A 55,718-nucleotide genomic window follows, 5' to 3' on the forward strand; every position below is an offset into this window, starting at 1 on the left:
AGGTGCTGCGCGTCGAGGTGACCGCTCCGAGCCCGCTGCTCAAGGGCGGGCTCGCGTTCGTCGACACCCCCGGCGTCGGCGGGCACGGCCAGCCGCATCTGTCGGCGACCCTGGGCCTGCTGCCCGACGCCGACGCCATGCTCATGGTCAGCGACACCAGCCAGGAGTTCACCGAGCCGGAGATGACGTTCATCCGTCAAGCGCTCGAAATCTGCCCGCTGGCAACGATTGTCGCGACCAAGACCGACCTCTACCCGTACTGGCGCCAGATCGTCGACGCCAACACCGCCCACCTGCAGCGGGCCGGGCTCAACGTCCCGATCACTCCGGTCTCGTCGGCCCTGCGCAGCCACGCCATCCAGCTCAACGACAAGGAACTCAACGAGGAATCCAACTTCCCGGCCATCGTGAAGTTCCTCTCCGATCGGGTGCTGTCGCGCGAGAACGATCGCGTCCGCGACCATGTGGTGTCCGAGATCCATTCGGCCGCAGAGCATCTGTTGCTCGCGGTGAACTCCGAGCTGTCCTCGTTCACCGATCCGGACGCCCGCGAGCGTCTCACCGCCGATCTGGAGCGTCGCAAGCAGGAGGCCCAGGATGCGTTGCAGCACACCGCGTTATGGCAACAGGTACTCAGCGACGGCATCGCCGACCTGACCGCCGACGTCGACCATGACCTGCGCCACCGGTTCCGCAACATCTCGGCCCACACCGAGAAGGTGATCGACAGCTGCGATCCGACGCTGCACTGGGCCGAGATCGGTGCCGAACTGGAGGACGCGGTCGCCACCGCGGTCGGCGACAACTTCGTCTGGGCGTATCAGCGCGCCGAAGCGCTGGCCGCCGAGGTGGCACGGACATTCACCGAGGCCGGTCTGGACGCGGTGCAGATGCCCCAGATCGACGCGCGGGACATGGGCGCGGGATTCGGCGAGTTCAAATCGCTCGCGCGCCTGGAAGCCAAGCCGATCAAGGCCGGCCACAAGGTCGTCACGGGTATGCGCGGCTCCTACGGCGGCGTGCTGATGTTCGGCATGCTCACCTCGTTCGCGGGTCTGGGCATGTTCAACCCGCTGTCGCTGGGCGCCGGGCTGGTGCTGGGCCGCAAGGCCTACAAGGAGGACATGGAGAACCGCATGCTGCGGGTGCGCAACGAGGCGAAGACCAACGTGCGCAAGTTCGTCGACGACGTCGCATTCGTCGTCGGCAAGGAATCGCGGGACCGGCTCAAGGGCATCCAGCGTCAGCTCCGCGACCACTACCGCGAGATCGCCAACCAGACGACTCGTTCGCTCAACGAATCGCTGCAGGCCACGCTGGCCGCGGCCAAGGTCGAGGAGAACGAACGCAACACCCGGGTCAAGGAACTCGAGCGCCAGCAGAACATCCTCAAACAGGTCATCGACCACGCGCAGAACCTGGCGAACCAACCGCAACTAAGCTCGAGGAGTTAACCGCCGGTCGAAAGGGTTGGACTCCGCAGCGTGAGCACGGGCGATCAGGTGCGCGCGATTCTCGGCGGCACCATCAAGGCGTACCGGGGCGACCCGGCATACCGTGATCGCCCCGATGTGCACAACGAACTCGACCGCATCGGCCGCAGGCTCAACCAGCCGATCCGCATCGCGCTGGCCGGTGCGCTCAAGGCCGGTAAGTCCACACTCGTCAACGCGCTGGTCGGGGAGGACATCGCGCCGACCGACGCGACCGAGGCGACGCGCATCGTGACGTGGTTCCGCCACGGTCCGACGCCGAAGGTGACGGCCAACCATCGTGGCGGCAGGCGCTCGAACGTCCCGATCGCCCGCGACCCGCACGATCGGGGCCTGACGTTCAGTTTCGCCGGCCTGGATCCGGTCGACGTGGTGGACCTCGACGTCGAGTGGCCGGCCGCCGAGCTCATCGACACCACGATCATCGACACCCCCGGCACGTCGTCGCTGTCACGCGATGTGTCCGAACGCACGCACCGGCTGCTGGTGCCCGAGGACGGCGTGCCTCGCGTCGATGCGGTGGTGTTCCTGCTGCGCACCCTCAATGCCGCTGACATCGCGTTGCTCAAGCAGATCGGCGAGCTCGTCGGCGGCTCGGCCGGTGCGCTCGGGGTGATCGGGGTCGCGTCGCGGGCCGACGAGATCGGCGCCGGCCGCATCGACGCGATGATGTCGGCAAAAGACGTCGCCAAGCGGTTCACCGCGGAGATGGACAAGACCGGGATCTGCCAGGCCGTCGTGCCGGTGTCCGGGTTGCTCGCGCTGACCGCGCGGACATTGCGGCAGAGCGAGTTCGTCGCGCTCGAGAAACTGGCCGGGGTCGACGCGGGCGAGCTCGCCAAGGCCATGCTCTCGGTCGACCGCTTCGTGCGCGAGGACAGCTCGCTGCCGGTGGACGCGGCCACCCGCGCCGCGCTGCTGGACCGGTTCGGCATGTTCGGCATCCGGATCTCGATCGCGGTGTTGCGCGCCGGAGTGTCGGATTCGGTGGCGCTGGCCGACGAACTTCTGGACCGCAGCGGCCTGATCGCGCTGCGCGACGTGATCGACCAGCAGTTCGCGCAGCGGTCGGAGCTGCTCAAAGCACACACCGCGCTGCTGTCGCTGCGCCAGTTCGTGCAGCACAACCCGATCTATGCGACGCCATACATCCTCGCCGACATCGACCCACTGCTGGCCGACACGCACGCGTTCGAGGAGCTGCGACTGCTCAGCCAGCTGCGGTCACGGCCGACGACGCTGAACGAGGACGAGATGGCCTCGCTGCGTCGCATCATCGGCGGGTCGGGCACCGACGCCGCGAGCCGGCTCGGCCTGCAGCCCGACACGCCCTACGACGGGCCGCGGGCCGCGTTCGCCGCCGCGCAGCGCTGGCGCAGGCGCGCCGAACACCCGCTCAACGACCCGTTCACCACCCGTGCATGCCGAGCCGCGGTCCGCAGCGCCGAGGCGTTGGTTGCTGAATACTCGACGCGCTATTAACGAATCGAGGCCGAGCGCCGACATATAGGTATGCGTGATTGCTTGGGGTTGTCTGTTGGGACGACCAATCTGGTGGCGATCACCGACCAAGCGCCGATCCTGCGGCGCACGGTCCTCACGCTGTTCGGGCATCGCAGGCCCGAGGTCGGTGTGCCGGGGGAGAACCCGCAGCTCACCGAGCCGGGCCTGGTGATCACCGACTTCGTGGAGCGGGTCGGTGATCCCGTGCCGCTCGTGGCGCCGGACGGTTCGGCACACCGCGGGGTGGATCTGCTGGCCGAGGCCGTCGAGGCCATGACCCGTGCCGCGAGCCCGGTCCGCAGGCCCGATACGTCGGTGCTGGCGGTGCCCGCGCACTGGCGCCCGGCGGCGCTCGACGCGGTGCGTGCCGCGCTGCCCGGCGTGCGCGTCGTGCCCGACTCGGTTGCCGCGCTGACGGCGATCCAGGCGCATCCGGGCCTGCCCGCCCGCGGCGTCGTCGCGTTGGTGGACTTCGGTGCCACCGGAACGAGCCTGACGCTGGCCGACGCCGACGCGGGATTCGCGACCGTCGGACAGACCGTGCGGTTCGACGACTTCTCCGGCGATCTGATCGACCAGGAAATCCTTCGGCACGTGCTGGCCGACCTGGACGCCGAGCCGTCGGGCACCGCGGCCGTCGCGACGTTGACCCGGCTGCGTGAGCAATGCCGAATCGCCAAGGAGCGGTTGAGCTATCAGAGCGCGACCGGTCTCGTCGGGCCGGAGCCGGGCCGCACGATCAGGCTCACCCGCGCCGAGCTGGAGGCCGTCGTGGCCGAGCCGCTCGACCGCGTGATCGATGCGCTGCTGGACCTGATGCGGCGCACCGGTATCCACCCGGCTCAGCTTGCGGCGCTGGTCACCGTGGGCGGGGGAGCGCGGATACCCGTTGTCACCCAACGGCTTTCCGAAGCGCTCCGGATGCCGGTCACGACGGTTCCGCAGGCGCAGGTGATCGGCGCGGTAGGGGCCGGCCTGCTCGCGCGCCGCGGCCAGGACGAGACCGCGACGCGGCAAGCCGCGCTGGCGCCCGCATCGCTGACCGGAACCGTGGCGGCGTCGGTGCTGGCCTGGTCGGCGGTCGACGATGTGCCCGAGGTCGCCGAGTTCGTGCCAGAAGCGGTCTCGGAAGAGGCGGCCCGGCCCGCGTTCGTGTTCGCCGAAACGGCGCCCGAACCCGCCCCCGAACGGAGCGCGCCGTGGTACCGGCGCGGCGGCGTGGTGCTCTACGCCGCGACATTCTTGGCGTTGGTCGGCACGGTCGGCTGGCTCCTGTCGGCGCGGGCCGACCGGATGGACGCCGCTGCCGCCAGCGCCGCATCGTTGGCGCCGCAGACCGTGCCCGCGGAATCGCCACTCGCACAGTCGCTGCCCGCCCCGCCGACGCGGACCGTCGTCGTCCGGGAACCGGCCGGTTCGGCACCCGCGCAGGCGGCGCCGCGCGCGGCCGCCGCGCCCCGCTTGGTCCAGAGTGGGCAGGCCGCGCCCGCCCCGCGGGTCGCGCCACGCCCGGCACCGCAAGCAGCGCCCCGGCCCGCACCGCGCCCGGCCGCGCCACCGCCGGCGCCCGCGCCCATTCCGCGGTTCCCGGTGCCCCAGTTACCGGTACCGCAGTTGCCCATCCCGCAGCTGCCGGTCCCGACGTTCGTGCCGCCGACGTCGACTCCTGCGCCGCAGCCCGAGCCCACACCGACGCCGGAGCCGACGCAGGCGCCAGAACCTGAACCTGAGCCGACGCAGGCGCCAGAACCGACGCAGGCGCCTGAACCCGAGCCGACGCAGGCGCCTGCTCCGGAACCAACGCCGGAGCCCGCTCCCGAACCCATGCCGGAACCCACGGCGACGTCTACTCCGCCGTCGCCGTGAGTGGCCACTTGTGTCACGCCGAACGCATGTTCACGTGACATGACTGGCCACTGGCCAACCCCTACGCGCCCTCCTCGGGCGTCGTCGTGTCGGTGGTCGTCGTCGTGGTCGTGGTGGTCGTCGTCGTGGTGGTCGTCGTTGTCGTGCTGGGCGTTGTCGTGGTGGTGGTCGTGGTCGGCGCAGTCGTAGTCGTCGTCTGCGGAACCGTCTCGGTCACGGTCTGAGTCGGCGGCGGCGCGACCGGCGCCACGGCCGATGTCGTGGTCGGTGTGGTGGTCGTGGTGGTTGTCGTAGACGGGGTATCCGAGGAAAACAGCTGCACGAGCGCATAGATGACCAGCGCTGCGATCACCGCGCCGAGCGCGCCGAACCCGATCAGCGCAGCCGGCTTGCGGTACCACGGCACCGGCTCGGGTTCGAGCGGTTCGGTCGGCGGCGGGTACGCCTCGTAATCGCCGTAGCTCTGCGAGTATTGGGTGGGCTCGTCGTCGGAGTAGTTGTTCGACACGCGCAGATAGTAGGCGGCGTCAGTTACCCGGCACGGGATACAACGTGCGTGTCACGTTGGTGCGTGGTCGGCTCCGGCTCGTCGGCGACTCGTCTTCGTCGTCGGTCTCCGACCGCGTGCGCGGGAGCTCCGTCGGCCCCGACGGCTCCGGAGTCGAGGACCCCGACGTGTCCGACGGCGAGGTTCCCGTCGTGCCGGACACATCGGTCGGCAACCCGAACTCGGTGGTGACGGGCGGGCTCGTGCGCGTGATGGTCGGCGTCGTGGTCGCCGCCGAGGTCCCCGACGAGGTCGACGCGAACGTCGGGTCGACGAACTCGATCGGCGCGTCCTGCGGCTTGTCGGCACTGCTCGTCAGCGCCACCACACCCCAAACGACCAGCGCGATCACGGTGAGCGCAGCCACGCTGGCCCCGAGCACCGCCGGTGTCGAATGATGCCAGGGCGGCTCGGTTGTTTGCCCAGGGTCATTCTGGTCACCGGTCACGGGCACCGATACTAACGCCGGCCGATCAGCCCGGCTCGGGTCAGCTCAGCTGGCGAACGACCTCGCTCGCGACGAGGTCCAGATGGTCGAGATCAGCCATGTCCAACAGCTGCAGGTAGACCCGCTGCACACCGGCCTCGGTGAAGGGCGCCAGCTTGTCGACGATCTCCGCGGGCGTCCCGACGAATGGCGAATTGCTGCGCAGCTCGTCCACATCACGGTTGATCGCGGCCGCACGCTTGGCGATCTCGGCGTCGTCGCGCCCCGCGCACACCACGAACGCGGCCGAGTACGTCATCGAGTCGGGCGAGCGGCCCGCGCCGGCCACCGCGGCGGCCACGCGCTCGAACTGCGTCTTGAGCGCGTCGAGCGGCACGAACGGGACGTTGAACTCGGCGGCGAACTCGGCGGCCAGCGCGGGCGTGCGCTTGGCTCCCTGCCCGCCGACGATGATCGGCAGCGGCGTCTGCGTGGGTTTGGGCAGTGCGGGGGAGTTCACGACGGTGTAGTGCGTGCCGGAGAAATCGAACGTCTCGCCGACGGGCGTGTTCCACAACCCGGTCAGGATGCGCAGTTGTTCGGTCAACCGGTCGAACCGTTCGCCCAGCGGCGGGAACGGGATGGCGTAGGCCTGGTGTTCTTCCTCGAACCAGCCTGCGCCGAGGCCCAATTCGACACGGCCACCGCTCATTTCGTCGACCTGCGCCACCGCGATGGCCAACGGCCCCGGGTAACGGAAGGTCGCGGAGGTGACCATGGTGCCGAGCCGGACGGTCGAGGTCTCGCGGGCGATCCCGGCCAGCGTGACCCAGGAGTCGGTGGGACCGGGCAGGCCGTCACCGCTCATCGCCAGGTAGTGGTCCGACCGGAAGAAGGCCGAGTAGCCGAGGGCTTCTGCGGCTTTGGCCACGGCGAGCTGATCGGAGTAGGTAGCACCTTGCTGGGGTTCGACGAAGACACGGAAATCCACGTAACCCACCCTAAGAGCTACAGCCCCCGGTGCGCAGAGCGGAGGGCTGCGACGGCGTCGTCGGGGCCACCGAACGTCACCCGCGCCTGCTCGCGGCCGGCGGCGAACATCAGTAGTTCCCCTGGTTCGCCCGTCACGGTCACTGCGGGGCCGCTGCCGACGGTGGCGAGGGTTTTGCCTTCGGGGGTTCGCAAACTGACCCGTGCCGGAGATTTCGCCATCGCCATGCGGGCCATCGTGGCGACCTGCCGTGACAACGCGTTGACGGTGGCTTCGTCGAGAACCCTTGGCTCCCAATCCGGTTGAGCGCGGCGCACGTCCTCGTTGTGGATGAACATCTCGGCGACGTTGACCAACGGATCGAGCACTTTGAACGGGGAGAACAACGGAGGGCCCGACGCGATCTGATCCACGAGCGTGGCCCAGTCGGTGGAGTCGGTCACCTGCTGTTGCACCTTGGCGGTGTATCCGGCGAGCTTGGGCACCAGGATCCCGGGGGCGGCATCCAGTCGCCGTTCGCGGACCACCAGATGGGCGGCCAGGTCGCGGGCGTTCCAGCCCTCGCACAGCGTGGGAGCATCAGGGCCTGCGGCCCGCATGGACTCGACCAGTGCGGCACGTTCGCGCTGCGCGATACTACTCATGCCACCCGAGTCTAAAAGCTCTCGACACCCTCCACCGCGACAACCATTCCGTGCCCGCTGGCGTCGTTGGTGAACCGGGTGCCGTCGCTGCTGGCCTCGATCGTCCAGCCGAGGGCGGTGTATGTGCGGTAGTCCAGTGTGACCGCCGGGATCGCGCCGAGATTGCCGAGTACCCAACGCATATTGCCGTCGGCGCTGAGTTCGACACCGTTCGCCGGAAGCCCGTCGATGTCGGGTGCGTTGCTGAAGTCCGACTCGCAGCCGATGTCCTGGGTGGACAGCTGACAGCGGGTCTTCCCCGATTTGGTCTCGATGAAGACGTAGCCGTTCTGCGGTTCGAGCGGCGTCGCCCCGGCCGGCGGTTTGGCGCTCGGCGGCGCGGCCACCGTGGAACTCGGTGGCGGGGCGGGGCTGGACCGGGTCGGTCGCGCCGTCGGGAAACTCGGCTCGGTGGGGGACTGCGGGCTCGTGACGGGCGAGCCATCGATGTCGGACTGGCAGCCGGCGAGCACCACGCTCGCCGTCAGCAGGCATCCCAGCAACAGCCGCCCGTTCATCGGGATCAAGGCTACGCACGGGTGGGCGCGTGATGGGTTATGACGCGCCGAGCAGCCCCGCGTAACCGTCGGCGAGTGCGCGTAGCTGCGCGGCGCCGTCGCCGTGGTAGGACGCACCGTGCATGATCGCCAGAGTTGTCGGGTTCCGTTCGGCGAGCTCGTTGAGCGTCGGCACGAGGTTGGTCGTCAGGCCGGTCGCGTGGAACAAGCCCTCGGCGTCCAGTGCGGGCGCCACGCAATCCGATTCGGTGAGCGCCGGACACCGCCCGGTGTGGGTGAACAGGTCACCGGCCAGCAGGGTCGAAGTCGTCTCGTCGAACCACAGCCCGGCTTCCCAGTTGTGCGGGATGTGCGGGGTGGCGATGAACCGCAGCCGGTGCCCGCCGATGTCGTGTACGCCGTCGGGAGCCGCGACGGGAGGCCGGTCGCACAAGTCGGCGAGCGAGAGCATGATCGCCAGCGGGCCGTGGATCACCTCGGCGTTCGGCGCCGCGGCCAACAGCTCGTTCATCGCACCGCATTCGTCGGCCTCGAGGTGGCCGAACGAGATCCAGCGCAGCTTCTCGACCGGGAGCACGCGCTCGATCGCCGCCGACACGGAGCCGAACAGGTGCCGCATCCCGGTGTGGAACAGGAACGGCTCATCGCCGGTCAACAGGAACTGATTGAACGTGAAGCCGTGTTCGGTAATACCGGGAACCCAGGTGGACAACCGGTAGATGTCCGGCGCGATCTCATCGACTGTGGTGTCCATGGGCCCATCGTTCGCCGCGGCGACGCTGCGCGCGGCGGGTTGGCAAATCCGGCATGACAACTCCGGAAAAACTTCGCGAGCCCGCCAGCGGGCTGGCAGGATTTTGCTGCGATGGCCGAGATCGAGATCACCGATCGCCCCAACTGGGTGTCCGGCACGGCCGCAACCATGACGATTCTCGCGACGGGGTTGGCCTCCAGCATCACCGCGGCCGATCCGGTGATCCTGTCCGCGAACATCTCGTCGGTGCGGGCCGGGCTCGACATGACTGCGGGCACCGCGAGCTTCGTCGCCAGCATCGCGACGCTCACGCTGGCCGCAGCGGTCCTCGGCGCGGGCGCCCTCGGCGACAAGTTCGGGATGAAGCGCATGTACACGCTCGGGCTGCTCGGCACGGTCGTGTTCGGTGTCCTCGCCGCCGCGGCCCCCAACGCGCCGGTGTTGATCTTGTGCCGCGCCGCCGAAGGCGTCGCCTTCGCGCTCCTGCTGGGCTTGTCGCTGGCGATCGTCAATGTCGTTTTCCCGCCGGAGAAGCGGGCCGGTGCGATCTCATTGCATCTGGGCGCCGGATTCGTCGCCGCGGTGCCGATGCCCGCGGTCGGAAGTCTGCTGGCGCAGCATGTCGGTTGGCGCGCATGCTTTCTCGTCGCCCCCGCGGTGGCGCTCATCGCCTTGGCGATGGTGCTGCGGTACGTACCCGAAACGCCGCGCAATGCCCGTCGGCTCGATGTGCCCGGTCTGCTGCTGGTCGCCACCGCACTGCTCGCTGTGGTGTACGGCCTGTCGCGGCTGCAGACCGGACTGCATGCCGCGGCAGTCGTGCCGATCGTCGTCGGCGTGATGGCGGCGGCCGCCTTCGTCGTCTTCGAGCTCCGCACGCCCGACCCCGCTCTCGATTTGCGGATCTTCCGCTCCGGCCCATTCAACGCCGCGGTGTTCGCCGGCGTCGCATTCAACTTCCTTTCGGGCGGATCGACGATTCTCTGTGCGTTCTACCTCGTCACGATCCGCGGCGAGTCGCCGACGCTGCTGGGATTGCTCATGGCCCCCGCCGCGCTGTTGTCGGCGATCGCGGCGGCGGCCGCCGGGCGTGCGGCGGCGCGGCTCGGTGAGCGCGCGGCGCTCGTCGGCGGGCTTCTTCTGCTGCTGGGTGCGCTGCTGGTCCTCACGGTGCTCGGCGAGGACAGCCCGATGTGGATATTGTCCGCGGTTGTCGGCCTCAACGCGGTCGGCGCCGCGGTCACCGAAACCATCGAGGCCACCGTCATGTTGAGAACGGCGCCCGTTGAATTGAGTGGCGCGGTCACCGCGGTGAAAAGCGCTGTGGGCCAAGCGGCGTACTCGCTGGGGCCTGCGGTGTTCGCGTTGCTCGGCACCACGCTGTTCGTCCACGCCAGCCGGGACCGGCTCGCCGGCGCAGGCGTCACCGGCGAGGAGGCTCGCGAGGCGTTGCGGGTCGCCCACGGTGGTGCCGGTTCGTCGGCAGGCACCAATGTGCTTGACCCCGAACGGGCCAGGGAAGTCGTCGAAGGAGCGACTGCGGGCATGCTCGGCGCGATCCACACCATGGGCTGGATCCTGACCGCGGTGCCGGTGGCCGCGATCGTCGCGGTGCTGCTCCTGATGCGGGGTACGACGCGGTCACCCGAAGGCGCCCGCCCGTGAAACCGGAGATGGCTGAACCGCTCGACGAGCGCTCGGCGGCCGTCCGCTTCATCGCCCGGCTCGGTTCGGCGATGCTCGGCGCCGACTATCCGGTTCCGATCGTCCGGCGCACGTTGGACACCATCGCCGAGCAATACCGCATCGACTGCCCGCTGCTCGTGCTCCCGAACTTCATCCAAGCCGGCGATCGCGGCCAGACCACGGTTCTGCGTCGCGAGGACCCACTGCGGTACGACCAGACGTTCCCGCTCGGCGAACTCATCCGCCGCGCCACGTCAGGACAGGTCACACCCGAAGAGGGCTGGGCCGAACTCGACCGCATCCACACGCTGTCACGGCGTTTCCCGTCGTGGGTGGGCATCCTCGGGTACGCCGTGCAAAGCGCGGCATACGCGCTGATGCTGCAGCCCACGCTGGTCGCGCTGGTGGCGGCCAGCGGTTTCGGGCTGCTCGTCGGCCTTCTGGAATGGGCGACGCGCCATAACTCCGGCCTTCGGCAATTGCTGCCGGTGCTGAGCGCTTTCCTGGTCACCTACATCGCGTTCACGCTCGGCCGATTGCTTCACATGGGGCACGACAGCCTTCGCGTGCTGATCCCGCCGCTGACGCTGTTTTTGCCCGGTGTGGCGATCACGTTGTCGGTGATCGAATCCTCCACCGGCGACATGGTTTCGGGATCCGCGCGGCTCATGGCGGGATTCCTGCGGCTGGCCCAACTGGCCCTCGGCATCGTGATCGCCATCCAACTGCTCGGCCTGTCCTCGCCGGAGTTGACCGATGCGTCGGTGAACACCCTCGGGCCGTGGGCCCCGTGGCTGGGCGTCGCGGTGTACGCGGTGGGCATCGTGCTCCACCTCGGACCGCCACCCGGATTCGCGAAATGGCTTGTCCTGGTGCTGTTCATCACCTATGGCGCCCAGCTTGCGACCGCTGCGGCATTCGGCGGTTACACAAGCGGATTCGGTGGCGGCCTGGCGCTGATGCTCTGCGCGCTGGCGCTCGGGCGGCTCCCGATGACGCCGGCCGCGCAGGTCATCTTGGCACCGGGGTTCTGGCTTCTGGTCCCCAGCTCGGTCGGCTTGATCGGGATAGCCGAGCTCGCCGGCGGGCAGGGCAGCAACGCGATCATCGTGATGCTGGTGTCGATGATGTCGATCGCCCTCGGATTCGCGACAGGCCTTGCGATCTGGTCCGGCATCATGCGCCGCGGCGATGCCAACCTGGACTACTGAACTCCTAGGACGGCGACTTCGGCAGGAACTGGTTGTCGAGGAACGTGGTGTAGTCCGGCAATTGGACCGACGGATCGATCGACTTCTGCGTCTTGGCCCACTCGCCGAGTTCGGTCAGTTTGGTCGCCAGGTCCGGATTCAGCTGGAGCGTGAAGTCGAATTCGGTGAGCACCGTGCGCAGCATTTCGTGGTCGAGTTGCGTGGCTTTGGCCACGGCCTGTGTCGCAGCGTCGTCTCCTTGCGAGAGCGCGGTTCCGGCGTCGTTGAGTGCGGCGAGGAATGCGGTGATCGCGCCAGACTTCTCGGAGATCGCGGTCGGGGTGGCGATGAAGAGACTGTGCTGGTTGTAAGTGCCACCGGCCAACTGGACGGCATCGGTGCCGAGCGCCTGGACGGTCTGCGCCTGGTAGGGCTGGAAGATCGACACGGCGTCGACGTTGTGCTGGGTGGCTGCCGTCACCATGGCCGATGGCGACACCTGAACAAGTTTGGCCTCGATGCTGTTCTCGGCCAGCGCGTTTGAGATGTAATAGGCCGCGCTGGTGCCGAGTGGGGTACCGATCGACTTGCCCGCGAGGTCGGCGATCGTGTTGATGCCTGCACTGCGCCGGGCGATGATGCGCGAACCTTCCCACCGCGAACCGTCGGCGACGACGCGCAGCGTCGGGGTCCGGGTCAGCGCGGCAGATGTCGGCACATCGGCGGCGGTCGTGATGTCGACCTGGCCGGCCGCGGCGGCTTGCAGCGCCTCGACTCCGGACTGGAAGTTGACGACCTTCACCTTCACGTCGTGCTCGGTGAACAGACCCGTGTCGGCGGCGACGGGTATCTGCGCCCAGGACGGGTCGACGACGAATCCGACCGTCAGCTCGTCGGCGTTCGTGCTGCCCGAGTCCGTGCAGGCAGCGACGGACGTTGTGAGCGCCACCGCGGTCATCGCGGCGGTGATGAACCGCCGTACAGGAGTTTTCACGTTGATCGGTCCTTCGCGTTCAGTGCACGGCGTGGTCGATGCCGAGCTGGTGGTGGAGGGTCTTGCGGATGTCGCTGTAGCCGGCCTGGTCGGCGAGCGTGTCGGCCGGGCGGGGCCGGCTCAACGGGTTGGCGATGTGGTCGACGATCTGCCCGTCGCGCAGCACGCTCACCGAGTCCGCGAGCCGGATCGCTTCGTCGATGTCGTGCGTGACGAACACGATGGTGCGGTTCAACCGAGTCCACAGGTCGATCAGCAGGTCCTGCATGCGCAGGCGGGTGAGCGCGTCGAGCGCGGCGAACGGTTCGTCCATGAGCATCACCGTCGGCTCGCCGGCGAGCACGCGGGCAATGCTGACGCGCTGGCGCATACCGCCAGACAGTTCGGTGGGGCGTTGCCTGGCAACTTCGGCGTGCAGGCCGACGAGGTCGAGAAGCTCGTAGATCCTGTCGTGGCGTTCCGGCTTGCGTACTTTCCTTGCGGCGAGGGCGAAGTCGATGTTGTCGGCGACGCTCATCCACGGGAACAGCACATCGCGCTGGAAGGCGACGCCCCGGCGGGGATTCGGCTCGGTGACGGCTTCGCCGCTGTCCGTCACGATGCCCGACGTTGGGGTGATGAGTCCGGCCAGGCAATGCAGCAGGGTCGACTTTCCGCTGCCGGACGCGCCGACGAGCATGGCGAACGATCCGTCGGGGATGGTCATCGAGATGCTCTTGAGGGTCGGCTCCTGCTTGCCCGGGAATTGCACGACGAGATCACGAGTTTCGAGTGCCATGTCAGTGCTCCTCGCGGGCCCAGCGCGTGAAGGGCGACGTCGCCGCGTTGACGAGCAGGTCGCAGATCGCGCCGACGATCCCGAGGACGATCAGGCAGAAGATCAACCGGTCGGCCTGGGAAAACAACTGCGCCTGATAGATCCGGTAACCGATACCCGCTGTGGTGCCGGTCATCTCGGCGACCACGATCAGCACGAAAGCCATCGCGGCACCTACCCGCAGGCCCGCCGCGATGTCCGGTGCGGCCTCCGGCAGCACCACTTTGCGCAATGTCTGCCACCGGCCCGCCCCGAGGCAACGCGCGGCCTTGAGGTAGTCGATCGGCGTGCTCGCGATCCCGGAGTGACTGTTGATCCACACCGGGACGAACACGCCGAGCGCGATCACGAGTGTCTTGCTGTTCTCGCCCAGGCCGAACCACAGGATGGCCAGCGGGACCAGGCCGATCGTCGGGATCGGTGAGAACACCCGTAACACCGGTTGAAGCAGGTTACGCCCAACCGCGGTGGTAGCGGTGAACACCGCGACGATGACGGCGACTGCGGCTCCGATCGCGAAACCCACTGCGGCCCTGCGTAAACTGGCGCTGATGTCGTCGGCCAGAAGGCCTTCGGCCCACAGGGTCTGCCCGGCCGCGAGAATCTCCGCAACGCTGGGGAACAGCTGCCGCGGGAAGCGTCCGGTGGCGACCACGAGCGACCACACCGCAGCCGCGAGAACAAGCCCCGCCACGGTCCAGCCGAGGGCGCCCAACCGTACGGCCGCGGCCCGCAGCCGTTTTGCGCCCGGTGGCGGGGGTACGCGCACCGCCGGAGTTCGAACTGCCACGCCCGACGTCATGGCCGCAGGTCGACTTCCCGAAGCGGCGACCGCTCGATACCGGGCGGCGTCCATTCGAACGGCACGGCCTGTGCGCGATACACCAGTGCGGTCAGCGTGAGGCGGTCGACGCCGGGGACCCTGGTCTGCTTGACCTCGGGCTCGCCGGCCACGCCGTAGCCCTGGTAGGGGCTGTGGTACTCCCACACGACGTCACCGTCCGGCGTGACCTGAAAGAGCCTGCCCTGCATGCCTTCGGTGATGAGAGTGTTGCCGTTGGGCAGGCGCTGCGCGTTGCTCACGAACGAACTGAAGAACGTCCAGGACGGCAGGCCGGAGTCCTCTGCGGTGTACTGCCATACGATTTCTTTCGTGGCCGGGTCGATCTCGAGCACGCGCGAGCCGGCGTAGATGCCGATCGATGCGGGCGGGTAGCCCGCGCCGCCCTGGTTGTCGAACACCAGGATGTTGCCCGCTCCGGGCAGGTCGGCGGCGATCATGTGCGGGTTGTGCTGACCGGAGGTCTGGTCGAGCGGCCGTGGAACCTTGTGCACGTTGATCCGCTGATGTTGCGAACCGGGTTCGTCGTCGTAATAGGGCCCGACCTTCCACGCGATCGACCCCGACGCCTTGTCGATGAGCGCGACGATGTTGGCCTTGCGGAAGCTCACCAAGATGCTGTCGGGCTGAAACACCGTGTCGGGCTTGGCGTCGTGCCACCGGTTCGGGCCGAGGGATTTCGCGCTGTTCATCTCCAGATATCCCCACGGGTCATTCGGATCGCGAGCCACGGTCTGGCGCAATGCCGCCCAACCGGACTCGGAGAATCCGAACTCGTCGAGATGGTCGCCCGCCAGCCACTGCCACGCGATCTCGCCGTCCGGGGTGACCTCGTACAACCCCTGGTCGCCGACCACATGCTCGCCCAGTCCGGGGACGACGCGCGGCACCGTCACGAGGATCAGGCGGTTGCCGTTCGGCAGTAGCTCCCAGTCGTGGTTCTGCCGCGCGGCACCGCCCGGTGCCTGAGTGCCCCACTCCCACACACGTTCGCCGTCCCAGTCCAATTGTCCGACAGTGCCGTTGGCGTAGATGCCGCCGCGGGCGTCGCCGCTATCCGACAGTTGCACACCCACATCGCCGACGCGTCCGCCGTTGAGTGCCGGGTCGAGGATGCGGGGCGGTACCCCGGCGTACGGCCATTCGTGCACGACGGTTCCGTTGAGGTCGATCAGACGGGTGACCGAATCGGCGCCGGTGAACAGGACGTAGCTGTCGTAGGCGAGTTCGGGGTCCAGGTAGGTGACTCCGGAGAGTCGTACAAAAGCCATGTCAGCTACTCCACCAACGACGTGTTACAACCACGGGTCCTCCTCGTAACGGTTCTAATCGATTAGCGTAATGAGAGCGAACGACGATGGAACCGTCAGAATCGACGTGATCGAAAAGCTGGCGACGGCGAGTTCAAGGAGCGGAGTGTCACCTCGAGTGAGTGGTAAGCGCCCGACGTTGGCCGACGTCGCCAACCGTGCAGGCACATCGACGGCCGTCGTGAGTTACGTACTCAACAACGGGCCGCGGCCGGTGTCAGAAGCATTGCGCGCCAAGGTGATCAGTGCCATCGACGAGTTGAACTACCGGCCGGACCTACGCGCACGGGCGCTGCGCCGGCCGCGCCGCTGGCGGCAGATCGGTCTGCTCGTTCCCGATCTGACCTTGCCCTTGTTCGGCGAGTTCGTCGGGCGCCTCGAGGTCGAAGCCCGGGCCCGCGACCACCTCACCCTGATCGGCAACACCGGATACGACGCCGAACGTGAGCTCGAGTTCGCGACCGCATTCGCCGAGGTCGGCATCGACGGCCTCGTGGTGATCGGCGCCGCGAATGCGCCGCACACCGCGAAGCTGTGCCGTCAGGAACGCATCCCGGTGGTCTGGATGCACAACGTCCGCGGTGACGTCGCAGCCGAGATCGTCGGTGTGAATCATTCCCGCGCAGGCGAACTCGTCGCGCGACACCTGGCCGATGAACACGACTGCACCGACATCGCGTTCGTCGGCGGCTTCACCGAGGCCGACGTTCACCACGGCGACCGCGAGACTGTCGAACAACGATTCACCGGAGTCAGTGCGGTTGCCGGCTCTCGAATCCCGCTTGTCCGTACCGATCTCACTCCGGGCGGCGCCTACGCTGCGGTGAGCACGTTCCTGCGCGAAGGCGACCGGGTCCCGCGCGGGTTCGTCGTGGGCACCTATGGGCAGACGCCCGCCGTGGTCCGCGCCATCGTCGACGCCGGGCTCGACGTCCCCGGCGACGTTCGGGTGGTCGGCTTCGACGGACCCGCCAACGACTACGCACAGCTGCGCCTGACCGCAGCGCAACAGCCCGTCGACGCGATCGTCCGACGGGCGCTGAGCCTGCTGCTCGACGACGGTGCGAGCGGTGACGACCTGGAGCCGTCGCTTCGGGTGGGGGATACGTGCGGATGTTGACCGCGCTCGTGGTTCAGCTCCCGTCCGGCTGGGTACGCATGCCCCACCAGGAGGTCGCGAACGATGTCCGAGCTGTCCCATAACCCGCCCGCCGGTCGGCACTCGTCGATTCGCAAGGTCATCGTCGCGAGCCTGATCGGCACGTCGCTGGAGTGGTACGACTTCTTCATCTACGGAACCGCCGCCGCGCTGGTATTCAACGAGCTGTTCTTCCCGAGTTTCGATCCGTTGGTCGGCACCCTGTTGGCCTTCGCCACGTATGCCGTCGGCTTCGTCGCCCGGCCGCTCGGCGGCATCGTCTTCGGGCACTACGGCGACAAGATCGGCCGCAAGAACGTCCTGGTGGCGACCCTGTTGCTGATGGGCATCGCGACGATGCTGGTCGGGCTGCTGCCGACGCACGCAGCAATCGGAGTCTGGGCGCCCATCCTGTTGGTGCTCCTGCGCTTCCTGCAGGGCCTCGGACTCGGCGGCGAGTGGGGCGGCGCCGTACTGATGACCCTCGAGTCCGGAGACCGCACGCGACGAGGGCTCAATGCCAGCTGGCCCCAGGTCGGTGTGCCGATCGGTCTTCTGCTCGCCAACGGTGTGCTGTCGCTGATGGGCGCGCTCACGTCGGACGAGGCCTTCCTGTCATGGGGTTGGCGCGTGCCGTTCCTGCTCAGCGGACTGCTCGTGGTCGTCGGTCTATGGATCCGGTTGACCATCTCGGAGAGCCCGTTGTTCACCGAGGTCGAGGAAACCGGCGCCAAGTCGAGCGCTCCCATCGTCGAAGTGCTGCGCCGCTATCCGAAGCACATACTGCTGGCCATCGGAGCGCGGGTCGGCGTCGACGTGGCCTTCTACACGTTCGTGCTGTTCGTCACGACGTACATCGCCACCTACCTGGAATTGCCCGAGCAGTACGCACTCAACGCCGTACTCATCGCCGCGGCGCTACAGGTGGTCGCAATCCCGTTCTTCGGTCATCTGTCCGACCGATTCGGCAGACGGCCCGTCATGTTGATCGGTGCGATCGGTGCCGCGGTATGGGTTTTCGCGTTCTTCGCGTTGCTCGACACCGGCCAATTCGGATTGATCGTGCTTGCGGTCATCGTCGCACTCATCCTGCACGCGTCGTTGTACGGGCCGCAGGCGTCGTTCATCGCCGAGATGTTTCCCACCAAGGTGCGCTATACGGGTGCTTCGATGGGCTACCAGCTCGCGGGCATTCTCGGCGGCGCCCTGGCGCCGATCATCTCGGTCGCGCTGCTCGACCGGTTCGGCACGTCGATCGTCGTGTCGGTTTATGCCGTGGCGATGCTTCTGATCACGATCATCTGTGTGTTCATCGCGCCCGAGACATCGAAGATCGATCTGCATGCCGAAGACGTCCCGTTGAGTCACACGAGGCAGTAGCCGACTTGGGGGTTGATGTGGTGTGTCGATCCCTGTGACGAGCGTGCGACTTGTCGTGCCGTTCTTGGCTTTCGGGCACAAGAGCCTGCACGTTCGTCACAGTGCGCCGCAAGGGGAAGTCCGAACCTGACCTGGGCGGATGCCGGGTCTCGTCATGACAGTTGACGTTCGACCAACGCGGGCCGAACTTGGGCTATCCGCGCGTAGTCGCGGTCATGGTGCAGCACACCCGCATTGTGTGACAGTGCGGTCTCGGCGATGAAAAGGTCGGGAATTGCGGTGCGGTGCCACATGCCGCGGTGATGGGCAAGGTCGCGTTGCAACTGTCGTACGCGGTCGAAGATGTCCGGCGGTGCGGGCAATATCGGAAATACCTCACGTATCGATGACCGCTGCTGTTCGTAATCGGCCGCAGAGCGAGCTGAATACAGCCACTCCAATTCGCCGATCGCACACATGGCGAGGTCGGCAAGGTCGATGTCCGGTGGCGGCGATGCGCCGGCCATCAGCCGAATGTGGGCGCTCTTGTCGAGCACCCACACCGTCATCGCCAAGCCTCGTCGGCTTGCAGAACATCCGTGTCGACGGCCTCGGAAGCACGGTTCAGGTGAGTTGCGAGCCGCGCCCGCTTCGCCTCGCGCTCATGTTCGGCGGTGGCGATCAATCGCCGTAGACCTTCTTCCACGGTCGAGCGCAACGTCTGACCCGTGACGCGTTGGGCAGCCTTCACGAGTTCCTCGTCGAGTTCGATAGTCGTGCGCTTCACCGTCATATGTACATATTAATCGGAGAGCAATACATATCGCCTCAGTACGCAATGTGGGCGACCCGGGAACAAAACGCGAGCGGCGCCCGTTGAGCAGATCGACAACAACTTGAGTGACATCGACTCAAGTCTGGGTTGACAACCGATGGTTGGCAGGAGCAGGCTTGAGCGCAGTCCGCTCAGACCCCTATATGTCTATCAGGAGGCAAAACCATGGCTCGTGCGGTCGGTATCGACCTCGGGACCACCAACTCCGTCGTGGCGGTTCTGGAAGGCGGCGACCCCGTCGTCGTCGCGAACTCCGAGGGCTCCCGGACCACCCCATCGGTCGTCGCGTTCGCGCGCAACGGTGAGGTGCTGGTCGGCCAGCCCGCCAAGAACCAGGCTGTGACCAACGTCGACCGGACCATCCGTTCGGTCAAGCGGCACATGGGCAGCGACTGGTCCGTGGAGATCGACGGCAAGAAGTACACCGCGCAGGAGATCAGCGCGCGTGTGTTGATGAAGCTCAAGCGTGACGCTGAGGCCTACCTCGGTGAGGACATCACCGACGCGGTCATCACCGTGCCCGCCTACTTCAACGACGCCCAGCGTCAGGCCACCAAGGACGCCGGCCAGATCGCCGGCCTCAACGTGCTGCGCATCGTCAACGAGCCCACCGCGGCCGCCCTGGCCTACGGCCTGGACAAGGGCGAGAAGGAACAGACCATCCTGGTCTTCGACCTCGGTGGCGGCACGTTCGACGTCTCGCTGCTGGAGATCGGCGACGGCGTCGTCGAGGTCCGCGCCACCTCCGGTGACAACCACCTCGGTGGCGACGACTGGGACGACCGGATCGTCGACTGGCTGGTGGAGAAGTTCAAGGGCACCAGCGGCATCGACCTGACCAAGGACAAGATGGCCATGCAGCGGCTGCGTGAAGCCGCCGAGAAGGCCAAGATCGAACTCAGCTCCTCGCAGAGCACCTCGATCAACCTGCCCTACATCACCGTCGACGCCGACAAGAACCCGCTGTTCCTCGACGAGCAGCTGACCCGCTCGGAGTTCCAGCGCATCACCCAGGACCTGCTGGACCGCACCCGCAAGCCGTTCCAGTCGGTCATCAAGGACGCCGGCATCTCCGTTTCGGAGATCGACCACGTCGTGCTGGTCGGTGGTTCCACCCGCATGCCCGCGGTGACCGACCTGGTCAAGGAACTGACCGGTGGCAAGGAGCCCAACAAGGGCGTCAACCCCGACGAGGTGGTGGCCGTGGGCGCCGCCCTGCAGGCCGGCGTGCTCAAGGGTGAGGTGAAAGACGTTCTGCTGCTTGACGTCACCCCGCTGTCCCTGGGCATCGAAACCAAGGGTGGCGTGATGACCAAGCTCATCGAGCGCAACACCACCATCCCCACCAAGCGGTCGGAGACCTTCACCACGGCCGACGACAACCAGCCGTCGGTGCAGATCCAGGTGTTCCAGGGTGAGCGTGAGATCGCTTCGCACAACAAGCTGCTCGGCTCCTTCGAGCTGACCGGCATCCCGCCGGCCCCGCGCGGTGTGCCGCAGATCGAGGTCACCTTCGACATCGACGCCAACGGCATCGTGCACGTCACCGCCAAGGACAAGGGCACCGGCAAGGAGAACACGATCAAGATCCAGGAAGGCTCCGGCCTGTCCAAGGAGGAGATCGACCGGATGATCAAGGACGCCGAGGCGCACGCCGAGGAGGACCGTCAGCGTCGCGAGGAGGCCGACGTCCGCAACCAGGCCGAGTCGCTGGTCTACCAGACGGAGAAGTTCGTCAAGGAGCAGCGTGAGGCCGAAGGCGGGTCGAAGGTCCCCGAGGACACGCTGACCAAGGTCGATGCCGCGATCTCCGACGCCAAGAAGGCGCTCGAAGGCAGCGACATCTCCGCGATCAAGTCCGCGATGGAGAAGCTGGGTGTCGAGAGCCAGGCCCTGGGCCAGGCGATCTACGAGGCCACGCAGGCCGAGCAGGCTGCCGGCGGCGCCGGTGGCGCAGGCGGATCCGCCAGCTCGGATGACGACGTGGTCGACGCCGAAGTTGTTGACGATGACCGGGAGAACAAGTGAGCCAAGACGATTCGCACGAGCCGGTGACCATCACCGACAAACGGCGCATCGATCCCGAAACCGGCGAGGTGCGTGAGCCGGAGCCGGCCCCTGGCGGGCCGGCCCCGGCCGCGTCCGGCGCCGCGGAATCGGCAGGCGATAGCGACGAGGTCGCCGAGCTGAAGGCCACGCTGCAACGCGTCAAGGCCGAGTACGACAACTACCGCAAGCGGGCGCTGCGCGATCAGCAGCTCACCGCCGACCGGACCAAGGCCGCCGTCGTTACCCAGCTGCTGGGCATCCTCGACGACCTGGACCGGGCCCGCAGCCACGGTGACCTGGAATCGGGTCCGCTCAAGTCGGTTGCCGACAAGCTCGTCAACGCCCTTGAAGGACTCGGCCTTTCCGGGTTCGGCGAGGAGGGCGACGAGTTCGACCCGTCGTTGCACGAGGCCGTGCAGCACGAGGGTGAGGGTACCCATCCCATCGTCGGGACCGTCATGCGCCGCGGGTACAAGGTCGGCGAACAGGTGGTCAGGCACGCCCTGGTCGGCGTTGTCGACACCGTGCCGGATGCCGAAGCAGCGGATAACCCGGACGCCACGGGCGCGCAGGCCGCAGAATCAGACAAATAGACAGAACAACTAGAGAGATGAGGTAAGGAGGTGGCGCAGCATGGCCCAACGCGAGTGGGTCGAAAAGGATTTCTACAAAGAACTCGGCGTCTCCTCTGACGCCAGCGCCGACGAGATCAAGAAGGCCTACCGGAAACTGGCCTCCGAACTGCACCCCGACCGGAACTCCGACCCTGGAGCCGCGGAGCGGTTCAAGGCGGTGTCCGAGGCGAACAGTGTTCTGTCGGACCCCGCGAAGCGCAAGGAGTATGACGAAACCCGGCGGCTGTTCGCCGGTGGCGGCTTCGGTCGCCGATTCAACACCGGCGGGAACTTCGGTGGTGGTGGTGGATTCAGTTCCGACGGAGCCGAATTCAACCTGGGTGACCTGTTCGACGCCGCCGGTCAGGCCGGCGGCGCGAACATCGGCGATCTGTTCGGTGGGCTGTTCGGCCGCGGTGCGCAAGCCCGGCCGAGCCGGCCGCGCCGCGGCAACGACCTGGAAACCGAGACTGAGCTGTCGTTCCTGGAAGCCACCAAGGGCGTGGCAATGCCACTGCGGCTGACGAGCCCGGCCCCGTGTACGAACTGCCATGGCAGCGGTGCACGGCCGGGCACCAGCCCGAAGGTATGCCCGAACTGCAACGGCTCCGGTGTGATCAACCGCAATCAGGGAGCATTCGGCTTCTCCGAGCCATGCACCGAATGCCGGGGCAGCGGTTCGATCATCGAGCATCCCTGCTCGGAGTGCCAAGGAACGGGCGTCACGACCCGCACCCGCACCATCAACGTGCGGATACCTCCCGGTGTCGAGGACGGCCAGCGGATTCGCCTGGCCGGTCAGGGCGAGGCCGGTCTGCGCGGTGCGCCGTCCGGTGACCTCTACGTGACCGTGCATGTGCGGCCGGACAAGGTGTTCGGGCGCGACGGTGACGACCTGACGGTCAGTGTTCCCGTGAGTTTTCACGAATTGGCGCTCGGGACAACACTTTCCGTGCCCACGCTGGAAGGCAAGGTCGGCGTGAGGGTGCCGAAGGGCACGTCCGACGGCCGCATCCTGCGGGTGCGCGGACGTGGTGTGCCCAAGCGGTCGGGTGGCCACGGGGACCTGCTGGTCACCGTGAAGGTCGCCGTGCCGCCGAACCTGGAAGGTGAAGCGGCCGAGGCATTGGAGGCCTACGCAAAAGCCGAGCGGGCCAGTGGTTTTGACCCGCGTGCTGGATGGGCAGGCAACCTATGAGCAAACGCAAAGAGGAAGCCCGCACGTTTCTGATCTCGGTGGCCGCCGAGCTGGCCGGTATGCATGCGCAGACCCTGCGCACTTACGACCGACTCGGCCTGGTCAGCCCGCAACGCAGTTCCGGTGGCGGGCGGCGTTATTCGGAGCGCGACGTCGATCTGCTGCGTGAGGTGCAGCGGCTCTCGCAGGATGAGGGCGTCAACCTCGCAGGCATCAAACGCATCATCGAGCTGACCAATCAGGTCGACGCGCTGCGCGCCCGGGTGTCAGAGCTGACCCAGCAGGTGGAGCAGCTCACCGCCGCCAACCAACACCGCGATGTGTCGGTGTCGTCCAAGGCCGTCGTCCTGTGGCAGCCCGCCGCTCGACGGCGGCATTCGCAGTAGCCGGGGCAGCCGTCAGGCCCCGGCAGGCGGCGCGCTCATGCCGACGATGACCGTGTCGAGGAAGTCGTCGGCGATTTCTTCCGGGCTGCGTGGCCCGTCCAGCGTGAGCCAGAGATAGCTGTAGTTGAACATCCCGAGCAGGCCCTTGACCATCAGGGTCGGCAACGGATGGAACTGGCCTTCGCGCACCGCCTGATCCAACGCGTTGCGCCAGTGGGCCTCATACCGCTCGCGAGCGGCGATGACGCGGTCGCGCCGCTCGCCGGTCAACGCGTGATACTCGCGGAAGAAGACCGTCCATTCGGCCCGGTGTTCGGCGATGTTGCGCAGCAGCGCCCGCGCAAGCCCGCGCAGCCGCTTCTCGGGGTCCTTCTCCGTCAGTGCCAGTTCGTCCGCCAGCTCGTTCATCTGCGCGAGCTGGCGGCTGCTGATCTCGTAGAGGATCGTTTCCTTGCTGCCGATGTAGTGGTACAGGGCACCGCGACCGAGACCGACCGCGGCACCGAGGTCAGAGATCCCGGTGCCGTGATAGCCGGACTTCGCGAACAACTCCGCAGAAATACGCAGGATTTCATCCCTGTTCGAGTCGTATTTCTTGCTCATCGCCGTCGTGCTCCCTCGTACATCCTGACCAACAAGCCTATGGGGTCACGGTGCGACGCGGAGAACGAGGGCCTGACCTTGGCCGCCGCCTCCGCGCAGTGCCGCTACGCCGACTCCACCGCGCCGAACCGGCATGTCTCATCATCGGGTGCTGGCGTCGAAGGCGTCGGCGAACGAATACCCGTCGAGCAGTTGGCCTGCCGTCACCAGGTACTGAATGGTGGGCGTCCCCTCTTCAAGCCAGTTGAGCCGGGCATCGCGGTACAACCGCTCGATCGGATGTGCCCGCGTGTATCCGATGCCACCGTGGATGAGCAGGGCCCGGTCGGTCACCCGGCCCACCGCCTCAAGGCCGAACAACTTGCACATGCTCGCCTCGGCGGGAATACGCCGGCCGCTGTCCCACTTCTGCGCGGCGTCGGCCAGGAGTCCGCGCAGCGCATAGACATCCGTGGCCATCTCGGCGAGATAACGCTGGATGGCCTGGCGCGTGCCGATCGGCTTGCCGAAGGTCACGCGCTCCTTTGCGTGCGCGATGGACAGCTCGAGCGCCCGCTCGGATGTTCCGAGTGAACTCGCGGCGATGAAGACGCGGCTGATCTCGAGGGCGCGTTCGAGGTGTTGGCCACCTTCGCCTTCCGCCCCGATCAGGGCGGTTGCAGGAACGCGCACCGACGACAGCGTGATGTGCCCGTGCTCACCACCCTTGCAGCCCATGGTCTCCGGAAGCGGCTGGATCGAGAGTCCCTCGGTGTCGCGGGGAACCAGAAATGCCGACACCTCGGTGGCGTCGGTCTTGGCGAACACGATGAAGTGAGAGGCAATGTCGGAGTTGGTGATCAACCATTTCTCACCGTTGATCAAGTACTCGTCACCGCTCCGCACGGCCGTCGTCCCGAGGTCGGCGCCCGTCCCGTGCAGCGGCTCGGTCAGCGCGAACGCCACCGAATGACGGCCGGTCGCGGCACCGAACAGCACCGCGGACTTCTGCTCGTCGTTGCCGATCTCCGACAGCGCATGCGCGAACGAATTGTGCACGTGCACGAGGACGCGAAGTCCCCCTTGGATTTTGGCGAACTCGGCGATGATCGGCAGATACTGGGCGATCGACAGCCCGCTGCCGCCGTATTCGCGCGGCACCAGGAGGCCGAACGCGCCCACCCGCTCGAGGATGGGCAGCACGATCTCGTTCGGTACCCGCTCCTCGTCCTCGATGCGTTGTTCGAGGGGATCCAGTTCCGACCAGATCGCATCGAAGATCTGATCTCGCAGTGCTCGGTACTCGGCGTCCGGCAGGCCGATCGTGTGATCGAGGGTTGCGGTCATATCGTGTGGCTCCTTGTCTCGGTGGTTATCACAGGGCCCAGCCGCCGTCGGCGGTGAGGACGGATCCGGTGCAGAACGTCGCGTCTTCGCTCAGAAACACTGCAGCCTTGGCGATTTCGTCGACGGTGCCGAACCGGCGCAGCACGGTGGCGTTCTCAATCCGCTTGCGGGCGGCCGGCGGTACGGCGTCGGTCATGTCGGTTTCGACGAAGCCAGGCGCCAGCACGTTGACGCGGATCTGGTCGCGGGCAGTTTCTTTCGCGAGCGAGCGCCCGAAGCCGATCATGGCCGCCTTGGCGCTGGAGTAGGCGGTGTCGCCGGCATGCCCGATCAGGCCGACGACCGACGAGACGAGCACGACACTGGGGGAGATGCCTTGTGCGAGATGGGGCAGTGCCGCGCGGGTCAGCGACACGGTGCCCCGGATATTGGTTTCGACGACGTTCCACCACGCTGCGGGGTCGACGTCGGTCAGCAGCCCACCGGCCCACTGTCCGGCATTGAGAATGGCGGCATCGAGCCGACCCCAATCGGACACCACGCGTTCGACCGCGAGGACCGCCGACCGTTCGTCGGACATGTCGAAATGCACCGGCAGCACGTGCTCGGGCGCGTCGGCGGCCAGCTTCTCCGCTCCGTCCCGCCTGCTGCGGTAGGTACATCCCACCCGTACGCCCCGCCGGGCCAGAGTCGCGGTGATCGCGGCGCCGATACCTCGCGAGCCGCCTGAAACCAGGACCACGCGGGGTGGTCCGTCATCGTTCTGCTCCACGAGCGCGACTGTACTGATCGATCCAAGAATTTGGCAACAGGTGGAGATAAGTACGCCTTTTACTCGGTAAATAAGCCCAGATCCGGTTCTGGACTTTATTGGACTGATCAGTACAAGACCTATTGCGTCGAGGTTGGCGGCTGTGCTAGAGATGTGACTGGCAACACACATGAGTGCACCCAGTGAGGGAGTGTTTGGACGTGACAGTCATCGACGACGGAAGCAGGGTCGGCACTGTCCGACCCGCAAAAGTCGCATTCGCGAGCTTCGTCGGCACCGCAATCGAGTGGTACGACTTCTTCATCTTCGGGACGGCAGCGGCCCTGGTGTTCGGGGTGGCGTTCTTCCCGACCCTCAGCCCGCTGTCGGGGACCCTGGCCGCATTCGCGACGTTCGGTGTTGCCTTTGTGTCGCGTCCGGCCGGTGCGATCGTCTTCGGACATTTCGGGGACCGGATCGGCCGCAAGAAGATGTTGGTGTTCTCGCTGGTGCTGATGGGGTCGGCCACCGTCATGATCGGGCTGATCCCCACCTATGACCAGATCGGTTTGGCCGCACCGATTCTGCTGGTGATCGCGCGTCTGCTGCAGGGCTTCGCCGTGGGTGGAGAGTGGGGCGGCGCAGTGTTGATGGCCGTCGAACACGCGCCCCCTCGGCGGCGTGCGTTCTACGGGAGCTTTCCGCAAGCCGGTGTGCCTGCCGGCCTCGTGCTCGCCACGTTTGCGTTCCTGATCGTCGAGCGCCTATCCGACGAGGACCTCATGGCGTGGGGCTGGCGCGTGCCGTTCCTCGCGAGCTCGGCCCTGCTGCTGGTCGGAATGTACGTCCGGCTGAAAGTGACGGAATCCCCTGAGTTCGAGCGGGTTCGGCGCAGCGAGAAGATCGTGCAGCGGCCGATCGTCAGCGTCCTCCGCTTCCAGCGGCGTCCGTTGGCGGTGGGCGTCTTCACCCAGGCCGCGTCGCTCGTGCCGTTCTACCTGGTGACGGTGTTCGTCCTGTCGTACGGGCCGAAGGAACTGGGCCTGTCGCGCGAGACGATTCTGTTGAGCCTGCTCGCCGCATGCGTTCTCGACATCGTCACGGTGCCCTATGCCTCGATCGTGGCGGATCGGGTGGGGCCGCGAAAGATGTTGATCTACGGCTCCGTCTACATGGCCGCCATCGGCTATCCGTTCTTCTGGCTACTCCAGACGGGCAACGGGTGGGCAGTCCTGCTCGCGATGATATTGATCGTCACGATCGGCCATGCCGTGACGTACTCGGCGGTCGCCGCGTATGTGGCGGGTCTGTTCCCGGCCGATGTCCGATACACCGGGGCTTCGGTCGCCTACCAGATGGGCGGTGTCGTGTTCAGCGCGCCCGCACCGTTCATCGCCGTCACGCTGGCGTCGTCGATCCCGGGTTACTGGGCGTTGGCGGCTTACCTCGCGACCGCGTGCGCGGCGACGGTGCTGGTTCTGACCTTCTCCAAGACTGCGAAAGTGAGCCACTGATGTCCGCTGACAATCCTTCGGCGACCGACCAGGCCTGGGCTGCCATCGAATCCCGTCTCGCCCGCAATCCGTTCGGTGACGACTTCAACACCGCGCACGAAGCCTGCACGCGGTACGCCACCGATGCCGGGCGGTTGGCCTTGACGGTACGTCACGAGGACGGTTCCGCGGATCGGTGGACGTATCACGAGCTCGACAGGCAGGCGGCCAAGGCGGCGCGGGTGTTCGCGCGAGCGGGTTTGCGGCCGGGAGACCGGGTGGCCGGCCTGCTTTCGCGGCAAGTGGAGAGCTGGATCACCGCGCTGGCGGCCTGGCGCTCGGGGCTCGTGTACGTGCCGCTGTTCGGCGGATTCGGGGCCGAACCGATCGCCGCACGCCTCGCCGCGGCCCGTGCCGAAGCCGTTGTCGTCGATCCCCGCTACCGCGAAACCCTGGCGGATGCGCAAGGCTTCGCAGACCTCGACCTGACGATAGTCACGACCGGAAAGTGCGAAGCTGCAGGCGAATTCGCCGATAAGTCGTTCTGGGCCGAGCTGGACGCTGCCGACGCCGACGGTCCCGTCGTGCCCACCACTTTGACTGACGCCGCAACCGTGCTGTTCACGAGCGGTACCTCGGGAACACCCAAGGCATGTCTGATGACCCACGCGGCCTTTCTGTCCGTGATGCCCTATGCCACCAGTGTTCTGGCTTTGGGCCGTGACGACGTCGTGTTCTCGACGGCAGACCCGGCGTGGGCGTACGGGCTGTACACCACCGGGGCGGCGGTGATGGCGTTGGGCGTGCCCCGGATCATGTACTCCGGGCCGTTCGTGCCCGAGAAGTGGCAGCGCGTCGTGCGCGAAGAACGGCCGACCGTCGTCACCACCGCGCCGGCCGCATTGCGGCGGTGGACCGACACGCTGATGGACGACGGTGTGCCGCCGAGCCTGCGCGCCGTCGCCGCGGCCGGTGAGCCACTCACCGGCGCGGTGGCCAGTGCCTGGTCTGCCACCGGTGCGCCCGCCGTGCGCAACGGATACGGGCTGTCGGAAGTGGGAATGCTGTTGGGCGACACCCATGGCCCGGATGCGCCGTCACATCCGGGGAAGCTGTCGGGCGTGATTCCGGGCTTCGAGGTCTTTCTGGCGAATCGGGACGGTGAGCCGGTGGACGAGGACGAATCGGGTTTGATTGCGGTGCGCCGGCCCCGGCACCAGATGTCGGCAGGCTACGAGAACGCGCCCCACCTGTGGGCGCAGAGATGGCGCGGTGAGGTCTTCCTCACCGAAGACCGCGCCGTGCGCGACGGCGACGGTCGCTGGCAGGTCCTCGGCCGCGACGACGACATCATCGTCGCATCGGGCCACAATGTCAGCCCGGTCGAAGTGGAGAACGCCCTGTTGCAGCATCCCGGCGTGGTCGAGGCAGCGGCCGTCGCACACGACGACGCCTCGTACGGCAACGTCGTGCGCGCGGTCGTCGTCCCCGCGGAAACCGTGGAGGACACGACAGCGATGGTTCAAGAACTCAAAGCCATTGTCGCTCAGCATGTCGGACGCTATGCCGCGCCGAAAGTTGTGGATTTCGTGGGTGATCTTCCCCGCACCGAGCTCGGCAAGCTGCGTCGTTCGGCACTGCGCGCCGCACGGTGACAACCCGCATTCCGCACATTCAGAAGGGAATAATTGTGGCACTTGGCAATACAGGATTCTTTGGTGGCATCGCAGCAGTGGCCCTCGTCGTGAGTGCGTGCGGATCGCCACCCGCGAGTCCGGCGGAGACGATCACCGACCAGCAGTCGCCGGCCACCACCGTCGCACTCGTCCATGACATACCATCCGGTCACCCGCGACTCCCGTACTTCGACGACTTCGCGGAATCGGTCAACACGTCGTCGCAGGGGCGGCTCGCGGTGGAGATCAACCCCAACGGCGAGATCCTGGCCGGGCGCGCGTCACTGGACGCCGTTCGCGACGGTCGAGCCGACCTGGCGCTGGTCAATATGACTCACGTGGAAGCCATGGAGCCCGCCGCGGGGTTCATGAACTTACCCTTCGCCCTGGACGACACCGCGATGGCCGCCCAGCAGAACAGAACAGCGGTGTACGAGGTGCAATCCGGCCTGGTGCGCCCGCACGGGGTCGAGTTCCTCGGGTACATGCGCGGTGCCGACCAGCTGCTGGCGTTCCCGGCCGAAGACGTTGAGCGGGTTGAGGATATCGAAGGCAAGCGGATACGCGTCGCAGGCGGCGGGATCTATGAACGCCTGATGCGCGATCTCGGAGCCGTTCCGGTGGCCATCCCCATCCCCGAGATCAAGGACAGGATGCAGCGCGGTGAGGTCGACGGGGTGTTCACCTCGCCGGGCGGCTGGACGACGCAGGTGTTCGAGTCCGCGCCACATGCTGTGCAGGTACCCGGGTTGATGTACATCAGCTATGCCTTGATCGCGAACAAGGATTGGTTCGACAGCCTGCCCGACGCCGACCGCGATGCGGTTGCCGCTGCCGGGGCCGAGCTCACCGAGCAGTGGGTGCAGATGGCCGAGGACGACAAGGCCGTCGTCAACCAGGCCGTGGCGGACGGCGGCAGTTACCGCGTTCTACCCGACGACGAGGTCGCCCGGTGGAAAGCACGGGTGAGCGGGGTGTCCGACGACTTCTACAGCAGGCACTCGTCTTTGGCGGACGAACTGCAGCGCCGCGGCCTGCGCGTGACGGGCTGAACGCGCTATGTGACCTTGATCGAGAAGGTGGCGGTTTCCGGCGTGCCGGGAACCGCCATCCGGTAATTCCCGCGACACAGCGCGTCGGTGGGCGCGGCCATGGGCTCGATGCACAGCACGTCGTCACTGCCCGGCGCGAATATCTGTGCAGCGCCGTAGCCGTCGTCGAAGGTGACCTCGATGCGTCGGCCGCCGCCGGACAGCGCGAACTGCGCGCCGTCACCGACCTGATCGAACCCGTGGTCGAGCTCGGTGGAGCCCAATTGCTCTGTGCCGCCTGCCCATTCCGAATTCTCGCCGGTCGGGATGCCCCGACTGTCCACCGGCAGATACCGCATTCTCGGCGTTTCCAATTGCCAGTCTGCGCGAGGAACACCGGGCAGCTGGAAGTACGGGTGATAGCCGAAGCACAACGGCACCGACGCCGCGGCGGACGCCACCACGGTGGTGTCGACCGTCAAGGTGCGGTCGGCAAGCGTCACCGTCATGGTCAGGGTGTGCGCGAACGGGAACGTCGTCATCAGCTCCGGCTTGCCACCCCAGTCGAGGGACGCGATCACCTTGTTGCCGGACTGCTCGGTGACCACCCAATCCGGATTGGCGGCCAACACACCGTGAATCGGCGAACCGTGCTCGTCGACACGGACCCCGGCGACACCCGGTGTCAAGCTCACCACCGTGCCGTTGGCATTGTATTCGTTGGCGCCCAATCGGTTTGCCCACGGGTAGAGGATCGGGATGCCCATGGTCTTGCCTTTGGTGATGTAGGCCTGCAATCCACGCCGCTGACCGAGAAACTCGGCACCGTCGCCGGCCAGGGAAGTGCAGATCATGCCGGCGGTGGGCACATACGTCGCCGACAGCGACGAGGACGGATCCTGCAAGGTGACGGGTTGATGGTCAGCCATTGCGCAAGTCTGTCACGGCTCCGCGACGTCAGTGCGTGAGCGGGTCGTGCTGGATGCGCTCAGGCGGCGCGCCCTTCGCGATGAGTGCGGCCTTCGTCGCGTCGACCATGTCCGGACCACCGCAGATGAGGATCTGGCGGTCACCCCAGTTGCCGTATCTGGTCACCACTTCGGGCAGTTTGCCGGTCTGGCGGACGTGCAGCCCGCGGGGCGGCTGGACGTCGGGATAGTCACGCGCCCAAGGCGGATCGCTGCTGTACTCCGACACCGGGGTCACCGAAAGCCAGGGATTCGTGGACGCGATCTGCCACAGCGTTTTCAGGTCGTACAGATCGCAGGGGTAGCGACCGCCGAAGAACAAATGCACACGCGGGTTCACGCCGTGCAACGTCATGTCCATGATCAGCGTGCGCAGCGGGGCAAGCCCGGTGCTGCCCGCAACCATCAGCACGTCTTCGCCGGCGCGGTCCACCTGCATCGCGCCGTGTGGGCTGGAGATTCGCCAGCGATCGCCGGGCCGGGTTTCCCCGACGATCGCGGTGCTGACCATGCCGCCGGTAACCGACCGCACGTGGAACTCGATGGCACCCGACCGGTCGGCGGGGATCGCGGGGCTCAGGTAGCGCCAGCGGCGCGGCCACTGCGGCACCTGGACCGTGACGTACTGGCCCGGGTGGTAGAAGAGCGGTTGGTCGAGTTGCAGCCGGATCACCGACACGTCGCGGGTGACGCGATGGTGTTCGACGACGGTTCCGTCGCAGTACGCCGGCGACTGCTCGGCGTCGGCCGCGCCGCGCATCACCCCGATGGCCAGCGCGACCGCGTCGCGCGCCGCCTCGGCCAGCCGGTCGGTCCAGGCGGCGGTCAGGTGCGTGCGCAGCGTGGTGTAGAGCGCGTCCTGCATCGTGTCGTAGTGGCTCTGCAGGACGCCGTACTTGCGGTGGTCGCGGCCCAACTGAGCCAGAAACGCCACCGGCTCCTCGGCCCGCTGCGCGATCAGCTCACCGAACAGCCAGGCCAACGCGCTGGCGAACACTTTGCGCTGGACGTCCATGTCCGGCGGGAACAGGTCCCTGGCCGAGAGGTCGGTGGCAAACCAATGGGTGTAGAAATCGCGGATCAGGGCGTCGGACCCGTTTTCCGGGTCGACCGCATCGCGCAGTACCTGCAGCGCGTCACGGTCATCGAGTCCCACGCCGCTGCATCTTATGCGTGCCCACGCCGCCGCTGCCGCAGAGCCGCGATGACCACCAGCGATGCTCCGGCGAGGGCCCAGCAAGCCAGCACGATGACCGCGGACGTCGCGCCGGCGCCGCCGAAGTAGGCCGTGGACCGCAGCAGCGTGGCGTTTGCGCCCTGGGGTAACAGTTGGCCGAGTACGCCCCAGCCGCTCGGCAGCATTTCCGGCGCGGCCGTCAGCCCCGACAACGGGTTGCCCAGCAGCAGTGCCAGCAGCGCACCCACGGCCAGCCCGGTCCGGCCGAACAGCGACCCCAGCCCGAGCATGAACAGGCCCGCGGCGGCCACCCCGAGCGTGAGCCCCGCCGCCACGCCCCAGAAGTTGTCCTCGATGGACCCGAAGACGTAATAGAGCAGTGCGGCGATGGTGATACTGGCCACGGCTGAGAACACGATGCCGGCGGTCAGGCGAGTCCATATCTCGCGCCGGAGTGCGATCACCAGTGCGACTGCCGGGAGGATGCCGGCGAGCGTGATCGGCAGTGCTGACGCGGCCAGCCCGGCGCCGCGCGGATCGTCCTTCGTGGGCGGGGCCAGATCCTCCGTCCGTAGCGCCACGCCCGAATGGGCGGCGATCCCTGACCCGACTTGGTTGAGCAGCTGGGCGACCGCGGGGCTACCACCCGTCGCGGTCAGCAGGACCGGGCCGTCTGGGGTGAAGGCTATGCCGCCGTAGACATTTCGGTTGAGGATCGCATCGCGAAGGGCCGCCTCGCCGGGGTAGTAGGTCACCGCGAATGCGCCGGGCGCCTGCTGTTCGAGGCGTTGCGCGACCTGGCTGCTGGCGGCCTGTGGCCCGGCGGCGCCGATCGGAACGTCGTTCGGCTTGGAACGCGCCGCGGGCAATGCGAAGGCGATTGCGACAAGCGCGATCGCGACCGTCAGCACGGCGATGATGCCGGTGGCGCGCAATGCGGCGGGCGGCTCGTGTACGGGTGCGGCGTGGTGGGTGGGGAGCGTGTGCGTTGCCATGCTCGTCGCCTTTTCATCCGATGTTGAATTACGAATGTGCTGAGCGTAGCTCCGCGCACGTTGTATTTCAACAGCTATTGAAATGATACTGTCGGACTATGGCTCCACCAGCGCAAACGGCGAGGAAGCGGGGGCGCCGCCAGGGCGAACCCGTGTCGAGGGAGGCCGTGCTGGCCGCAGCCAAAGAACGATTTGCCACCGACGGCTACGAGAAGACGACGCTGCGCGCGATCGCGGCGGACGCCCACGTCGACCCGTCGATGGTGCTGTATCTGTTCGGGTCGAAAGCCGATCTGTTCCGGGAATCGCTGCAGTTGATCCTGGACCCTGCCCTGTTGGTCGAGGCGTTGGAGGGCCCGGCCGACGACGTGGGCACCAGGATGGTGCGCCGTTATCTTCACATCTGGGAGTCACCCGAGACCGCGGCCAGCATGCGCGCGATGCTGCAGTCGGCCACCTCGAACACCGATGCCCACGAAGCGTTCCGGTCGTTCATGCAGGACTATGTCCTCACCGCGGTGTCGGGCGTGCTGGGCGGAGGTGAACAGGCCCGGCTACGCGCGATGCTGGCGGCCTCGAGCCTCGTCGGCACCGCGATGCTGCGCTACGTGATGGCGGTGCCGCCTTTGGCGACGCTGACCGGCGACGAGGTGATGCGCTTGATCGGGCCGACGGTCACGCGCTACCTGACCGCCGACGCCGACGAGTTGGGCCTGCCTGAGCTGTAGGCATGGCCATCGCCGAGTGTGTATCGAGGGCGCGGAAGCGGCCTTCGGAACGCCGTGTGCGCACACTCGCCGCCCAGGACGCACAGTCGTTGATCGGCTACAGCGCGTGAATCCCCTTGTACAGCACCAGAAGGCCGATCACGACGAGGATCGCGGCGACGAGCGTGGCGTGATTGCGCTCCATCCAGTCTTTGAGCCGGGCCAGTGCGGGGTCCAGGCGCTCGCCCGACACCGCGTAGGCCAGGATCGGCAGGGCTACCGTGGATCCCGCGAAGATGACGAAATAGAGGCCAGCCGCCCAAACGCCGGGCTGTCCGAGGCCCGCCGATCCGATCGCCAAACCCGCTGCGACACAGATGAACAACACCTTCGGGTTGACGACGGTCAACACCGCGCCCGCCGCGGCGGCCCGCGGGGGAGTCAGCTTGCTCAGGCTCTGCATCCACTTCGGGCTGTGTTCGGACTTCGCGCGGGTGAACCAGCGGTAGATACCGAACACGATCAACGCCGCACCGACCACGATGCGCAGCCACGACGCCCACGTCGGCGGCTCGTCGAGCGCGCCGAACAGGTTCGAAACCTCGACGAAGACGGCCGTGAGTGCCGCCAGGCCGACGAGCCAGCCCGCCAGGAACGCCAAGCCGGTCGGCCGCGGATGCGGCGAATGTAGGACGAGCACCGCCGGAATGATCGACAACGGCGAGAGTGCGACCACGAGAGCCAGCGGAATGAGCTCCGTCAGCACTGAACCCAAGATGCCAGACATGCCCCGGACCCTTCCGTTCGAATCGGTCGATCAGAACCTAGCAAGCAGAATCCGGGCGCGCGCCGTTCGTCAGCCGCCCTCGAATTGGTTTCGGCCGAGAGTGTCGACGAACGTCGGGCCGAGGCGGTCGAGTTCGGTCAGGTAGGTATCGGCCCACGTGCCGAACGGTTGGTGTGCCAGGTACTCGTTGCGGAAGCGGTCGTCCTCGGACACCTCCGTCGCGCAGAACGCGGGTATCGCGAGATCGACCACGGGTCCGCCCCGTTCGACCTCGGCGAGCACCAGCGGTGCATTGCCGCCGAGAAAGCGGTCGATGATCCAGCCGTCCTCGCCCAGCCACATCGCATACCGGATCTTGGCGACGACGTGATCGGCGCGGCGCACGATCTGCGCGGCGACCAACGGATCGAGATCACGCTCAGCCTCGTAGCGCGTACCCCCGACGGCAGGGCCCTTGGCCGTCATCGTGCCGATCGACTCCTCGCCCAAGAGTTCCACCAGCCGCCCGGGATCGGTGTCCAATTCGGCCGGAGCGGTGCCCTGCACACGAACCCGGACCGCGTACCCGTCGGAGGCGAACAGGTATGCCTGCACGATCAGCACAGGCGAGGGATCCGATGCTGCTACGGCAGGCATTTCACGGACGAAGAACTTCCGCTCGAACTCGAAATCACCGGCGCCGGAGTCGGACATGGGTAGACGGTAGCCCGCCGGATGTCACACGTCAGCGTCTGACGCGGGTTTCAGCAGCGGTAATCCGGTGTCACCAGCGCCCGGCGGCCACATCTTCCACCGCATCGGCGGCATGGACCGGTCCGCCGCTCGCCTGGATCTCCTCCCGGATGGCGTTGAGACGCAATCTGATCTGCTCCTCGGACGTAACCGCCAGTGCCGCATCGCGAATCTCGGCGACAGCCGGCAGGTGAGCCTGCAGATGCCGCCCGACACCGAGGGTTTCGAGCCGCGCCGCATTGGCGGGCTGATCGACCGCCTGGGGTAGCGCAACCATCGGCACGCCGTACCACAAGCCTTCGGTGCACGAGCCCATGCCGGCGTGGGTGAAAAAGCAGTCGGCGAGCCGCAACACCGCAGGCTGAGGCACGGTCGGGCACAGCTGAACCCACGGCGGCACGGATCCGAGCTCGTCCGCTCCGGCGCGGCCGGTTGCCAACGTGAGCCGCCAGTCCAGCCCGTCGAGTGCGTCGATGACGTTGCGGTATATGTCGGCTCGCTGGGTGTAGGCCGTCCCGAACGCCAGCAGTGCCAGCCGTCCGTCGCCCGGCGGTGAGGTCCAGTCGCGTGGATCTTCACGGCGCGGGTCGATGCACGGCCCGACGAATCGATAGCGGTCACCGACACGGTCGGCGTGGCGTTGCATCACGCGAGGAATCAATGCCAGGCAACGCCGCGGAACCCCGGTGACCTCGTCGAACGTCAGGCCCGATCCCGACGCGGGGAGCCAGTTCTCGAAGGCCTGCCGGTAGGCGACGCCCGTCGGGCTGTTCAGGATCGGGTCCAGGATTTCGGCCATGTCCTCGTGGTAGGTGTCCCAGGCCACCTCACTCGGCGACAGCTGAGCTGCCGGCACACCCCACTGGGCGGCCGCGACCGGGCCGGCCATACCGCCGATGTCGTACAGGACGAGGTCGGGACGATCCCGGTCGAGGTGAGCGTGCAGTTGCGGCAGGACGTGAATCGCCTCGTCGAGAAACATCCGCATGCCCGTGACCGGATCGTTCTCATCACCCCAGGACTCAGGTGCGCCCGGCGCACCCGGCAGCACCGAGCCGCATTCGACGATGTCCGCACCCGTCGGCCGGGCCAGCCACGCCAGATGCCCGCTGACCAGGTAACTGACCCGGTGACCTCGGTCGACGAGTTCGCGGATCACAGCCAGGTGCGGGTACATGTGGCTGGGTGCGGAGGCGGGAACTATCGCGATGTGCACTCAGCCGATTGTGCCCGGTCGAAAATTTCTAAAGTTGAGCGGAACAGACTCAACCTTGACTGCGTTGAACATCACGACAAGCATTTTCTCTACACGGAAAGGGAGGTGTCGTGGACTCGTTCAACCCGACCACGAAGACCCAGGCGGCGCTGACCTCGGCGTTGCAGGCGGCCACTGCCGCAGGCAACCCACAGATCACCCCCGCTCATTTATTGATGGCGTTGCTGACGCAGAACGATGGCATCGCCGCGCCACTGCTGGAAGCGGTCGGAGTCGAGCCCGCGACCATCCGCACCGAGGCGGAACGGCTTATCGGCCGGCTGCCCAGTGCCACCGGTTCGAGTTCGCAACCGCAGCTGTCGCCGGAGGCGATCACCGCGATCACCACGGCGCAGCACCTCGCCACCGAGATGGACGACGAGTACGTCTCCACCGAGCACCTCATGGTGGGCCTGGCCACGGGCAGTTCCGACGTTGCCAAGCTGCTGACGAACAACGGCGCGTCTCCGCAGGCTCTGCGGGAGGCGTTCACCAAGGTGCGCGGCAGCGCGCGGGTCACCAGCCCCGACCCCGAGGGCAGCTATCAAGCGCTGGAGAAGTACTCCACCGACCTGACCGCGCGCGCTCGCGAGGGCAAGCTCGACCCGGTCATCGGACGCGACAACGAGATTCGGCGCGTCGTACAGGTGCTGAGCCGTCGCACCAAGAACAACCCCGTGCTCATCGGCGAGCCCGGCGTCGGCAAGACCGCGATCGTCGAGGGCCTGGCCCAGCGCATCGTGGCCGGCGACGTACCGGAAAGCCTGCGCGACAAGACCGTCATCTCGCTCGACCTCGGGTCGATGGTGGCCGGTGCGAAGTACCGCGGTGAGTTCGAGGAGCGGCTCAAGGCCGTGCTCGACGACATCAAGAACTCGGCCGGGCAGGTCATCACGTTCATCGACGAGTTGCACACCATCGTGGGTGCCGGCGCCACCGGCGAATCCGCGATGGACGCGGGCAACATGATCAAGCCGATGCTGGCCCGCGGCGAGCTGCGGCTGGTCGGTGCGACCACGCTCGACGAGTACCGCAAGTACATCGAGAAGGACGCGGCGCTGGAGCGGCGGTTCCAGCAGGTGCTGGTCGGTGAGCCGTCGGTCGAGGACACCGTCGGCATCCTGCGCGGTCTCAAGGATCGCTACGAGGTGCACCACGGTGTGCGCATCACCGACTCCGCGCTGGTGGCGGCGGCGACGTTGTCCGACCGCTACATCACCGCACGGTTCCTGCCGGACAAGGCCATCGACCTGGTCGACGAGGCCGCATCGCGGTTGCGCATGGAGATCGATTCCCGCCCCGTCGAGATCGACGAGGTCGAGCGGCTGGTCCGCCGGTTGGAGATCGAGGAGATGGCGCTCGAGAAGGAGTCCGACGAGGCGTCCAAGGACCGCCTGGAGAAGCTGCGCGCTGAGTTGGCCGACCACAAGGAGAAGCTGGCCGAGCTCACCACTCGTTGGCAGAACGAGAAGGGTGCCATCGACGTGGTCCGCGAGCTCAAAGAGCAACTGGACACGTTGCGCGGCGAGGCCGATCGGGCCGAGCGTGACGGTGATCTCGCCAAGGCCGCGGAGCTGCGCTACGGGCGCATCCCCGAGGTCGAGAAGAAGCTCGACGCCGCGTTGCCGGTGGCCGAGGCCCGCGAGAATGTCATGCTCAAGGAAGAAGTCGGCCCCGACGACATCGCCGAGGTTGTCGAGGCGTGGACCGGTATCCCGGCCGGCCGGATGCTCGAAGGCGAGACCGCCAAGCTGCTGCGCATGGAGGAGGAGCTCGGCAAACGCGTTGTCGGACAGAAGAAGGCCGTCGTCGCAGTTTCGGATGCGGTGCGCCGCAGCCGCGCCGGCGTCGCCGACCCCAACCGGCCGACAGGCTCGTTCATGTTCCTGGGCCCGACCGGCGTCGGTAAGACCGAGCTGGCAAAAGCCTTGGCGGAGTTCCTGTTCGACGATGAGCGCGCGATGGTCCGCATCGACATGAGCGAGTACGGCGAGAAGCACTCGGTGGCTCGGCTGGTCGGTGCCCCTCCGGGCTACATCGGTTATGACCAGGGCGGTCAATTGACCGAGGCTGTGCGGCGGCGCCCGTACACGGTGGTGCTGTTCGACGAGATCGAAAAGGCGCACCCGGACGTGTTCGACGTCCTGCTGCAGGTGCTCGACGAGGGCAGGCTGACCGACGGCCAAGGCCGCACGGTCGACTTCCGCAACACGATCCTCATCCTGACGTCCAACCTGGGTGCCGGAGGCACCGAGGAACACGTGATGGCGGCGGTGCGGGCGGCGTTCAAGCCCGAGTTCATCAACCGGCTCGACGACGTCATCATCTTCGACGGGCTGAACCCCGAAGAACTCGTGTCGATCGTCGACATCCAGCTGGGACAGCTGGCCAAGCGGCTCGCGCAACGACGGCTCACCCTCGAGGTGTCGCTGCCGGCCAAGAAGTGGCTGGCCGAGCGCGGTTTCGACCCGCTCTACGGTGCCCGGCCGCTGCGCCGCCTGGTGCAGCAGGCCATCGGCGACCAGTTGGCCAAGATGCTGCTGGCCGGTGAGGTCCATGACGGCGACATCGTGCCCGTCAACCTCAGCCCCGACGGCGAAAGTCTGGTCCTGGGCTGAGTCGGTAGCGAGAAGCCCCGCCACACCCGTGTGGCGGGGCTTTTTCGTGCGTGTGCGTCACGAGTGTGCACGCTCGGCAGGCGCTGTCCACTTTTGAGGGATTCCTGGCCGAACGAAGGCGGCGCACCACACATGGCGGCGAGAAGCATGGATGTCAGACAGTTCGCCAACCAGAAAGCGCAAAACCATGTCAGAAGCCATTGCCGGCATTGAAGTCCCGGATACCGCGGCGGTCGCCGAGGCGACACGTCTCGTTCAGCAGACCATCACGCCGCTCATCTACCACCACTCGTGCCGGGTGTTCTTCTTCGGCCAGATTCACGCTCAGCGGCTCGGCGTGACACCGGATCCCGAACTGCTGTACCTGGCGGCCATGTTCCATGACACCGGTCTTGTGACGCCGTTCTCCGATACCGAACAGCGTTTCGAGGTCGACGGCGCCGATCATGGGCGCAAGTTCCTGCTTGACCGCGGATTCTCGGCCGTGGCTGCCGATATCGTGTGGACGGCCATCGCACTGCACACGACGCCAGGCATCCCTGGCCGAATGGGCCCCGAGATCGCCGCGACACACCTCGGGGTGCTGACCGACGTGGTCGGGTTCGGTCTGGATTGTCTGCACCAGGACCAAGTGGACGAAATACTGGCCGTTCATCCGCGGGGCGACTTCAAGAACGAGTTCTTGAGCGCGTATTTCGACGGGTTCAAGAATCGCCCGGAGACGACACTCGGAACGGTGAACTCCGATGTCCTGGAGCACTTCATCCCCGACTTCCGGCGTGTCACGACCGTCGAGCGCATTCTCGGCTCGCCCTGGCCGAGCTGACCGGTTCAACCTGAGGAGCCCACGATGAACGGTTCATTTCCTTCGGTGCTCATCGTGCATGGCGCCTGGCACAAGCCCGAGCACTTTCGCCTCCTCGTCGACGAACTCTCGGATCTCGACGTACGTACCGTGCGGTTGACAAGCAGCGGCGACGATCCCGCCGTGCTCGGCGATATGTACGCCGATGCCGAGGTGATCGCACAAGCCGTCACAGCTGTTGACGGGCCAGTCGTCGTGGTCGCTCATTCCTACGGCGGCATACCCACCACGCAGGCGTTGGCCAACGTGCCGAATGTCCGAAAGATTGTCTATCTCGCCTCGTTTCAACTGGAGGCCGGCGAATCGCTGCTCTCGCAGAACCCAGATGGTGTGCTGTGGCCGTGGACCAGGCTCCGTCACCGGGACGGCATCGAAGACTTCGTCGAGGTATTGACGCCGCAGGAGGTGTTCTACAACGATCTCGACGACGCCACTGCGGAGTTCGCCGTCAGCGAGATGGGTTACCAGTCTTACTCTTCCATGCGGCAGCCACTGACCGAGACGGCGTGGAAGACGATACCGAGCACCTACATCGTCTGCGAAGCCGACAACTCGATCCCTGTCACCGCGCAGGAGCGGATGGCTGAGCACGCCGATGAGGTCTATTGGATGAACACGTCGCACTCCCCGTTTCTGTCTCAACCCGCAGCGCTCGCCCAGCTCCTGCGTGGTCTGTTCGCCAACGCATGAGCCATGGCACCTACCTAGGAGGAGGGAAAATCTATGCAAGCCATCACGATTCGAGACCGTGACGCCGGTATCGATGGACTCACCCTGACTGACTTGCCCTATCCCCACGCCGCTGAGAATGATGTCATCGTCCGAGTTCACGCGGCGGGCTTCACGCCCGGCGAACTCGACTGGCCCGCCACGTGGGCCGATCGCGCCGGCCGTGACCGCACGCCATCTGTCCCCGGTCACGAGTTATCGGGTGTCGTAGCCGAATTGGGATACGGCACCACGGGGCTCACTGTCGGCCAACGGGTTTTCGGCCTCACCGACTGGGCCCGCGACGGCTCGCTTGCCGAATACACCGCGGTCGAGGCGCGTAACCTGGCGCCTCTCCCCTCGGATATCGACCACACTGTGGCAGCAGCGCTGCCGATTTCCGGGTTGACGGCATGGCAAGGGTTGTTCGTCCATGCGGGACTCGCGGCAGGTCAAACGGTCGTTGTTCACGGCGCCGCCGGGGGAGTGGGTTCAATCGCAGTCCAGCTTGCCCGAGAGGTCGGCGCTCAGGTGATCGGCACCGGGCGGTCTGACGACCGCGACATCGTAATTGGCCTCGGGGCCCAGGCTTTCGTGGATCTCGAGGCCGACCGTTTGGAGGACATCGGCGATGTGGATCTCGTATTCGACGTCATCGGAGGCGAAATCCTCACGCGCTCAACCGCACTGGTACGCCCCGGCGGCACCGTCGTGACCATCGCCGAGCCGCCGACGGTGCAGCCCAAGGACGGGCGGGCGATCTTCTTCGTCGTCGAACCCGACCGCGCGCAGCTCGCCGACCTGGCTCAGCGTGTGCGGGGCGGACGGCTCACTCCCATCGTCGGTGCGGTGCGTCCCCTCGCCCACACGGCCGACGCGTTCGCACGGCATCGGCGCAATCCGGGCAAAACGATCATCCAGGTGCACGAAGGAGCCGGTAAATGATCGCCAAGGGCCTGCTGGCGGCTGCCGTCGCGGCCACGATCGTCGGCAGTGCTCCCATCGCGAACTCGGAGCCCGCTCTGGCTGGTTCGGAGACCTTGTCACCCCTACTCCAACAAGCGCTACCGAACGTCGCAGGCAAGACCTTCGCGTCGGCGATCGTCACGTTCCCGCCGGGCGCACACGCGGCGCCCCACCGCCACGGCGACGCGTTCGTCTACGCCTATGTGCTCGAAGGCGCGGTGAGCAGCCAGCTCGAAGGGGAGCCCGGACATGTCTACCGGCAAGGCGAGAACTGGTCCGAGCAGCCGGGCGTCCACCACGTCACCACCGAGAAGATCAGCTCAACCGATCCAGCAAAGCTGCTGGTGGTCTTCATCGCCACCACCGGTGAACAACTCAAGGTCGATGACCCACAGGGTTAGGCGCCCGAGTTGGCGCGACGAGCGGTACTGAACCGGCGTTGGTAGGCCGCCGGGCTGATCGACAGCTTTCTCGCGAACACCCGTCGCATGCTCTCGTAGCTCGGGAAGCCGGCGCGAGCCGCTGCCTGGGTCGCGGTATGTCCTTGGTCGAGCAGTGCTCTGGCCATGTCGAAACGGATGGTCTCGACGTATCGCGCTGGTGTGGTGGACAGTTCATCGCGGAAGAGCCTGGTGAGATGCCGCGTGCTCACGTTGAGATGCTTCGCGAGCTCAGCGAGCGAATGGTCGCCTTGCGGGTCCGCCGTCACCAAGTCGATGACCTGTCGAAGGGCTGGAGAACGAGGCGGCGGACCTTGCAGAGGAGCCGAGAACTGTGACTGGCCACCGGAACGCTGCATGTACACCACCAGCGCGCGGGCGACGTCGCGGGTCAGCTCTGGCCCGTGGTCTTTTTCGACCAGTGCGAGGGCCAGGTCGATCCCGGCCGTCACGCCCGCCGACGTGTATGTGTTGCCGTCACGGACGTAGATCGCATCGGGTTCGACTTGGCACGTCGGGCACCGGGCGGCGAGTTCGCGCGCGACGTTCCAGTGTGTGGTCGCACGCTTGCCGCCGAGGAGCCCGGCGGCGGCGAGGATGAACGCGCCCGTGCAGATCGACGCAACGCGGCGGGCTCCGGTGGCCGGAACCCCTGCGGCTTCGGCCAAAGTCGAAGGCACCGGTGTGCGCGGATAGTTGTCGGAGCCGGGCACCAGATATGTGTCGGCAGCAGGCTCGACGCATACGTCGTGATCGACTGCGATTCCGAAACCCAGGTTGGACGTGACGTTCTCACCCGTCGGCGACAACAGCACGATCTCGTAGTCGGCACCGAATCGGTTCGCCGTCTTGAACACCTCCGCCGGACCCGCGACATCCAACAGTGTTACTCCGTCGTAGACGAGAATCGCGACGCGGCGCGGACCCGACCGCGTGACAGTGGTCGACGCAGGCATAACCACGAGTGTGCACGCTTGGCACCGAGCGTGCGTCAGGGTCGGCCACGAAGCCGTATGTCCGCCGTGGGCGCACACTCGACGCCCAGGCAAAAATGGACTTGCTGGTCCAATAAAGTCGCGCCACCATGGCCGTAACGGCGAACAACACGGAGGCGCTCGATGAAACTCGGAAAATACGGCGTGTGGCAGCCGGCGTATGCGACCACACCGGACATGGCCAAACATCTGGAGAGTCTTGGGTTTACGGCGCTGTGGCTGGGTGGTCCGGAAGTCGACCTCGCCGGGATGGACGATATCCTCGCGGCCACCGACCATCTGGTGGTAGGCACCAGCATCTACAACATCTACCGCGGTGACGCGGCGACGTTGGCGGACGCGTATCGGCGGATCGAGGACAAATTCCCTGAGCGGCTGCTTGTCGGCATCGGCGTGGGTCATCCAGAGCAGACGAAAGGCTATGGCCCGCCACTGGCGACGTTGAAGGCGTTCCTTGACGAACTCGACACCCGAGGATTCCCGCAGGAGCGACGTGCGCTGGCCGCACTGGGCCCCAAGATGCTGGATCTGGCCCGCGAGCGCACAGGCGGATCAGTGCCGTATCTCGTCACACCCGAGCACACCAGGAGATCCAGGCAAGCACTGGGGCCGCAGAGATTCCTTGCCCCGGAACAGAAGGTGGTGCTCGAATCGGATGCCGCTCGGGCCCGCGCGCTGGCCCGGCCGCGAATCAAGCACCCCTACCTGGGCCTGGTCAACTACCGAAACAATTTGCGCCGGCTGGGATTCACCGATGAGGATCTCGCCGGTGACGGCAGTGACCGCCTGGTCGATGCCCTTACCGTTCACGGCGAACCCGCCGAGATCGCCCGAGGGGTGCGAGCGCATCTCGATGCAGGCGCCGATCACGTTCAGATCCAACTGGTCAGTGCGAATTCGGCACCGCACCCGCAGATGCCCGAGGTGCTGCTGCAGGTGTACGACAACGCCGCCATGCGCCTGTACGAATCGCTTGCCGAGGCCCTGGAGATCTAGCCGGATTTCACAGTGCGAACCGCCCGGCGAAGCCACGCAGCGGAACGTCGGCACTCGTCAGCAGCCCGGGCGGGGCCTTGGCCACCGACGCGATCGCGTTGAGCGCGGGCAGGCCCGTCACGGTCATGCCGATCGAGGCGAAGGAATCCGGATCGGAAAGGTCCACACCGGGTTTCGGGAAGATCATGTGCTTGTTGTAGACGCACGGATCGCCCTTGATCTGAGTGATGTAGCAGCCCTTGATATCCCAGCTCGGATCGGTGTGCGGGGTCATCTGCCATTCGAGGTGGGTCTCGACGCGCGGCACACCGTCGATCATGCCCTGGTACTTGATGTAGTTGCCGCCCAGCGATCCCTTCGGCAGCTTGTACCAGCCCAGGTCGACGTCCTTGGTGCACGCCCCGAGCTCGTAGGTGAACTTCACCTCGTCGAGCGTCAGCCCGAAGCAGTCGGCCATCATCAGGACGCTGTCGGCGAACACCCGGGTGTACTTCTCGAGCTTGCCGGGGATCGACGGGTCGTCGACCGGAAGCCCGTAGCCGACCTCGATCCAGGTGTCGCGGCTGTGATGGCATGACACATCGACGGATTCGATCGTGGTGACGTTCTCGATCTCGGCGACGTCGGCCGAGCAGACCACGCCGAGGATCTGGTTGAGTCCGGGATTCATGCCGGTGCCGTAGAACGTCGACCCGCCTTTCTCACACGCCTCGGCGAGCAACTGGGACACGGGCTTGCCCGACGGGTGGGGATGATTGGTGTCGCGGTGCCAGCCGGTGATCCAGTCGGCGGTTGTGACGATATTGATGCCTGCCTCAAGGACTTTGACGTAGAGATCCTCGTCAGGGAACACGCCGTGGAATGTCAGGACGTCGGGGCGTGCGGCGATGATGTCGTCGATCGAGCCCGTGGCGGTGACCCCGACGGGTTCGATACCGGCGATCTCACCGGCGTCACGGCCTACCTTTTCGGGTGTGTAGCAATGCAATCCGATGAGCTCGAGGTCGGGGCGCTTGACGATGCGCTTGATCATCTCGGTGCCGACGTTGCCCGTCGCGACCTGGAATACGCGAACCTTCGAAGTCACAGGGTGTCTGCCTTTCGTACACGTGCAAGGTCTGCGGCACTTCCACCACGACCGTCTGGATAGAACTGCATGGCCCACTTGCGGATTGCGGTGAAGCCCTCGTACTCGGCGGTCGCCAACGCGGGCGGATCGGAGTAGCGCTGGTGTGACCAGATATGGATGTCCTGGGTGAACTGCCGGATCACTTCGTCGCCGAACTCGGCGGCCTTCGCGGCGGCACGGGCAGTGTCCTTGCCTGGTGTGCGCCCGATGTAGACCATGAACCGAACGTCGGACGTGGACTCGTCGATCGGGGTGACGGCTGAGATCGTGCGGTTGTCGATCATGCCCCAGCTCTTGGTGACCGCAATGCCGAGACCGCCGTTGATGGCCTCGACGCCACTGCGCACGTCGTCGATGGTCTGGTTCTCGTCGCCTTCGAACGTGATCGTGAAATCCACGTAGGACACCGGATCGGCGAAGTCGTGGCGCGTGAACACCGGCACGATCGGCGTCTGGTGCACGAACTTGAAGTGCGCGAAATCCACGCCGTTCTCCAACACATACTGCGGATGCAGTTCGAGCGCTTCGCGATACAGCCGCTGCTGCGGGTAGTAGTCGGCGGCGCTGCTGCCGTCGGCGAAGGACGCGAACACGTCCGGTGCGTCGAAGAACGGCTCGCGGCATTCGATGTCGTGCCAGATGTAGATGGCCTCGTTGCGCTCGACGACTGGATAGGTCTTCATGCGTCTGCCGCGGTTGGGCCGGTCCTGATAGGGGATGCAGACGTTGCGGCCCTCGGCGTTCCATTGCCAGCCGTGGAACGGGCATTGGATGACCTCACCGACGACGTGTCCGCCGAAACCCAGGTGTGCGCCGAGGTGTTCGCAGTAGGCGTTCATGACCGTGACCTGGCCCGAATCCGACCGCCAGGCGACCATTTCCTCGCCGAAGTACTTCATCGCGTGGACGTCGCCGATAGCGACCTCGTCCGACCAGGCGACCTGAAACCAGCCCGTCGGTTTCATCGACAGCGGTGGCTTGGCCATGACCTGAATCGTAGGAGCATCTGTGAAACTTTGGAAGAGGGTTCTACGAAACTGGGGTAGCCTTCCAAGATGACCGAGGTCACCGCGCGTCGCACCAATCGGCGCGGCGTCGCGACCCGCGAGAACATGCTCGAGGCCGCGCTCAAGGCGCTGGCCACCGGCGATCCGGGAGCGGTGTCGGCCAACCGCATCGCCAAGGAGATCGGCGCGACCTGGGGTGCGGTGAAATACCAGTTCGGCGATATCGACGGCTTCTGGGCCGCGGTGCTGCACCGCACCGCCGAACGTCGCGCAGGTGTGCTCGGACGCCACGACAGCGGTGCGCCGCTGCGGCAACGGGTCGCCGGGATCATCGACCTGCTCTACGACGGGCTCACCGCGAGTGATTCCCGCGCGATCGAGAACCTGCGGGCCGCGCTGCCGCGGGACCGGGACGAACTCGAGCGGCTCTACCCCAAGACGGCCGCCGAACTGCAGTCCTGGGGCCAGGGCTGGCTTGAGACGTGCCAGCAAGCTTTCGCCGATCTTGATGTGGACCCCGAACGGGTGCGGGAGGTCGCGTCGCTCATTCCGGGTGCGATGCGCGGCATCGCCTCCGAGCGGCAACTCGGCACCTATTCCGACCTGGACTTGGCGCGGCGAGGCCTCACGAACGCGATTGTGATGTACCTGGAGGGCTCCGGGTCAGGGCGATCTGAGCAACCAGTAATCGGGTTGTGACCTCATAGAGTTGAGGCATTTGCGCTACCAACAAGTAGGCTAGGCCCGATGGTCCCGCTCTGGTTCACGCTGTCCGCACTCTGCTTCGTGGGTGCGGCCGTGCTGCTGTATGTCGACATCGATCGTCGACGCGGGTTGGGGCGTCGCCGTAAGTCGTGGGCGAAGTCGCATGGCTTCGACTACGAGCACGAGTCGGACGAGATCCTCAAGCGCTGGAAGCGCGGGGTGATGTCGACCGTCGGCGATGTCACGGCCAAGAACGTCGTGCTCGGCCAGATCCGTGGCGAGGCGGTGTTCATCTTCGACATCGAAGAGGTCGCCACCGTGATCGCGCTGCACCGCAAGGTCGGCACCAACGTCGTGGTCGACCTGCGCCTCAAAGGCATCAAGGAGCCGCGCGAGAACGACATCTGGCTGCTCGGCGCGATCGGCCCGCGAATGGTGTACTCCACCAACCTCGATGCGGCCCGCCGCGCGTGCGATCGCCGGATGGTGACATTCGCCCACACCGCACCCGACTGCGCCGAGATCATGTGGAACGAGCAGCACTGGACGCTCGTCAGCATGCCGGTCACGAGCACCCGCGCCCAATGGGACGAGGGTCTGCGCACCGTCCGGCAGTTCAACGACCTCCTTCGGGTGTTGCCGCCTGTTCCGCAGAACGGCGCAGCGCCGGCCGGCCAGCCCGGCCAGTCGCCACTCGCGCGGCGTGCGGGCTCGCCCAGCCGTCCGCTGGCACCGACACCGGCGGGCCGCCGCGAGCTGCCGCCTGGACGTACCGACATGCCTCCAAGCCGTGGTGACGTGGGTCGATACGCCCAACAGCGCCCTGACGTCGGCCGGTCGGATTCGATCCGCAGGCCTCCGCCGCCGGCCCGCAACATGCGTCAGGCGCCGCACTACCAGCGCTAGCCGGGCCGCATCGGGGGTTCAGTACCCTCTAGGTCATGTCCCGCCCCGTCGCCCTGATCACCGGACCGACATCGGGGCTCGGCGCCGGTTTCGCCCGGCGATATGCGCTCGAAGGCTATGACCTCGTACTGGTCGCGCGAGACGCGGCGCGGCTCGAACAACTGGCCGGCGAACTGCAGCATGAGGCCGGCGCAAGGGTCGAGGTGATACCTGCCGACCTGGCGGTCGCCGCCGACCGCGCCAAGGTCGCCGACCGGCTGCGGGCCGGTGTGCAGGTGCTCGTGAACAACGCGGGTTTCGGAACGTCGGGTGAGTTCTGGACGGCCGATTTCGCGCAATTGCAGGCTCAGCTCGACGTGAACGTGACGGCCGTGATGGAGCTGACGCATGCCGCGTTGCCGTCCATGATCGCCGCTCGGTCCGGCAGCGTCATCAACGTCGCGAGTGTCGCGGGGCTCCTTCCCGGCCGCGGGTCGACGTACTCGGCCTCCAAGGCGTGGGTGATCGCATTCACCGAAGGGCTGGCCAACGGGCTGGATGGCACCGGCGTCGGTGTGCACGCGCTCTGCCCGGGATTCGTACACACCGAATTCCACGCCCGGGCCGGTATCGACATGGCGGGTACGCCGTCGTTTCTGTGGCTCGAGGTCGACGACGTCGTACGCGACTGCCTGGCGGGAGTAGCCGCAGGCAAGGTCGTTATCGTGCCAGGACTGCAATACAAAGCGCTGACCACCGGAGGCCGGATGGTGCCGCGAAACCTGGTGCGCGCAATAACGAAGGTGGTGGGCAAGGGCCGTGAGAGAACCTGAGGCACAACCCCGCAACCGGTGCGGGCGCTGATCGGAGCGGTGACGGCGATGCTTCTCGTCGTCACCGCCACAGTGACCGGCTGCTCGACAGACGACAAACCCGAGAGCACATACGAGGCGCAGACCGCATCGCTCGGGGAATCGCTGAACCTGCTCGGCTGGACCATCACGACGTCGAACCTGCGTTTCGACGCCGAGCACGTGCTCGTCGACGTCGAGGCCACGGCATCGGGCGGCGAACACGCCAAACCCGAGGACATCCGGTTCGGCCTGTACGGCGCGTTGGCGCATCCGATCGAGGCCAACGCGATCGGCGGGTGTACCGGCGTGACCAGCCTGGCGCTTCAACCGCTCTCGGCGCCCTCGCCCGACAAGCTCAGCGGCACAGTATGTTTGGGTCCGCTGCGGGATCAAAGCCAGGTGCGTGGCGTCTACGCGTATTCACCGCGTGAGCGGATCGCCGGCACCACCGTCGCCTATGCCGCGGCATTCCCGGTCGGTGTCCTGCCGACCAACGTCAACGACACCGGCTTGACCATCAAGACGGCGAGCGTCGACGGCTTCAGCGCCGATGGTGCGCAGTTGGCGCCGACGGCTCTCGGTGAACCCGACGCTTTCACCGGTAACGGCTACATGCTGCTCGGACTCGAAATCGACGGTCTCGCCGCACGTTACCGCGAGGATTCGGCCCGGCGCGGGGGCCCGCTCATGGTGGTCGCGGCCCCGACCCTGCCTCCGCCCGGACTCAGCCATGCCTGCTCGGTGTACGGCGCATCGGTGCTCGTGCTGCCTGACGCATCGCGTGACGCGGTGAACCTACGGGCATCGCTGTGCACACAGGGCGAGATCAACGCCGCGCTGCTGTACGCGACGGTGTCGCTGATCGGCACGCAGGCGGCACTGTGGACCACCGGTGACTGAGCACGTCGGCCCCACCGAGTGGGGCGAAAGTCCCGGCGTCGGACCGTGGGTCGGCCCGCTGCCGGACGATCCGCGCTACGACCCCGAGCTGCTCCGATCCGGTGACACCCGCAATGTCGTTGACGCGTACCGGTATTGGAGTCGCGAGGCGATTATCGCCGACATCGATCAGCGTCGGCACCGGCTCCACATCGCGATCGAGAACTTCGGCAACGACGCCAACATCGGCGCGGTGGTGCGCACCGCCAACGCGTTCGCCGTCGACACCGTCCACATCGTCGGCCGGCGGCGCTGGAACCGGCGCGGCGCCATGGTCACCGACCGCTACCAGCGGCTGCGCCACCACGACACCACCGCCGAACTGCTCGGGTTCGCGAACGGCGCCGGGCTCACGGTCGTCGCGGTCGACAATGTTCCTGGTGCCGTGCGGCTGGAAGAGACTGAGCTGCCACGGGACTGCCTGCTGGTATTCGGTCAGGAAGGCCCGGGCATCACGCCCGAGGCGCAGGCCGGCGCGGCGGTGACGGTGTCGATCGCGCAGTTCGGCTCCACCCGCAGCATCAACGCCGGGGTCGCGGCCGGGATCGCCATGCACGCCTGGATCACTCGACATGCCGACATTTCGGAGGCCTGGTAGGGCAGGATCGTCCATATGGATCAGCTATGGGCTAACCGTGCGGCCAGCGCAGAAGCTGCGATCACCCAACGGCATCTGAAGAAACTCTGGGGCCTGCCCGGCACTCAACTCGGTGTGGTGGCCTGGCCGTCGACGAAGAAGTACCGCAATTTCGGGACCTGGCACTACTGGTGGCAGGCGCATCTGCTCGACTGCCTGATCGACGCGCAGGTGCGGGATCCGCAACCGGAGCGGAAGGTCAGAATCGAACGGCAGATTCGGGCGCACTGGCTGCGCAACACCGGATGGACCAACGACTACTACGACGACATGGCCTGGCTGGCATTGGCCATCGAACGGGCCGGGCGGCTCGCCGGTGTCGAGAAGCCCCGTGCACTCAAGACACTGTGTGACCAGCTGGTCAACGCGTGGGTGCCCGAAGACGGCGGTGGCATCCCGTGGCGCAAACAGGATCAGTTCTTCAACGCCCCCGCCAACGGTCCTGCCGGGATCTTCTTGGCCCGCTACGACGATCGGCTGCGCCGCGCCCAGCAGATGGCGGACTGGATCGACGAGACGCTGATCGACCCGGACACCCACCTGGTGTTCGACGGCATCAAAGCCGGATCGATGGTGCGTGCGCAGTACACCTATTGCCAGGGTGTGGTGCTCGGGCTGGAAACCGAACTCGCGGTGCGGACCAAGGACGCCCGCCATTCCGAGCGGGTGCGCCGCCTGGTCGCCGCGGTCGAAAAGGAGATGACCACCGACGGCGTCATCAAGGGTGCGGGCGGCGGCGACGGCGGTCTGTTCAATGCGATCACGGCTCGCTATCTCGCATTGGTGGCCACCACGCTGCCCGGGGACGCACCCGAGGACGCCGCGGCCCGTGATACCGCCCGTTCGATCGTGCTGAAGTCGGCGGAGTCGGCGTGGGACAACCGCCAGACCGTCGACGGCTTGCCGCTGTTCAGCGCGTTCTGGGATCGCACCGCCGAATTGCCCAGCGCGGCCGGCAAAGAGGCCGAGTTCGTCGAAGGCGCGGTCAACGCGTCGGCGATACCGGAACGCGACATGTCGGTGCAGGTGTCCGGCTGGATGCTGATGGAGGCCGCGCACACCCTGGCGGGTTAGGTTGTCACCGTGCGCGACGTGCTGAGCGAGCTGTTGGCAGTCTGGCGTGCCGGCGACACGGCGGGCTTGGCGACGGTGGTGCGGACGTTCCGGTCGGCGCCGCGCCCGGCGGGCGCCGCGATGGTCGTCGCACCCGACGGAACGGTCAGCGGATCGGTGTCGGGCGGATGCGTCGAAGGCGCGGTGTACGAGCTCGCCGGCGAGGTGGTCGCCGACGGCGCGCCGGTGCTGCAGCGCTACGGCGTCAGCGACGACGATGCGTTCGCGGTCGGGTTGACCTGCGGCGGTGTGCTCGATGTGTTCGTCGAGGCAGTGTCGCGACGGACGTTCCCCGAACTGGAAGCGCTCGTCGGCGACATCGAGGAACACCGGCCCGCGGCGACGGCAACCGTCGTCGCCCATCCCGACCCGGCGTGGGTGGGCCGTCGACTGGTCATCCGCACCGACGAGGTCACCGGCACGCTCGGATCGGCGCGGGCCGACGCCGCCGTCACCGACGATGCGCGCGGCCTGCTCGACACCGGCCGCAGCGGCGTGCTGACGTTCGGTCCGGATGGTGAGCGGCGCGGCGAGGGCATGGACGTGTTCGTCGCCAGCTTCGCCCCGCGCCCGCGCATGCTGGTGTTCGGCGCCATCGACTTCGCCGCGGCGGTCGCGCGCCAGGGATCCCTGCTCGGCTATCGCGTCACGGTGTGCGATGCGCGCCCGGTCTTTGCGACCAAGGCCCGGTTCCCGACCGCCGACGAAGTGGTCGTCGAATGGCCCAACCGCTACCTGGCCGCACAGCAGGCCGCAGGCGACATCGACAGCCGCACGGTGATCTGCGTGCTCACGCACGACCCGAAGTTCGACGTGCCGCTGCTGGAGGTGGCGCTGCGCCTGCCCGAGGTCGGCTACATCGGTGCGATGGGCTCGCGGCGCACACATGAGGACCGGATGGCCCGGCTGCGCGAAGCCGGCCTGAACGACGACGAACTCGCGCGCCTGTCGAGCCCCATCGGCTTGGACCTCGGCGCCAGGACACCCGAGGAGACGGCGGTCTCGATCGCGGCGGAGATCATCGCCCAGCGCTGGGGCGGGACTGGTAGGCCACTCGCCGACACCGGTGGCCGCATTCACCACGAACACAACGAGTCCAACGAATTGAGGAGTGGTCAGTGACCGAACGCGCCCGTATCGATTTTCCCGCCCGCATCGGCGTGTGGTGGGCCAGTGACACCTGGTCGATGCCCGAAGCGCAGCAGGTCGCGCGGGACATTGAGGCACTCGGCTACGGGTCGTTGTTCCTGCCCGAGGTTGTGGGCAAGGACGCGTTGACGCAGTCGGCGGCCTTTTTGGCCGCGACGGACCGGCTGGTGATCGGCACCGGCATCGCCAACATCCACGTCCGGGTGCCGTCGGCCGCCGAATCCGGCGCACGCACCCTGACGGCGCTCAATCCGGGCCGGTTCGTGCTCGGCCTCGGCGTGAGCCACGGCCCGCTGGTCGAACACGGGCTGGGCGGGACCTATGCCAAGCCGCTGGCCACCATGCGTACTTACCTCGACCGCATGGCCGCGGTGCCCGAACAGATCGAGCCGGGCGTCGGGCGTCCGCCGCGACTGCTGGCCGCACTCGGGCCGAAGATGATCGAGCTGTCCGGCATCCACGCCGACGGCGCGCATCCGTACCTCGTCACGCCCGCACACACCGCGACCACCCGGGAAATTCTCGGCCAGGACCGTTGGGTGGTTTCCGAGCAGGCCGTCGCCATCGGCGGTGACGAGGCCGACCAACTCGCCCGGGCGCACACCCACCTCGAGGTCTACAGCGGGCTGCCGAACTACCGGAACTCGTGGCTGCGCCAGGGCTTCGACGAATCGGATCTGGTTCGGGGCGGCTCGGACCGGCTCGCCCGCGGGCTCGTCGGGATGGGCTCGACCGAACAGGCCGCCGCGGCGATCACCGCACACCTCGATGCGGGCGCCGATCACGTCGTCGTGCAGGCGCTCGGCGAAAACCCGACCGCGGATCCGCGCCCGGCGTTGCGGGAACTCGCGGGGGCGCTCGGCCTCGGCTAGGACGCCTCGGCCGCGGTGGCTTCGGTCGCCGCGGCCCGCTTGGCGGCGCGCCGCCGCTTGTACCACTCGATGAACATCGGGGCCACCGATGCCACCACGATGAGGATGAAGATCGGTTCCAGCAGTTTCTGGATGATCTCGAAACTGCCCAGCCAGTAGCCGAGCAGGGTCAGCCCGACACCCCAGATGACCGCGCCGAGGACGTTGAAGAACGTGAACACCGGGTAGCGCATCTTGGCGGCGCCCGCGGTGATCGGCGCGAGGGTGCGCACAATCGGGACGAAGCGTGCGATGACGATCGCGAACGGGCCGCGTTGTTCGAAGAAGACGTGCGCCTCGTCGAGGTACTTCTGTTTGAGCACCCTGGCGTTCGGCTTGAACATCGAGGTGCCGATCGTGCGGCCGATGAAGTAGCCGACCTGGCCACCGAGGACTGCCGCGATCGGAATGCCCACCAGCAGGTGCCACAGCTCGAAGTTGGCGTGCACGGCCTCGCCCTGGGCCGCCGTACCTGCGGCGAGCATGCCCGCCACGAACAGCAGCGAGTCGCCGGGCAGGATCGGGAACAGCACACCGGACTCGACGAAGACGACGACAAGGATGCCCACCAGGGCCCATGTCCCGAAGTAACCGATGAGGTTGATCGGGTCCATGAAATCGGGCATGAGCGCCAGATTGGTCGTAACCTCTGGGAGGGCGGTGTCGATCACGACTCCCAAGGGTACCTGGGGCGTGCCACCGGCCAATTTCTGCAATAAGAGACCTCGGAAGGAAATTTCACATGCCTATCGCCACGCCTGAGGTCTATGCCGAGATGCTGGGCCGGGCCAAAGAGCATTCGTTCGCGTTCCCGGCGATCAACTGTGTGGGTTCCGAGAGCATCAACGCCGCCATCAAGGGCTTCGCCGACGCGGGCAGCGACGGCATCATCCAGTTCTCCACCGGAGGCGCCGAGTTCGGCTCGGGCCTCGGAGTCAAGGACATGGTGACCGGTGCGGTCGCGCTGGCCGAGTTCGCGCACGTGATCGCCGAGAAGTATCCGATCACCGTGGCCCTGCACACCGACCACTGCCCGAAGGACAAGCTCGACACCTACGTGCGTCCGCTGCTGGCGATCTCTGCCGAGCGCGTCGCGGCAGGTCGCAACCCGCTGTTCCAGTCGCACATGTGGGACGGCTCCGCTGTCCCGATCGACGAGAACCTCTCGATCGCGCAAGAACTGCTCAAGCAGGCCGCGGCCGCCAAGATCATCCTCGAAGTCGAGATCGGAGTCGTCGGCGGCGAGGAGGACGGTGTCGAGGCCGAGATCAACGAGAAGCTCTACACGTCGTCCGAGGATTTCGAGAAGACCATCGACGCGTTGGGGGCCGGTGAGCACGGCAAGTACCTGCTGGCGGCGACGTTCGGCAACGTGCACGGCGTGTACAAGCCCGGCAACGTGGTGCTCAAGCCCGAGGTGCTCGCCGAGGGGCAGCGCGTGGCCGCGGCCAAGCTCGGATTGGGCGACGGCGCAAAGCCTTTCGACTTCGTGTTCCACGGCGGCTCGGGCTCACTGAAGTCCGAGATCGAGGATTCGCTCAAGTACGGCGTGGTGAAGATGAACGTCGACACCGACACCCAGTACGCGTTCACCCGGCCGGTCGCCGCGCATATGTTCACCAACTACGACGGCGTGCTCAAGGTCGACGGCGAGGTGGGCAACAAGAAGACCTACGACCCGCGCAGCTACCTGAAGAAGGCCGAGGCGTCGATGTCCGAGCGTGTCGTCGAGGCGTGCAATGACCTGCACAGCGCCGGTCGCAGCGTCACCGGTGGGTAGTTCTCGTCCTGCCCGCCTGTGAGCGACATTGTCGCGGAAACCGCCTCGTGAGTCGCGTGGGTCACTTGGGCACCACAGTCCGGACCTCGTCCGTCACGTCGGTCGTAAGAGCCTCTTGCGCAACGGTTTTCGGCCTGCCCGCCTATGAGCGACATTGTCGCTCGCGGGCGGACAACGGATGACGTTGGTCGTCAAAGATATTCGTTGCGGCGTCAACGCCGAGGACTGCTGCCACATGGTGGCTTGTGGTGTCTCGGGACATCGCTGACACTTTTGTCTCGGGACATCGCTGACACTCATTGTGCCGGTTTGGGTTGGTGT

General features: G+C 66.7%; 55 protein-coding genes (1 of these 55 running past the window's edge). 31 read left to right on the plus strand and 24 right to left on the minus strand.

The window, feature by feature from the left end:
* The 3 genes in view from iniA to AWC31_RS17985 are tightly spaced (at most 30 nt apart) and all read left to right on the plus strand, a layout consistent with a single transcriptional unit that may run on beyond the window.
* Positions 1–1,454 carry the 3' portion of an isoniazid-induced dynamin-like GTPase IniA gene (gene iniA / locus AWC31_RS17975; protein ID WP_085145405.1) on the plus strand. Its footprint begins 391 nt before the window's first position, so the window shows 1,454 of its 1,845 coding nt (coding positions 392–1,845); its start codon lies off the left edge, out of view; its stop codon occupies positions 1,452–1,454.
* A 30-nt stretch (positions 1,455–1,484) separates the two neighbouring features.
* Entirely contained in the window at positions 1,485–2,975 is a 1,491-nt protein-coding gene (locus tag AWC31_RS17980; RefSeq protein ID WP_085145406.1) for a dynamin family protein, read from the plus strand.
* A gap of 30 nt (positions 2,976–3,005) precedes the next feature.
* Entirely contained in the window at positions 3,006–4,862 is a 1,857-nt protein-coding gene (locus AWC31_RS17985; RefSeq protein WP_085145407.1) for an Hsp70 family protein, read from the plus strand.
* Positions 4,863–4,923: 61 nt separating this feature from the next.
* Here the strand turns inward: AWC31_RS17985 and AWC31_RS37180 are convergent, their stop codons facing one another.
* The gene (locus AWC31_RS37180) at positions 4,924–5,370 is read right to left on the minus strand and encodes a hypothetical protein (protein ID WP_085145408.1); all 447 of its coding nucleotides are present in this window, start codon (positions 5,368–5,370) and stop codon (positions 4,924–4,926) included.
* A gap of 44 nt (positions 5,371–5,414) precedes the next feature.
* On the opposite strand from AWC31_RS37180, the gene AWC31_RS37440 reads away from it, so the two are divergent.
* Positions 5,415–5,807: a hypothetical protein gene (locus AWC31_RS37440; RefSeq protein ID WP_165765986.1), complete on the plus strand. Its 393-nt coding sequence runs from the start codon at positions 5,415–5,417 to the stop codon at positions 5,805–5,807.
* Positions 5,808–5,897: 90 nt separating this feature from the next.
* Here the strand turns inward: AWC31_RS37440 and AWC31_RS18000 are convergent, their stop codons facing one another.
* From AWC31_RS18000 to AWC31_RS18015, 4 genes are read right to left on the minus strand one after another with little or no spacing between them, the layout of a single operon-like run.
* Positions 5,898–6,827: an LLM class F420-dependent oxidoreductase gene (locus AWC31_RS18000; protein ID WP_085145526.1), complete on the minus strand. Its 930-nt coding sequence runs from the start codon at positions 6,825–6,827 to the stop codon at positions 5,898–5,900.
* A gap of 17 nt (positions 6,828–6,844) precedes the next feature.
* Complete coding sequence (locus AWC31_RS18005; protein ID WP_085145410.1) at positions 6,845–7,471, minus strand: TIGR03085 family metal-binding protein; 627 nt, start codon at positions 7,469–7,471, stop codon at positions 6,845–6,847.
* Positions 7,472–7,482: 11 nt separating this feature from the next.
* Positions 7,483–8,028, minus strand: coding sequence for a hypothetical protein (locus AWC31_RS18010; protein ID WP_085145411.1), 546 nt, complete (start codon positions 8,026–8,028; stop codon positions 7,483–7,485).
* 37 nt (positions 8,029–8,065) lie between these two features.
* Positions 8,066–8,782, minus strand: coding sequence for an oxygen-binding di-iron domain-containing protein (locus tag AWC31_RS18015; RefSeq protein WP_067853204.1), 717 nt, complete (start codon positions 8,780–8,782; stop codon positions 8,066–8,068).
* 111 nt (positions 8,783–8,893) lie between these two features.
* On the opposite strand from AWC31_RS18015, the gene AWC31_RS18020 reads away from it, so the two are divergent.
* Positions 8,894–10,447, plus strand: coding sequence for an MFS transporter (locus AWC31_RS18020; protein WP_085145412.1), 1,554 nt, complete (start codon positions 8,894–8,896; stop codon positions 10,445–10,447).
* Complete coding sequence (locus AWC31_RS18025; RefSeq protein ID WP_234816893.1) at positions 10,444–11,679, plus strand: threonine/serine exporter family protein; 1,236 nt, start codon at positions 10,444–10,446, stop codon at positions 11,677–11,679. The genes AWC31_RS18020 and AWC31_RS18025 overlap by 4 nt, the downstream gene beginning before the upstream one ends.
* 4 nt (positions 11,680–11,683) lie before the next feature.
* On the opposite strand, the gene AWC31_RS18030 is transcribed toward AWC31_RS18025, so the two are convergent.
* Genes AWC31_RS18030 through AWC31_RS18045 form a run of 4 tightly spaced genes read right to left on the minus strand, consistent with a single transcriptional unit; the run spans position 11,684 to position 15,581 of the window.
* On the minus strand, positions 11,684–12,652 hold the full coding sequence (locus AWC31_RS18030) for an ABC transporter substrate-binding protein (RefSeq protein ID WP_085145413.1): 969 nt from the start codon (positions 12,650–12,652) through the stop codon (positions 11,684–11,686).
* Positions 12,653–12,671: 19 nt separating this feature from the next.
* Positions 12,672–13,430, minus strand: coding sequence for an ABC transporter ATP-binding protein (locus tag AWC31_RS18035; RefSeq protein ID WP_085145414.1), 759 nt, complete (start codon positions 13,428–13,430; stop codon positions 12,672–12,674).
* Between the two features lies 1 nt (position 13,431).
* Positions 13,432–14,259, minus strand: a complete 828-nt coding sequence (locus tag AWC31_RS18040; RefSeq protein ID WP_234816894.1) for an ABC transporter permease — start codon at positions 14,257–14,259, stop codon at positions 13,432–13,434.
* An 8-nt stretch (positions 14,260–14,267) separates the two neighbouring features.
* On the minus strand, positions 14,268–15,581 hold the full coding sequence (locus AWC31_RS18045; RefSeq protein ID WP_085145416.1) for an aryl-sulfate sulfotransferase: 1,314 nt from the start codon (positions 15,579–15,581) through the stop codon (positions 14,268–14,270).
* 157 nt (positions 15,582–15,738) lie between these two features.
* Between AWC31_RS18045 and AWC31_RS18050 the strand changes: the two genes are divergently transcribed.
* Positions 15,739–16,740: a LacI family DNA-binding transcriptional regulator gene (locus AWC31_RS18050; RefSeq protein ID WP_234816895.1), complete on the plus strand. Its 1,002-nt coding sequence runs from the start codon at positions 15,739–15,741 to the stop codon at positions 16,738–16,740.
* A gap of 63 nt (positions 16,741–16,803) precedes the next feature.
* A complete protein-coding gene (locus AWC31_RS18055) occupies positions 16,804–18,138 on the plus strand; it encodes an MFS transporter (protein WP_085145418.1) in 1,335 nt (444 codons plus the stop codon).
* Between the two features lie 152 nt (positions 18,139–18,290).
* Here AWC31_RS18055 and AWC31_RS18060 read toward each other — a convergent pair whose 3' ends face one another.
* Positions 18,291–18,686, minus strand: coding sequence for a PIN domain-containing protein (locus AWC31_RS18060; protein ID WP_067853220.1), 396 nt, complete (start codon positions 18,684–18,686; stop codon positions 18,291–18,293).
* A complete protein-coding gene (locus AWC31_RS18065) occupies positions 18,683–18,910 on the minus strand; it encodes a type II toxin-antitoxin system VapB family antitoxin (RefSeq protein ID WP_110775119.1) in 228 nt (75 codons plus the stop codon). Before AWC31_RS18065 ends, AWC31_RS18060 begins: the two co-directional genes overlap by 4 nt.
* A 207-nt stretch (positions 18,911–19,117) precedes the next feature.
* Here AWC31_RS18065 and dnaK point away from each other — a divergent pair, with 207 nt between their 5' ends.
* Genes dnaK through AWC31_RS18085 form a run of 4 tightly spaced genes read left to right on the plus strand, consistent with a single transcriptional unit; the run spans position 19,118 to position 23,199 of the window.
* Positions 19,118–20,980: a molecular chaperone DnaK gene (gene dnaK / locus AWC31_RS18070; protein WP_085145419.1), complete on the plus strand. Its 1,863-nt coding sequence runs from the start codon at positions 19,118–19,120 to the stop codon at positions 20,978–20,980.
* Positions 20,977–21,594: a nucleotide exchange factor GrpE gene (gene grpE / locus AWC31_RS18075; RefSeq protein ID WP_085145420.1), complete on the plus strand. Its 618-nt coding sequence runs from the start codon at positions 20,977–20,979 to the stop codon at positions 21,592–21,594. Before dnaK ends, grpE begins: the two co-directional genes overlap by 4 nt.
* Before the next feature lie 40 nt (positions 21,595–21,634).
* Entirely contained in the window at positions 21,635–22,813 is a 1,179-nt protein-coding gene (dnaJ, locus tag AWC31_RS18080; RefSeq protein ID WP_085145421.1) for a molecular chaperone DnaJ, read from the plus strand.
* Positions 22,810–23,199, plus strand: coding sequence for a heat shock protein transcriptional repressor HspR (locus AWC31_RS18085; protein WP_085145422.1), 390 nt, complete (start codon positions 22,810–22,812; stop codon positions 23,197–23,199). Before dnaJ ends, AWC31_RS18085 begins: the two co-directional genes overlap by 4 nt.
* A gap of 12 nt (positions 23,200–23,211) precedes the next feature.
* Here AWC31_RS18085 and AWC31_RS18090 read toward each other — a convergent pair whose 3' ends face one another.
* From AWC31_RS18090 to AWC31_RS18100, 3 genes are all read right to left on the minus strand, one after another.
* Complete coding sequence (locus AWC31_RS18090; protein ID WP_067853235.1) at positions 23,212–23,802, minus strand: TetR/AcrR family transcriptional regulator; 591 nt, start codon at positions 23,800–23,802, stop codon at positions 23,212–23,214.
* A gap of 141 nt (positions 23,803–23,943) precedes the next feature.
* Entirely contained in the window at positions 23,944–25,128 is a 1,185-nt protein-coding gene (locus tag AWC31_RS18095) for an acyl-CoA dehydrogenase family protein (protein ID WP_085145423.1), read from the minus strand.
* Between the two features lie 28 nt (positions 25,129–25,156).
* Positions 25,157–25,900 (minus strand): SDR family NAD(P)-dependent oxidoreductase, encoded by a 744-nt coding sequence (locus tag AWC31_RS18100; protein ID WP_085145424.1) that lies wholly within the window; start codon positions 25,898–25,900, stop codon positions 25,157–25,159.
* A gap of 200 nt (positions 25,901–26,100) precedes the next feature.
* Here AWC31_RS18100 and AWC31_RS18105 point away from each other — a divergent pair, with 200 nt between their 5' ends.
* From AWC31_RS18105 to AWC31_RS18115, 3 genes are all read left to right on the plus strand, one after another.
* On the plus strand, positions 26,101–27,393 hold the full coding sequence (locus AWC31_RS18105) for an MFS transporter (protein WP_085145425.1): 1,293 nt from the start codon (positions 26,101–26,103) through the stop codon (positions 27,391–27,393).
* Positions 27,393–29,027 (plus strand): AMP-binding protein, encoded by a 1,635-nt coding sequence (locus tag AWC31_RS18110; protein ID WP_085145426.1) that lies wholly within the window; start codon positions 27,393–27,395, stop codon positions 29,025–29,027. Before AWC31_RS18105 ends, AWC31_RS18110 begins: the two co-directional genes overlap by 1 nt.
* Positions 29,028–29,104: 77 nt before the next feature.
* Entirely contained in the window at positions 29,105–30,100 is a 996-nt protein-coding gene (locus AWC31_RS18115; RefSeq protein ID WP_165765987.1) for a TRAP transporter substrate-binding protein, read from the plus strand.
* 5 nt (positions 30,101–30,105) lie between these two features.
* On the opposite strand, the gene AWC31_RS18120 is transcribed toward AWC31_RS18115, so the two are convergent.
* From AWC31_RS18120 to AWC31_RS18130, 3 genes are read right to left on the minus strand one after another with little or no spacing between them, the layout of a single operon-like run.
* Positions 30,106–31,008 carry an aldose 1-epimerase gene (locus tag AWC31_RS18120; RefSeq protein ID WP_085145428.1) on the minus strand — a complete coding sequence of 301 codons (903 nt, stop codon included), beginning with the start codon at positions 31,006–31,008 and terminating at the stop codon, positions 30,106–30,108.
* Between the two features lie 28 nt (positions 31,009–31,036).
* Positions 31,037–32,203 (minus strand): FAD-binding oxidoreductase, encoded by a 1,167-nt coding sequence (locus tag AWC31_RS18125; protein WP_085145429.1) that lies wholly within the window; start codon positions 32,201–32,203, stop codon positions 31,037–31,039.
* An 11-nt stretch (positions 32,204–32,214) separates the two neighbouring features.
* On the minus strand, positions 32,215–33,219 hold the full coding sequence (locus AWC31_RS18130) for an ABC transporter permease (protein ID WP_085145430.1): 1,005 nt from the start codon (positions 33,217–33,219) through the stop codon (positions 32,215–32,217).
* Positions 33,220–33,317: 98 nt separating this feature from the next.
* Between AWC31_RS18130 and AWC31_RS18135 the strand changes: the two genes are divergently transcribed.
* Positions 33,318–33,947 carry a TetR/AcrR family transcriptional regulator gene (locus AWC31_RS18135; protein WP_067853261.1) on the plus strand — a complete coding sequence of 210 codons (630 nt, stop codon included), beginning with the start codon at positions 33,318–33,320 and terminating at the stop codon, positions 33,945–33,947.
* Positions 33,948–34,044: 97 nt separating this feature from the next.
* On the opposite strand, the gene AWC31_RS18140 is transcribed toward AWC31_RS18135, so the two are convergent.
* The 3 genes from AWC31_RS18140 to AWC31_RS18150 form a co-directional block, all read right to left on the minus strand.
* On the minus strand, positions 34,045–34,713 hold the full coding sequence (locus tag AWC31_RS18140) for a GAP family protein (RefSeq protein WP_085145431.1): 669 nt from the start codon (positions 34,711–34,713) through the stop codon (positions 34,045–34,047).
* 69 nt (positions 34,714–34,782) lie between these two features.
* Positions 34,783–35,406: a CYTH domain-containing protein gene (locus AWC31_RS18145; protein WP_085145432.1), complete on the minus strand. Its 624-nt coding sequence runs from the start codon at positions 35,404–35,406 to the stop codon at positions 34,783–34,785.
* Between the two features lie 70 nt (positions 35,407–35,476).
* Positions 35,477–36,661, minus strand: coding sequence for a macrolide family glycosyltransferase (locus AWC31_RS18150; protein WP_234816896.1), 1,185 nt, complete (start codon positions 36,659–36,661; stop codon positions 35,477–35,479).
* Between the two features lie 110 nt (positions 36,662–36,771).
* Here AWC31_RS18150 and clpB point away from each other — a divergent pair, with 110 nt between their 5' ends.
* The 5 genes from clpB to AWC31_RS18175 all read left to right on the plus strand — a co-directional run bounded on the left by clpB (position 36,772) and on the right by AWC31_RS18175 (position 42,258).
* Positions 36,772–39,318 (plus strand): ATP-dependent chaperone ClpB, encoded by a 2,547-nt coding sequence (gene clpB / locus AWC31_RS18155; RefSeq protein WP_085145433.1) that lies wholly within the window; start codon positions 36,772–36,774, stop codon positions 39,316–39,318.
* Between the two features lie 187 nt (positions 39,319–39,505).
* Positions 39,506–40,144, plus strand: coding sequence for an HD domain-containing protein (locus AWC31_RS18160; RefSeq protein WP_085145434.1), 639 nt, complete (start codon positions 39,506–39,508; stop codon positions 40,142–40,144).
* A 24-nt stretch (positions 40,145–40,168) separates the two neighbouring features.
* Complete coding sequence (locus AWC31_RS18165; protein ID WP_085145435.1) at positions 40,169–40,873, plus strand: alpha/beta hydrolase; 705 nt, start codon at positions 40,169–40,171, stop codon at positions 40,871–40,873.
* 33 nt (positions 40,874–40,906) lie between these two features.
* The gene (locus AWC31_RS18170; protein ID WP_085145436.1) at positions 40,907–41,836 is read left to right on the plus strand and encodes an NADP-dependent oxidoreductase; all 930 of its coding nucleotides are present in this window, start codon (positions 40,907–40,909) and stop codon (positions 41,834–41,836) included.
* Positions 41,833–42,258 (plus strand): cupin domain-containing protein, encoded by a 426-nt coding sequence (locus tag AWC31_RS18175; protein WP_085145437.1) that lies wholly within the window; start codon positions 41,833–41,835, stop codon positions 42,256–42,258. Before AWC31_RS18170 ends, AWC31_RS18175 begins: the two co-directional genes overlap by 4 nt.
* Here AWC31_RS18175 and AWC31_RS18180 read toward each other — a convergent pair.
* The gene (locus AWC31_RS18180) at positions 42,255–43,253 is read right to left on the minus strand and encodes a GlxA family transcriptional regulator (RefSeq protein WP_085145438.1); all 999 of its coding nucleotides are present in this window, start codon (positions 43,251–43,253) and stop codon (positions 42,255–42,257) included. The two genes, AWC31_RS18175 and AWC31_RS18180, sit on opposite strands and share 4 nt — an antisense overlap.
* A 162-nt stretch (positions 43,254–43,415) precedes the next feature.
* On the opposite strand from AWC31_RS18180, the gene AWC31_RS18185 reads away from it, so the two are divergent.
* Positions 43,416–44,288 carry a TIGR03620 family F420-dependent LLM class oxidoreductase gene (locus tag AWC31_RS18185; protein WP_085145439.1) on the plus strand — a complete coding sequence of 291 codons (873 nt, stop codon included), beginning with the start codon at positions 43,416–43,418 and terminating at the stop codon, positions 44,286–44,288.
* A gap of 7 nt (positions 44,289–44,295) precedes the next feature.
* On the opposite strand, the gene AWC31_RS18190 is transcribed toward AWC31_RS18185, so the two are convergent.
* Positions 44,296–45,321, minus strand: a complete 1,026-nt coding sequence (locus AWC31_RS18190; protein WP_275082035.1) for an NAD(P)H-dependent amine dehydrogenase family protein — start codon at positions 45,319–45,321, stop codon at positions 44,296–44,298.
* A gap of 50 nt (positions 45,322–45,371) precedes the next feature.
* The gene (locus AWC31_RS18195; RefSeq protein ID WP_085145441.1) at positions 45,372–46,403 is read right to left on the minus strand and encodes a Rieske 2Fe-2S domain-containing protein; all 1,032 of its coding nucleotides are present in this window, start codon (positions 46,401–46,403) and stop codon (positions 45,372–45,374) included.
* 69 nt (positions 46,404–46,472) lie between these two features.
* Here AWC31_RS18195 and AWC31_RS18200 point away from each other — a divergent pair, with 69 nt between their 5' ends.
* The 8 genes from AWC31_RS18200 to AWC31_RS18235 are packed head-to-tail and all read left to right on the plus strand — an operon-like array spanning position 46,473 to position 53,578.
* Positions 46,473–47,123: a TetR/AcrR family transcriptional regulator gene (locus AWC31_RS18200; RefSeq protein WP_085145442.1), complete on the plus strand. Its 651-nt coding sequence runs from the start codon at positions 46,473–46,475 to the stop codon at positions 47,121–47,123.
* A 48-nt stretch (positions 47,124–47,171) separates the two neighbouring features.
* Positions 47,172–48,035 carry a trehalose monomycolate transport factor TtfA gene (ttfA, locus tag AWC31_RS18205; protein WP_085145443.1) on the plus strand — a complete coding sequence of 288 codons (864 nt, stop codon included), beginning with the start codon at positions 47,172–47,174 and terminating at the stop codon, positions 48,033–48,035.
* Between the two features lie 35 nt (positions 48,036–48,070).
* On the plus strand, positions 48,071–48,847 hold the full coding sequence (locus AWC31_RS18210) for an SDR family NAD(P)-dependent oxidoreductase (RefSeq protein ID WP_085145444.1): 777 nt from the start codon (positions 48,071–48,073) through the stop codon (positions 48,845–48,847).
* An 18-nt stretch (positions 48,848–48,865) separates the two neighbouring features.
* Positions 48,866–49,768 carry a hypothetical protein gene (locus tag AWC31_RS18215; protein WP_085145445.1) on the plus strand — a complete coding sequence of 301 codons (903 nt, stop codon included), beginning with the start codon at positions 48,866–48,868 and terminating at the stop codon, positions 49,766–49,768.
* A complete protein-coding gene (locus AWC31_RS18220; RefSeq protein ID WP_085145446.1) occupies positions 49,761–50,405 on the plus strand; it encodes a TrmH family RNA methyltransferase in 645 nt (214 codons plus the stop codon). Before AWC31_RS18215 ends, AWC31_RS18220 begins: the two co-directional genes overlap by 8 nt.
* A gap of 15 nt (positions 50,406–50,420) precedes the next feature.
* A complete protein-coding gene (locus AWC31_RS18225) occupies positions 50,421–51,518 on the plus strand; it encodes a glycoside hydrolase family 76 protein (RefSeq protein ID WP_085145447.1) in 1,098 nt (365 codons plus the stop codon).
* A 9-nt stretch (positions 51,519–51,527) separates the two neighbouring features.
* Positions 51,528–52,679 (plus strand): XdhC family protein, encoded by a 1,152-nt coding sequence (locus AWC31_RS18230; protein ID WP_085145448.1) that lies wholly within the window; start codon positions 51,528–51,530, stop codon positions 52,677–52,679.
* Positions 52,676–53,578: an LLM class F420-dependent oxidoreductase gene (locus tag AWC31_RS18235; RefSeq protein ID WP_085145449.1), complete on the plus strand. Its 903-nt coding sequence runs from the start codon at positions 52,676–52,678 to the stop codon at positions 53,576–53,578. Before AWC31_RS18230 ends, AWC31_RS18235 begins: the two co-directional genes overlap by 4 nt.
* Here the strand turns inward: AWC31_RS18235 and AWC31_RS18240 are convergent.
* A complete protein-coding gene (locus AWC31_RS18240) occupies positions 53,575–54,288 on the minus strand; it encodes a DedA family protein (RefSeq protein ID WP_085145450.1) in 714 nt (237 codons plus the stop codon). The genes AWC31_RS18235 and AWC31_RS18240 overlap by 4 nt on opposite strands.
* Positions 54,289–54,359: 71 nt before the next feature.
* On the opposite strand from AWC31_RS18240, the gene fbaA reads away from it, so the two are divergent.
* Entirely contained in the window at positions 54,360–55,397 is a 1,038-nt protein-coding gene (fbaA, locus tag AWC31_RS18245) for a class II fructose-bisphosphate aldolase (RefSeq protein WP_085145451.1), read from the plus strand.
* The last annotated feature ends 321 nt before the right edge of the window (positions 55,398–55,718 follow it).

The sequence above is a fragment of the Mycolicibacterium wolinskyi genome (assembly GCF_002101965.1).
In the GTDB taxonomy this organism is placed as follows: domain Bacteria; phylum Actinomycetota; class Actinomycetes; order Mycobacteriales; family Mycobacteriaceae; genus Mycobacterium; species Mycobacterium wolinskyi.

Coding starts and splice junctions, on each gene's coding strand:
- AWC31_RS17985 (WP_085145407.1), top strand. CDS start 3,006: ATGCGTGATTGCTTGGGGTTGTCTGTTGGGACGACCAATCTGGTGGCG.
- AWC31_RS18005 (WP_085145410.1), bottom strand. CDS start 7,471: ATGAGTAGTATCGCGCAGCGCGAACGTGCCGCACTGGTCGAGTCCATG.
- AWC31_RS18010 (WP_085145411.1), bottom strand. CDS start 8,028: ATGAACGGGCGGCTGTTGCTGGGATGCCTGCTGACGGCGAGCGTGGTG.
- AWC31_RS18015 (WP_067853204.1), bottom strand. CDS start 8,782: ATGGACACCACAGTCGATGAGATCGCGCCGGACATCTACCGGTTGTCC.
- AWC31_RS18020 (WP_085145412.1), top strand. CDS start 8,894: ATGGCCGAGATCGAGATCACCGATCGCCCCAACTGGGTGTCCGGCACG.
- AWC31_RS18035 (WP_085145414.1), bottom strand. CDS start 13,430: ATGGCACTCGAAACTCGTGATCTCGTCGTGCAATTCCCGGGCAAGCAG.
- AWC31_RS18045 (WP_085145416.1), bottom strand. CDS start 15,581: ATGGCTTTTGTACGACTCTCCGGAGTCACCTACCTGGACCCCGAACTC.
- AWC31_RS18055 (WP_085145418.1), top strand. CDS start 16,804: ATGTCCGAGCTGTCCCATAACCCGCCCGCCGGTCGGCACTCGTCGATT.
- AWC31_RS18060 (WP_067853220.1), bottom strand. CDS start 18,686: ATGACGGTGTGGGTGCTCGACAAGAGCGCCCACATTCGGCTGATGGCC.
- AWC31_RS18065 (WP_110775119.1), bottom strand. CDS start 18,910: ATGACGGTGAAGCGCACGACTATCGAACTCGACGAGGAACTCGTGAAG.
- dnaK (WP_085145419.1), top strand. CDS start 19,118: ATGGCTCGTGCGGTCGGTATCGACCTCGGGACCACCAACTCCGTCGTG.
- dnaJ (WP_085145421.1), top strand. CDS start 21,635: ATGGCCCAACGCGAGTGGGTCGAAAAGGATTTCTACAAAGAACTCGGC.
- AWC31_RS18085 (WP_085145422.1), top strand. CDS start 22,810: ATGAGCAAACGCAAAGAGGAAGCCCGCACGTTTCTGATCTCGGTGGCC.
- AWC31_RS18090 (WP_067853235.1), bottom strand. CDS start 23,802: ATGAGCAAGAAATACGACTCGAACAGGGATGAAATCCTGCGTATTTCT.
- AWC31_RS18095 (WP_085145423.1), bottom strand. CDS start 25,128: ATGACCGCAACCCTCGATCACACGATCGGCCTGCCGGACGCCGAGTAC.
- AWC31_RS18110 (WP_085145426.1), top strand. CDS start 27,393: ATGTCCGCTGACAATCCTTCGGCGACCGACCAGGCCTGGGCTGCCATC.
- AWC31_RS18120 (WP_085145428.1), bottom strand. CDS start 31,008: ATGGCTGACCATCAACCCGTCACCTTGCAGGATCCGTCCTCGTCGCTG.
- AWC31_RS18130 (WP_085145430.1), bottom strand. CDS start 33,219: ATGGCAACGCACACGCTCCCCACCCACCACGCCGCACCCGTACACGAG.
- AWC31_RS18135 (WP_067853261.1), top strand. CDS start 33,318: ATGGCTCCACCAGCGCAAACGGCGAGGAAGCGGGGGCGCCGCCAGGGC.
- AWC31_RS18140 (WP_085145431.1), bottom strand. CDS start 34,713: ATGTCTGGCATCTTGGGTTCAGTGCTGACGGAGCTCATTCCGCTGGCT.
- AWC31_RS18145 (WP_085145432.1), bottom strand. CDS start 35,406: ATGTCCGACTCCGGCGCCGGTGATTTCGAGTTCGAGCGGAAGTTCTTC.
- AWC31_RS18160 (WP_085145434.1), top strand. CDS start 39,506: ATGTCAGAAGCCATTGCCGGCATTGAAGTCCCGGATACCGCGGCGGTC.
- AWC31_RS18165 (WP_085145435.1), top strand. CDS start 40,169: ATGAACGGTTCATTTCCTTCGGTGCTCATCGTGCATGGCGCCTGGCAC.
- AWC31_RS18170 (WP_085145436.1), top strand. CDS start 40,907: ATGCAAGCCATCACGATTCGAGACCGTGACGCCGGTATCGATGGACTC.
- AWC31_RS18175 (WP_085145437.1), top strand. CDS start 41,833: ATGATCGCCAAGGGCCTGCTGGCGGCTGCCGTCGCGGCCACGATCGTC.
- AWC31_RS18180 (WP_085145438.1), bottom strand. CDS start 43,253: ATGCCTGCGTCGACCACTGTCACGCGGTCGGGTCCGCGCCGCGTCGCG.
- AWC31_RS18185 (WP_085145439.1), top strand. CDS start 43,416: ATGAAACTCGGAAAATACGGCGTGTGGCAGCCGGCGTATGCGACCACA.
- AWC31_RS18190 (WP_275082035.1), bottom strand. CDS start 45,321: ATGATCAAGCGCATCGTCAAGCGCCCCGACCTCGAGCTCATCGGATTG.
- AWC31_RS18195 (WP_085145441.1), bottom strand. CDS start 46,403: ATGGCCAAGCCACCGCTGTCGATGAAACCGACGGGCTGGTTTCAGGTC.
- AWC31_RS18200 (WP_085145442.1), top strand. CDS start 46,473: ATGACCGAGGTCACCGCGCGTCGCACCAATCGGCGCGGCGTCGCGACC.
- ttfA (WP_085145443.1), top strand. CDS start 47,172: ATGGTCCCGCTCTGGTTCACGCTGTCCGCACTCTGCTTCGTGGGTGCG.
- AWC31_RS18210 (WP_085145444.1), top strand. CDS start 48,071: ATGTCCCGCCCCGTCGCCCTGATCACCGGACCGACATCGGGGCTCGGC.
- AWC31_RS18225 (WP_085145447.1), top strand. CDS start 50,421: ATGGATCAGCTATGGGCTAACCGTGCGGCCAGCGCAGAAGCTGCGATC.
- fbaA (WP_085145451.1), top strand. CDS start 54,360: ATGCCTATCGCCACGCCTGAGGTCTATGCCGAGATGCTGGGCCGGGCC.